The sequence below is a fragment of the Aminobacter ciceronei genome (assembly GCF_014138625.1).
Taxonomy (GTDB): domain Bacteria; phylum Pseudomonadota; class Alphaproteobacteria; order Rhizobiales; family Rhizobiaceae; genus Aminobacter; species Aminobacter ciceronei.
Genome location: NZ_JACJHY010000015.1, coordinates 1 through 57671, shown reverse-complemented (window position 1 = coordinate 57671; position 57671 = coordinate 1). Strand labels below are relative to the sequence as shown.

The window sequence follows — 57671 nt, the reverse complement described above, 5'->3', positions numbered from 1 at the left end:
CCGTCCACTTGCCGTCGAACTCTTCTAGGTGTTCGCGTCGGGCGACCCAGATCCGGTGCGTGGAACGTTGGACCCTGTTAAGCAGACAATCGAGCGCGAGTTCGGCGATGAGATCATTAACGTGGCCCAGTTCGGTGGGACCATACGGGGCGAAATGAACTCCGCACGCGGGCTCTTCAAACGTGGCCGGTCTGGCCCATTCCGTCATCTCGAACAATGACATTCCAAGATTGTCGACGCCGGAAACTAGGCATCCGCCCTCGGCCGCTATGGCGACCGCGTGGCCAGCTCCTGCGTAGGGTTCGGTCCATCCGTAGACAATGGGCGTGGAACGGCCAGAATTCCGATGCCACTCATTCAGCATCGTGTCGGCTCGGCCGCTTCCAGTGGTTGAAACTATCAGGTCTGCCTGGGTGAACCAAATCGGGGTTTCAAAGATGGTCTGCTCGGCGTTGGCGTCGTGGCCCGTGATAGTGGCGTGTGGAAAATTAGCACTTAGCTGCTCGGCTAGCCCCTTAGCCTTGTTGCGGCCAACCGAGGTCGCGCCAAGATAATGTCTCCCGACGTTTGGCCAATCCAGCTCGTCAAAATCGACGATATTCAGAGTTCCCACACCCGCTCTGACGAGCGATGCCGCTACAAAACTTCCCAGAGATCCGCACCCGAAGAGAACCGCTTTGGAATTCCTAAGCGTCGTCGTGCGAGGATCCCGTGCGCGACCGTGTATCCATTGGGGATCTGCGCGAGCGACCCTGCTACGTTTTGGCTCAGAAGCTCCGAGGTAACGTCCGGCCAAGAGCGCCGGAGACATCTTATCGGGTCTGAAGCCGCCTTTGAGGATTGGATCGACACGCCGCCGAGCGCGAATTGCGTCAGCAGGACGGTCAATGGTGACCGCCATTAAACCTGGACCATCGCGCCCTTCGGCTCCAAGAATCACCGTGACCGATGATGGAATATTCACGAACGCGGACTCAAGTACATCGATGCCGGAAGCGCCTGCCTTTTTCGCTAACTCCAACAGGTCGGCGCTGCGGTGTGGATATTCGGAAGGAAGGGGCGCTTGGTCGAGCCATAGCAGGGCACCTGCTTGAATTGTCGGCTTCGTAACGCTCATAAAGCGGTTGTTCAGCCACTTAATGATGGCCTCGTCGTTCTCTGCAAGCAGTGTAAAGGATCGTCCGCACCAAACTCGTATTGGGCGCGACGGGCCTCGAGCGTCAAGCAGACTGTAGTGGCGTTCCGGCTGGCGCAGATCGTATGCCCAATACGTCAGGAACTCGTCCCTAAAATCGCGTTCGACAATCGTTCCCTCGAGCAATTCCTCGACGAGACGGCAAGAGCGCGCCAACAAATTTTCGACAACTTTGACAGCGTTGTTGATGTCGATTTGGTGGGAATTGCCGAGCAGACACAGGATGCCGTCGTCCTCGACGTGAGGCCATGTGAGTTTGGGCGGATGATCGACCAGCGCTGTCCGCGGAGCTACAATCGGAAAAAATGGTGTTATCAACACGTCTATGCGCCGCACGACGCCGTCTGAAAACTTAACGGACAATCGCCAGCCGCCGGTAAACTGGCGGGTCGGATAGTCGGTTAGCTCATCCTGAGTAAGTCTTGACCAGCCATCTCCATTCACAGCTCGAAAGAGATTCTCCACGTCCTCCACCAACGCACTATCCAGATTATCGAAGGTGGGGGCGTTATCCCTAGGCATGGCGGTTTCCACCGCTGTTCTGAATTGCGCTTTCGCTTGCCTCGGTCCTGGTAATCCATCCGGCGGAAGTGCCGATGATGGCGGGCGCCGCCAAAGCGGCCGCTCGTGAGGACTCCAGGGAGAGCCGCTCTGAGGCGTCGGCGTAGTTGAGACCGCGGGCACGACCGGTGGTGGCGTCGAACAGGCGCTGGACCGAGAGTGACGCTGCGGAGAAGGCGCGACGCCCAAGCGCGGTCTGATCTCCCTCGCAGTTGGCCTGGAGTTCCTCAGAATCGGACACGGCCTTGCTGGTCGCGCAGCGGACTGAGAATTCACCACGAATGCCGAGGCGCGTGATCGGCGTTGGACCGAGCTCGATGCCGATAGCGATTCCAAGGTTCGCAATACCGGGCAGTATATCGCGGCACAGATCGAAGCTGGATCTCATTGCAGCGGCGCAGATGACGCTTCGGCGGACAGTCTCGCGCTCGTCGGTTTCGTAGGCCGTTCCTTCAGCTAACAAACCGTGCAGGCAGTCACCGATAAACCGCACTTTGCGCCCGTCGAAGTCATGCTTCAGAACGGCCGCAAGTTCCAGCCGGATTGCATGAAGATTGGAGACCAACTCCGGAATCTGGTTCGTCCCTAGACAATAGTCCACATACTTGGTGAAGCCATCAATGTCAGCGAAAATCGATACGAGCTGCATGTGGATGGAGTTGGCGGGTGAGAGGCGCTCGTACTCGATTGTCCGAAGGGGTGGTGTGTGTCGATGGAAGATGAAATTGGCTTCTCGAAAGAGAACTTCCAGGTCGCGACCGACATCCGCAGAGAGCGACTTAATACGCGCGTCGGTGATGTAGCTGGAGCCTAACGTACTCGCTGCAGAAACTACACCATGGCGCTGATTGTAGATTTGGCGCCGCTGATCAAACAGAGAACCGGCTGCCGACATACCGAGAGCCTGCCGAGCCCGGTCACTGAGGTAAATACCCGACTCGGGACCGTCAGCTAACTTTGCTGCATAGTTCGCGGGGCTTCCGAGGAACAGCGGTTCTGGCTCGGCGCCCCGGCCAGAGTTGACGGCAATCGAGCGACCCGTGTCAATTCCTATGCGTGTCTCGGTCTTGAACTCGCCGTTGAGAACGGCCTCTCCCGTTGCCTCAACCATTCTTGCGATTGCCTGAGCGAACTCTAGGGCACGCTCGACTCGGCGACGTTCGTTTGCTGGACCAGGAGGGGTGACTATTACAGCATGCAGCCGTGATCCGTGGAAGTCGACCCGCTGTGCCTCGTACTCACGGATGATCAGGTCACAGGCACTGTAATGGGTATGTAGGAATTCCAGCGCTCGGCGATGTCGTGCCTCGGTTTGCCGTTGGGCATCCTGTAGAACCGAATGGTAACCCGTGAGCTGGACATAAACGTGAACCCCGTCGACGACGATGGCATGGGATGGCGGGATTTGGACCAGAGGCTTGGGATCGCGACTGTCGCGGGAGGCAAGAGCTCTCGCTTTGAGCTGACTGTATCGATCATCGAACGATTGCACCTGAACGATGTTCTTCGGAACCGTTTGAAGGAATTGCCGGATTCGTGTTTCGGACCGTGTGGCGCTCCAGCTCATCTAACTCTCCTGGTCAATCGAAGTGTAGGTGGCGAACTCTCGGTCCCCTTTCACGGCGAAGCGCCGCGTGTCCGATGACAACCGCTTCAGGAGATCAGGTTCTGAAATGAATGGATAAACGGCGTCGCTGATGCGTAAGCGCCCCAACTGCATCCCGCCAGTGTCGGCCCGAGCCTGTTCATACCTGGACGCCGAATTCACTGTTTCCCCCATAACCGTATAAGCGATGCGCCCAGTGCCCCCGAAATCCCCGATTACGACCGGCCCCAGGTGCAACCCAATGCGGATGTCCAATGGAAGTTGGTCTGCGACGACGATGCTCCGGATTCGGTCAATTGTTACGAGCGCGGCGCGAACCGCCTTGGGAACCCGATCCTTGCTGCGAGTTTCGTCGGGCAAACGCCAAAAGGCCATCAATCCGTCGCCAGTGAACTTGTCGATCTCGCCACCTGCGGTTCGGATCTCCTCGACCTGAACGTCCATGAAGCGACGCATCTGCCGACCCGCTTCCCCGGGGCTCAGGTCTTTCGAAAAGCCTGAGAAACCGGCGACGTCACTAAACCACAACAGCGCATCCGTCTGGTCGGGGGCGATTTCTCCTGCATTTGTGCTGTCGAAGGCCGCGTTCACAGCCATCAGCCCATCATCACAGACGAACCTGCGCAAAACCTGATCGAGGGAAATGTTGTCCGAAAGCAAACGTGACCGTTGTCGCGTCGCTTCCATAACTTTGTCCGCCAGGACAGCAGCAACGGTTTCGAACCATTCCGATCGTTGCGCGGGGGAAAGCTTGCTAACGAAGGAGCGGTCGATTTCCCAGAGATTGGTAATGCCGTCTGCCTTCATAGATACACTGCGCTTCGTCTCCTCGCGGCGATGAAACGCAATTTCTCCGATCAGCTCTCCCCTGTGACGCCTCACGATCTTGTTTCCGTCACCGACTACGACGATTCCATCGTCGATGATCCAGAAGCACTCCGCGGCGTCTCCAGCCCGACAAATCACTTCGTCATCGTTGAGTCGGCGTTTTCTGCGCGCGGCCAAAAGCGGCTCCCTTATTAGCTGGGGGCGGCGCGCGTACCTCTCAAGGAACTGCTCAAGTCCGGTCATGAAGCCAGAGACCACGAAAACGCTCAAAATGTGGATCGTCGATAAACACGGTCGACGGACCCTAATGGAATATGCGAACCTAATGTAGGTATTGGATCATATCCCGTCAAGAAAATAGGAGCATTATTCGAGAATGCATAAATTAAGTGGCAACGGCAATGGTTGAGAGAGTAGGCTCTGACCTCAAATGGGGTGTGCGGAAGCGCCTTGAATTCATTGAGTTCCGGCTGTTTTGGGATGGCAGGCTGAACCGGGGCGACCTAGCTGAAGTCTTTGGAATGTCTCAACAGCAGGCATCATCGGATTTTGGGACCTACCAGAAGCTTGCGCCAGACAATCTCGTGTATGACAATGCGCTTAAGGCCTACATTCGAACGACCGAATTCCAGCCGGTTCTTATCGGCGACAAATCAGACCGTTACCTTTTGCAAGTTGTAGCGATCCATTCGGGATGGCTGCAGAAGGAGGATACGTGGTTTGATCAACTGCCCCCGCTTGAAGTGGTTACACTAGGCCGAAAGCCACTAGATACAAAAAATCTACTTGCAGTGCTCGACGCAATTCGAGAGCATAAAAAGCTGCAAATTGACTATCGATCGATGACCGGCACGCCGGAATCCTGGCGCTGGATTGTTCCGCATGCAATGTCGTTTTGCGCAGGACGTTGGTACGTCCGAGCTTGGTCAGAAGAGCACAACGATTTTCGTGACTACAGCCTCGGGCGAATTTTGGAAACCAGAGGTAGCACGCCTGCGTCTGATAACCGCGCATTAGACTATGAATGGGCACAGCGCATCAATCTGATAATCGGCCCAAATCCTCAGCTGTCAGAAGATAGGCAGAGGGCTGTCGAGTTCGAGTACAACATGATCAATGCCGAGGTGCTCGTGCCCGTTCGGTTGAGCCTGAGCTTTTACCTCATGAGCGAGCACAATCTTGATGTTCAACCTGGTCAATTGCTGCCGGAGAAGCAGCAGTTGGTGTTAAAGAATCGCCAGGACGTTGAGGATGCGCGTCGGCTCGCCCGACAAATGTCGAAAGAAGCGCTCAAGCGTGGTGGGGCTTGATGGCCGTGGAAGGCGCGGACCTATGGCAATCCTAGCGCTGGCACTTTACGGCAGCCGTGCACGAGGTGACGATACAAGGTCGTCCGATATCGACCTTTTGCTGGTGACCGACGACGAGCGACCCGGGCATTCCCAAAAGGGCAGTATCTCCATGTCGTCATATTCACTCCGTGCGCTAAAGGAGCGGGCGTGTGAGGGAGATTTGTTTCTGTACCATCTCGTTTTCGAGGGTCGTCCCCTCTACGATCCCGACAATCATTTCTCTGGTCTGAGAACGGCGTTTCGCCTCAAGCGGTCATACTCGACAGAGATACAGAAGGCTGTCGACTTGGGATGGTTCATTGTGGGCTTCGGAGAATCGATCTCAAATCGTTCATTGCTCAGCCGTCGCATTACCTGGGTTGTTCGAACAATCCTGATAGCGACTGCGGCTGAAACAGGCCGCCCAATTTTCTCACGAGAAGGACTGTTGAACATTGCACCCGGTGTGGAAACAGAACGGCTAATCGCTCAGAAGGACACCAATGAGCCTGATCCACGCAGCGGTCGTGATCTTGAATGGTTTCTGGTAAGGTATGGCCGGCCTCCGACAATTTCCGCGAACGTGGCGAAGAATGAATACGTTGAGATGTTCAAAGAAACGAAAAATGACGTAGCGCTGCACTTGATCTGCAGCGTTCCAAGAGCACCTATTGAGGGATATTCGTAATTATCTGCCGAGGCTCCGGCTTGATAGCTCTATGCAATTATGTGTGTGGAGGATGTGTATCTGATCATCATTCGTGTGTAGGCGGTTAGCAAGCCCGAAAGATCAGCATCAGGTTGACAGAAACGTCTTGGTTTCGATCTTGTTTGATGTTGCTCCAAGAAATCCGCAAAGCGCGCGATCATGGCCTCATGGCCGCCCGCGGCCACGATCATCCAGCGACGGTATGCCCCGGTGGCGTCCATGTTGTTTACAAGCCAGTCAAGAGGTTTTGCTGCGAGCGCCTCGAAGCAGCGAATGCGCTCAGCGGTCGACAGATTCTTAAGCGTCCTCCGCGAGCGGGCGTCGGCGGCCGCAGGCGCGCGCAGCACGCGAGAGACGGCATCGCTGGTTTTCGTCGAACCCATGGCCGACTCCACCCTGCATATATCCGCGATCGCGCGTTCCAGCCGACGCGCCGCTGCCTTCACTGAGGCCTTCGGCGCAGCGCGCAGGTCAAACCCGCATCGTGCGCAAATATGCTGCGGCAGGAGTTCGCCCTGGTCGAAGGTCGCTATGCTGGCGCGGCAGGCCGCGCACCGATCGCGAAGGCCACAGCCATGCGTGAAGCACGATACACGCGATGCCAGCCTCCACTGCCGCCGGAAATACGGTGCCTCGTCCGCCGCGAGGCATTGTGGGCAATACTGCATCCAGGTCGAACGGTTCCGGTGTACATTATCGCGCAGCGGCAGCAGGAGCGCGGTCAAGGCGCCGCCGTTCATCGTCATTGCCGAGATAGCTCCCGGTGATAGGTCTGTCTGACGGCAAAGCAGCCTGGCGAGGTTAAGCGGAAGGCAAAGGTCGAGGCGCGGCGACCACATCCTCTCGTCGAACCCAAGGGCGCCAGCGAACGATCGCGGCGCGATGCCGTTCGCGAGCGCAAGACGATGGAGCCAGCTCGACAGCAGCTCGTCTGGGAGCGGGTCAACGGAAACCGGCCAGCGGTCCCGGGCGATGGCGAGATAACGCTCGCGGATCTCGACCGCGAATGCACTGCGCGCCGCGTCACCCATCACATCAGGTCGTCGCGCACCGGCGCCCGGCGGCGATTCGAGACCGGGACGTAGCGCAACGCCTCGATGCCCGACTTCGTGATCCGCTCCTCACCAGATCTCACCGCAGTCGACGCCGCCGCGGAGACGATCGCCACGATCTCCCCGATCAATCCCTCGGAGAGCTGGAAGATCGTTCGCGCCAAGGGTTCATCCGAGAGATCGGACGCGCGGGCAAGCGGCAACGCACTCTCGAGGCTGTCGAGCAGCGCAAGGAACTCCTCGCCATATTGCCATCGCGGCACGGCGTGCAGGTCGAACCGGGTCGCCATTTCCGCGGTCTGGTTGACGAAGTCATAGACGGCGACCTCGCCGATCAAAACCGGCGAGATGTCGAACTGGCGGCCGATCCTCCGAAGGAAGCCAAGCACGGCCTCGACATCGCGCGCCCGGCCGCGCAGAGCATTGTGGAACTCATCGAAGATCAGGATTCTGGGCTTCAGCCTGTCGAGCAGATGATCGACCTGCTCGGCCTTGCGGCCGACGTCCCGGCTGCTGCCCGTCGGCGCGCGCAACGCTTGCAGGATGCTGCCGTAGAAATGGGCGAGACCTGCGCCCTCGCGCGTCTGCACGACCCACACCTGCTGCTGGCCGGCTGTCCTCAGATGTCCGACGGCGAACCGTTCGGCGATCATCGTCTTGCCATTGGCATAGGGTCCGACCAGCATCAGGCCCCGGGTCCGCAACGACGGCGGCCGCGAGAGAAGCTCGGCAAGGCGATCATGCGCCTGAACCGCCACTTGGTGTCCGATCCATCGTGGCGATTGAATATAGGCAATCCGCTCTTCCGTGCTGCGGTCGAGGTAGGGTCGAACACGTTCGAGAAGATGCTCCGCCACGTCACCAATCCTCAATGGGAAGGCGACGCTTCGGGCGAACGGGATGATCGGCAGGTGCCGGCGTCGCCGGCTGCATCGCGTGATAGGGCTTCGGCGCGTCTGCGGCGTGCGATTTGCGCACCGCATTGCGCAGCTCGGCCTTCGTCGGCTTCGTTCTGCCGGCGATCTCCGCGATCCGGCGCCGCAGCGTCACCTTCTCGACGTCCGTACGCGCGTTCGCGTTACGTCGCTGCAGCCGGTCGGCCTCGTGCTCCCACAACGTCATCGGAACAAGCATACCGTCGCGCCGCTCCACAGATCGAAACTCCCTGGTTTCGGGATCGCGGGCATAGATGTGGCTGATGTCGCGCGGGTCGTATCGAAGCTCAAGCTTGCCCAGCCGGTCTCGCTGCGGAACCAGCTCGCCCAACCAGGCTGAGTAGTAGTCCAGCGCGAACATGCTGACGCCCTGCGGCGAGATGCGCCGCTCCGTGCCGGGCATGAATGCAAGCAGGACTCGCATAGCATTATCGTCGAAGCGTGCAAGATCGTGCGCCTGCCGGTCCCATTCCGACGCCGGCACCTTCAGCGTCCTCGCGTTCTGCTGTAAATTGTGATCGATCACCGCGAGCGCGACGCATCGCTCGAGATCGGCGAAGCTGAGACGCGCCCGCCGCTCAGCGGGATAATGGTCGCGGTCTGCCACGGACCGGCCCGTCGAGCCGGGCTGCGTTGCAAGAACCGCGTTGAGCTTCCCGAGCAGCCTTTCGACCACGCCACCCTGGTGGACGCGGCCGCGATCCCGGTAGCGGATACGAATGCCGAAGTCCTCGCACCCGCGCTGGAAGGCATTCCCTTTGAACTCCTTGGCCGAGTCGGTGACCAGCGATCGTGGTCGACCGAACATCGGCCACCCATGCTCGATGCAGCGCGCTGCCAGCCATTCCTCCTTCGGACACATCGCCTGCGCCAGGCACAATGCGACCGAGAGCTCCGACGGCCTTTCGAGCGTGAGGCAGAAGCCGAGAATGCAGCGCGTCGCCACGTCAGTGACGATCGTCAGGTAGGCCCGGCCGACAAAGGTTCCGCCGCCCTCGACAACCTCGACGAAGTTGATGTCGGTCGGCGTGTGATCGATCTGGCAGACATCAAGCGGGTGCGCCGCGTGGATGTATCCGGGCCGGGCCTTGAGCCGATGGAGATGTTTCGGGTTCGCGGATCGCTTCTTCGCGATTTCCTCAGGGCTAAACAGTGCGGTTATTCTGCGGGCGACCGTCAGATAGGATGGAGGAGCCAGGCCGGCCTCCTCGCAACGGGCACGGATCTCGGCCACGACCGGAGCGAGGGGTGGACACTCCAACACGAGCCACTGCTCTCGCAGTGTCGTTGCGATGATCTCCTCGATGTCCTGATGGAGCCGCTTCTTTCGGGTCCTGTCTCCGCCGGGCAAGAGCAACGTCACTGTCCGGTCAACACGGTACCGTGCCAGCAGATTGTAGACTTGTCGCGTCGAAAGGCGCAACTCGGCGGCCGCGCGTACGATTGCCGTCCGCCGTGAACCCGAGCCGTCCAGAATCCTGTCGAGTTCGCGCGCGACGCGGCGCGCCGTCGACCATGCTTCATCGGAATGTGACGCCGCGGCGGACGCCGATATCAGGCTGTGTAATCGGTTCGGCAAATGAGCGGTCAGTGAAATCGTTAGCGAAAATTCATGGCCGTCATAGCGCTCAAACCTAAACAGCACATGACGTTCTCTCGATTGAAATCGGGAAGTGAAAGCGACAGACCTTCTGGCGCGGCTCGACGAGCGCGTGCAAAAGAGCCCGGTGCGCGACGGTTTTGTCGAACGCTGCCACTTCGCCGACGCGGTCGCCGCGCTGTGGCTCGAAGGCGAGCTCGTCCACCTTGAGGACCTCGTCCTGCATGACGCCCATATGGACATCCGCACCCCGACCCACGAACTCACCCGGGCGCATGCCGTGCTGCGCGCCCGCCGCCGGATTTTTGCGCACAAGCCCGACTGGGCGCTGTCGCGCCCCGGCCTTTTGGTCCTGCGCGGCCGCGAAGGGCAGGGCGACGACGAGTCGATCGCCGGGAAGGCCGCCGCCTGGCCAGTCGGCGCCGCCGGCGACAGCCTTGCTGAAGACACCGGCCAGGAGGACGCTCTGGCCGAAGAACTGGCCGAGATCGACGCCGTGCTGGCCCGCTCCAGCCGGCTGTTGGCGGGCGAAAAGTTCGCGCCGCGCTCGGCGGACAGCCCGGACGTCGACGCAGCAGGGCGGGGGACGAAAGCCCCGGAGACGGTTTCCTTTGATGGCTTCGGGCCGCTGATCCGCGATCTCGACTGGGACGAGGACCAGCGGCTGGCCGACTGGCTCGCCGTCGTCGACAACCTGCGGGGCGAAAACATGCCGGCCTTGCTTCAGGCGGCAATCGCCTGGGAGGCGTGGCAAGACATCGAACCGCTGCAGCACCAGCATTGGCTAGGCACGCTGTTGGGCGCCGCTCTGCTGCGCCAGACCGGCAAGGTCGGCTCGCATCTGTTTTGCCTCAATGCCGGATTGCGGATGGTTCCGCGCGAGCGGCGCAAGAGCCCGGTCCGCACCACCCGGCTGCTGGCGGTCCTCGGCGCTTTTGCAGAGGCGGCATCGGCCGGGCTCAAGGAACTCGACCGGCTTGCGCTGGCCAAAGGTCAGATGGAACGCCGGCTCAGGAAGCGGCGAAAAAACTCGAGCCTGCCGGCGCTGATCGACCTGGTCCTGGCGCGGCCGGTGGTGTCGGCCGGTCTGATCGCGGCGGAGCTCAAGGTCACGCAGCGTGCGGCGCTCGGCCTCGTTTCCGAGCTCGGCATCCGCGAAGTGACGGGCAGGGGGCGCTACAGGGCGTGGGGATTTGTGTGACGAAAGTCGCAAGATCAGCGGTGGTGTGCCCTCCTCATGCAATCTTGGCAGGGGAAACTCACGTCGCGTTTTCCGTGCCCGCCCGCGGTGATGGCTCGGCATCGAGCCATCACCGCCGCAGAAAAGCATCCGCCGTTTCATCGCGTTTAGGCAGAGCGCTCCTTCCCCTTCCAAAACCTACCCAGACCAACGTCGTCGCCGTTGGATTGCGACCGTAGGCGTCTGCCGTCCTCGGAAACCCCAAACGATCCCGGCGCGGCAGGTTTCCGCTGCCGATGCTCGTCAGTCCATCCGAAACGTACGGGAGCGGTAACTACTAACTGGCGGGATGCGTCTAACTCCCGATCGCAAAGAAGTACCCCCGTGTGTAACTGCCGTTTTTCACGTCTTCCGCTGTATTTCTGATGAAACGCGAAGCAGTCTGATACATAATCAGCCGTCGGGAGGCAGGATGGCTAGAATCGTTCACATCAAGATTGAGAGTTTTCGCGGCATTCGCCTGTTGGAGTGGATTCCATCGCGGAGGGTCAATTGCCTCATCGGTCCCGGCGATTCCTGCAAGACGACAATTCTCGACGCTATCGAACTCGCGCTAACGCCACGCAGTTATCTGATCGCCGATGACTCGGACTTCTTCGATCTTGATGTCGAAAAGGCTGCAAAAATCACCGTCACGCTCGCCGGCCTGCCTGCTGAGTTCAAAGCGGATGATCGCTATGGCCTTCACCTTCGGGGCTGGAATGAGGATTTGCAGACGCTAGAAGATGAGCCGGGCGATGGCCTGGAAGACGCACTCTCTATTCGCGTGACCATCGATTCATCTCTTGAGCCGCGCTGGTCGCTCTTTAATGAGCGGATCGGCGACGCCGCAGAAGACCCGCCCGCCCTGCGATACAAGGATGCAAAAGCGCTGGTCCCTAGTCGACTTGGTTCTTATGCTGATCGTCATCTTGGCTGGGGGCGGCAATCAATTCTCACCAGATTCGAGGAGGCGCAATCGCCGGCGGCGGGAATCCTCGCAAAGATTGGACGCGACGCGAGATCGGCGTTCAGCAAAGAAAATCCGGACGTGTTCAAGGAGACCGTCGCCAAAGCCAAGGTCGCCGCCACGAAATTCGCTGTTCACATGCGCGGGGAGTATAAAGCCGAACTCGACATTCAAGGGCTCTCGATTTCTTCCGGGGGCATATCGCTGCACGATGATGGTCTTGCGCTGCGTAATCTCGGAACCGGCTCCTCGAGACTTGTGGTGTCAGCTCTTCAATATGACGGCGGAGATACGATCACCATCGTCGACGAGCTTGAACACGGGCTTGAGCCCCACCGGATCGCCCGCCTCGTCCGATATCTGAAAAAGGAAAGAAAGAACCCCGATACGCAAGTGTTCCTGACAAGCCACTCGCCCGTGGTCATTCGCGAAGCAGGGGCCGAGGACATACACACGGTTCGATCGAAAACGGGCACCGTGACCGTAAGCGCAGTAACACAAGCGGCTGTGGATTTGGATCAAGCGCAGCGCCACGTGCGGGCTTCGCCTGATGCGTTCCTGGCCCGGAGAATTATCGTCGGCGAAGGCCGCACGGAACTTGGCCTGCTACGCGGGTTCGACGCGATGTGGACAGTCGCCGGGCGTGACTCTTTCGCGTTCCTTGGTGTCGCGGCCGTGGATGGAACCGGCAACTCATCGGCAACGGCACTGGCGCGGCATCTTCTCAAGCTCGGTTACGATGCGCTAGTCTTGCTCGATCGCGATGACCCTGCGCCGGAAGCGGCCGTTGCCGCTGTCAAAGCGATGGGCGGCCGCGTAGTGGAGTGGCCTGACGACTGCTCCACCGAAGAGCGCATGTTTCTCGATCTTCCCTGGCCGACTCTACAGTCCCTCGTCGCCTACGCCGAAGAGTGCGTCGGCAGTGAGGCGGTGCTCGCCCGAATAAACAACGTGATGGCGGAAAACGGACTTGCCGCTATTCCTGATCTCTCATTGCCAGACGGACTGGATACCGCCGGATTCCGGTGGACGCTCGGAAAAGCTGCGAAAGGCAAAAAGAACCAGAAGAAGCCCGGATGGTTCAAAGAGATTTCGCGCGGCGAACGCGTCGCCGAGATCGTCTTCGCGGCGCTGGTAAATATCCCGAACCAGCCCTTCGCCAAGGGAGTTGCAGACATCCGTGGGTGGGTGGATGGATGAGATACTCGAGGAGGCGGTAGCAGAATTAGCGGCGGGCATCGCGCGTGGCAGCGTGATTGCTGCCGCGGGATGCGGCAAAACCGAGCAGATAGTGAATGCGACCCTAGTCTCCGCTGGCCGCCGTCTCATTCTCACCCACACCCATGCAGGCGTGGACGCGCTCCGCTGGCGCATGGACAAAAAACTTGTGCCGAAATCACGCTATCGGATCGAAACGATAGCCGGATGGTGTCTTCGATACGCCGCATCCTTCCCGGCACGATCGGGCATTCACATAGCAGCCCCTCGCACAGATGCGGACTGGCAATCGATATACGATGCCACGGTGAAGCTGCTTGACGCGGGGACGGTCACAAATGTTCTGCGCGCCTCTTACGGCGGGCTATTTGTCGATGAGTATCAGGATTGCACCCAATCCCAACACAAGGTCATCGACGCTCTTGCGCAGATACTTCCAACCTGCGTGTTCGGCGATCCGATGCAGGCGATATTCAGTTTTGGCGGCCAGGTCCCTGTCTCCTGGGATGCCGACGTATTTCCGTCTTTCCCGAAAATAACGGTGCTGCAAAAGCCGCACAGATGGTTGCGCGAAGGAAACAAGGAACTTGCCGACTGGCTGAGCGTCGTGAGGTTTAAGCTGGAGGCCGGCGAAAGCGTGGACTTGGAGCAGCGCCCGGCCTGCGTCGACTGGCAGGCGCTTCCCGCCGACGCCGCCTATCATCGCCCGAAGATTGTCGGCTCATGTAAAGCGCTCCTGGGGCCGGCTGCCAATGACGGCATCATTGTTATCGCAGACGCCAAGAACGCTGGCTCGCGCTCAGGGCTTGCGAAAATGCTCGGCGCCTCGGGCTTCACCAACATCGAGCCGGTGGAGTGCAAGACACTCGCGGCCGCTGTCCGCAACATCGGCAAGTCGAGTGGTGAGCAACGGCTCGAATTCGTCATGGGTTTCATCTCGGACTGCATGACCGGCGCGGAAGAAACGCCCTACCTGAAGGCCGTCGTATCGCACCGCCAGGGCGGCAAGTTGGGGCAAAAAAAATTCGGCGATCTTATCGCCACAGGAATCGCCACTGTCAAAAACGAAGACCTTGCTTCCGTTCTGGCTCTTATGGAGGGCTTCCGGGATCGACCCGCGACCACGCTTTATCGCCGGGAAATGTATCACGCGATGGCGAGCGGTCTTCGGCTCGCGATCAATTCGCCAGGAAAATCGCTGAGCGATGCCATCTGGGACGTGCAAAACAGAATCAGGCACGCAGGACGCATCATTCCAAAACGAAGCATCGGCAGCACCCTTCTCGTAAAAGGGCTTCAATTCGATCGAGCGGTGATTGTCGCCAACGACGCAATGAACGGCAAGGATTGGTACGTCGCTCTAACAAGAGCCAGCAAAGGCGTCACCATACTGTCCACCGCGCCGAAGATTCATCCCGCCGTTCAGGCAGCACAGTTGGGGGAGGCTGCGGAATGACCGGCAGCGGAAAGTGGGCGGAAAAGGGCGTGCCCCACAAAGGTTGGACCTGTGTGGATATCGAAGACCTCGGCTCGCCGTCCGAGACCTGCGAAATGTGCGAGATAACCGACATCCGCTACGTCCATTACATGGAGCATCCCGGCTGCCCCCAAGTCCTTCGTGTCGGCTGCGTCTGCGCGGGCAACATGGAGGAAAATCTTGAGCGGGCGGAACGCCGCGAAAAATCCATGAAAAGCGCCGCGAGGCGTCGTAAGGCATGGCCAGGCCGCAAGGCGTGGAAGTTTCGCAAAAAGGGAATTGGTATATTTCCGAAGACGGCTACGTCGTTACGATCTTCCGAAAGAATGACAACTGGAACGGCGTCATTAGCAACGACGCGCTCGGCATTAAGCACTTTGCCCGGCGGACATATCCGGACGCCACGGCGGCAAAGCTTGCCGCCTTCGATGCGCTCGTGCTGTTGAAAAGTCGAAATTGATTAGCCTGTTGGGCGCCCCGGTGTCGCTTGGCAGTTAATCGTGAGAATGCGGCCGTTTCGGTTAGGTTTGGCAGCTAATTGCGTGTCGGCTGTCCCGCTCAATGTGACCGAGTTGAACCGTCATCGGAGCACCGACTGTCCCACGCCGATATGCCTTCTTTTCCTTCTAGCGCGAGCACCCCGATAGGCAGACTGGATGCCCCGACGGAGAGCCGTCAGCGTTCCGCGTTAGAAGTCGGTAATTGCCCTCAGCCGCTCGCTGAACATTTCGCTTCTACCAATGTCGATTGTAGCGGTTTGCAGCCAATTGCTGCATCCGGTGACTTGGTGCACTGCGTGCACTCCTTCGCTGTTTTTCACAGCGGCGTGGTGAGGGTAGAGGAGTGTCAGCCGATCACATTTGTAAAGCTGGCCATATGCCATCATTTGATACACGTCACTCTGCGACACGCCTTGCCTGGCATCATCAATACGGTCGGCGATCCGCTTCCATTTCGTGTCGATAATCTGCACGACCTCGTCGCCGCGCTTGACCAGGATGTCCGGCCGCGTCTGGAACAGGCCACGTCGATCTTCGGTTTCGAGGCAGTAGAGCCGTCCACCTTGGCTGACGACGCGGAGATCTGTGTCCACCAGCGCACGCTTCAACATTCGGGCGACATATTCCTCGAACAGGGTGTTCATCTCGAACAGCAGAGAGAAGCCGTCGCTGCAACCGGCAGAGGTCGTCTGGAACCGCTCACCAAGCAGCAGGCGAGCGAGATTGAGCAACTCGCGCCAGCGGCTGTTGGTCCGATCAAGCCCGACCTCATCCCAGCGCAGGACCGAAATAGGCACATCCGCTATATCGGCATAGGCGAATGCCAACTCGCGCAGTCGGCGCTGGTTGTCGGCGGTTCGTGCGATGCGAACGAGCTGGGCAACAGCAGCCTTCATGATCCGGTTGAGGGCAATATCGGCGGTCAAGGAGTCATAGCGACAAGCCAGCCGCGATGGTTCGGCGGCGAGGATCGTGAACTGCCGCGTCACGTCGAGCCGTCCGCGCAGCACGGGCAGATCATCGGCGTGTTCGACATAGCGCTGCGGCATACCCTGCCGGACAGCATCGACCAGCTTCGCAGAAAACAACCGGATCAGGATTTCGAGCAGCGTCTCTCGCTGCCAGTCTAGCGTCGTGACCTGGCCTGCCTCGATCTTCAGGTCTAGTGCGACGGCGAGCATGTGGACGAGACGACGGCGGATGCTGCCGGTCATCTCGGCGCCATCCTCGCCTGGAAAGTCGATCTTGGGCAAGATTTCCATCGCACAGCCTTCGGCAGCAATCACGCCGACGACCCCTCTCGCACGAAGCTGCTTGCGTCCATGCTCAAGGACACCGCCGCCGCCCCGGCCAGCGAGCGGCGACGCCGCCGCAATCGCAGCTATACGATCGGCTGCCTGGACTGGGATTTCATCGGCCGCCTCGCCGTAGCGTATCGTTTGCCATTCGAGGATTGTGCGACGGATCATACGGCTGCGAAGTCATCATAGGAGAAGGCATCGCGGACGCTCCACCGATAACGGGGCGCGGCATCCTCATCGCTGGCGTTTCCCTTGGGTGGCTTTAGCCGACGCCGATCAATGAAACCACCCTCACGGTCGCCCTCGCTGTCGTGCCCGTCACCGAGGACTGCGGCGACCTTCGCCCAATCCTCATAGAAGTACTCTGCGAGCAACGGGATAATCTTGTGCCGCATCACCTCATCGACATCGGCGCGGGACTTGCAGTTGATGAAATAGGCGTGGCCGATCTGATGCTCACGATCAAAAAGATACTCGATGCGCTCGTTTATCGAGGCGAGTAGCATTCCAAGGTCAATGCCTTCAACCGTGTGGAGCAACGAAGCGTTCGGCATAAGTTCGCGAAACTCAAACCGGCGCCGGAGCGCGGTGTCGAGCAGCGCGATCGAGCGATCCGCGGTGTTCATCGTGCCAATGATATGGAGATTTGCCGGCACGCCGAACACATCACCCGAATAAGGCAGTCGAACCTTCAAGGCATTGGGCTGGCCAATGCGCTTGTCCGGCTCGAGCAACGTGATCAGCTCTCCGAACACCTTGGAGATATTGGCACGATTGATTTCGTCTATAATCAGCACAAACGGCTCGGGCGCGTCGGTGCCCGCGTCCTGCTGGCTGGCGATATAGCGTTCGAGCGCAGGTACGTTCAGGTCGGCGTCGGTCAGCAGATAGATCGATTTCTGCGTGAAGTTGCGCGCATAGATCTCGCTCACGGGCACACCGACGCGATCCACCCAAAGCCACCGAACCGCGCGACGATGTGCGTAACTCCCACCTTCGCGCGGAACGAACTGATAGTTTCCGGTCACCTCGCCGATTGCACGGAACAGGCTGTTACCCTTGGACACAACCATGATGTCGCCGGGCTTGACCCAGTTGCGAAAGATGAACGGCATCTGGACTCGACCGCTCATGGCGTTGGGTTCGCCACCTTCCCGGACGCCTTGTGAGCGCACCGCCTCGATGATGGAGTTGCGATCAGCAAAGCGATCATCGCTCCAGTCGATATCCTCAAAGCCGAGCAGTGTGTATCCACCCGTGATCGCCTCCTCGAACAGATGGGCATCCTCGGGGTTGGCCGCCTCCCCAATCGACATCTTGAATACTTGGCGGCTTCCGATGGAGAACTCCACATCGCCCGGTCCCGTGCTTGTCTCCGCACGCCGCGCAAGTCGGCGGAATACTCCTTGCTCAGGCTTCAGCTCGAAACCGGCAGTGCCATCCTCGCTCGCTTGCGTTGGCCGAAGCCCCTCGACGAAATCCTCATACGAAATCGATTGGTGAAAGGTGACGAACTCAATGCGACCGGCGTCCGACAAGCGACGGTAGGCCGCCATCAGTTCTTGGCGGTCTTGGGGCACTGGTTCACCGCAAAGTCGGAGGGCCTCCGCTGCGGTAGCGAAGGTTTTGCCGGTACCAGGTGGCCCGTAAAGAATCAGATTCGTTGGTTGAGCCACGTATTGGTCCATTTCATATTGAGGTTCAGGTCGCTTGAACATATCGCGACTGAGATTCATCGCTTGCCCAAGTTCACCCTGCGGTGGAACTCCAATTTGCTTGGCGATTGTCGGATCAAGCTCATAACGTACGAGTTTCTGTTTTCCGTAGGCGAGATAGTTGACCGTGCCGCCGCTGACGGATTGGACCCTCGCGGGCCGGCCGTCGACGAGCATGGCGCGTGCAACCTCGGCGATGGTGGCGACTTCTACAGCCTCGTCCGCCTTATTGCTCGCACCCGGTGGCTTGATCCGATAGGCGGAGCGCCCCGTTTGGCGATTGTGATTCAAGACCGGCTTGAAGGCAGCTCCGACTGCATCGAACAACACAAAAGGTTTAGTCGATCCTCTAGCGGCGCCGGCGTTGCTGCTACCCGCTTCGTTCAAGCGGAATCGGAATACCGTCGCCGAACTTTGATTCGCGCCGATCCGTTCGGGCGGCTCGACGTCTGCTATTTCTAAGAACTTCGGGCCGGTAATAGCTTGGCAGATGTTCGGCCATGCTTGATTGAGGCCGAGCGCCTCATTGACGTCGCGGACCAACAGATCGACCGTTTCTGCATCGCGTTCCCGTCCAGTTTCAATATAGTGTTCAAGCACATACTGGCGGATACGGTCGGCATCACGTTCTCCCCGTGGTTCACCGCTCAAAAACTGGCCGTATTGGCCGAGCCAGGATCGCCAGCTCGATAGCCGGTTATAGGGCTTGTCCGACTTGGGCATGAGAATTTTGTATTCAGTGCCACCGGCTGCGAAGTCCTCGCGCAGATCCTTCAGCCTCTGGCGCAGTTGTTCAAAGCGATCGGCCTTCCACGCGTCGTCGAGGTCGGCATGGGACAAGCCGAGTGCTGCTAGATTGCTTTCGATCGTACGAACGGCATAGGCGCGAGTGTTACGTCCAGTCTCTGTTCTTGCGCCACCAGTCTCAAGCCACGCTTTGAATGCCTCTTCCCTCACTTAACCCTCTCATTCATACCGCAAATGTTTAATCTGTATCAGTCGGTCCCCTCAGGCGCACCATAAGAAGCCGCCGGGCAAGCACGAAGATTAGCTTAGTGCAATAGCCTCGCGAATCCTGTTCGGCGTTGCCGCCTATGTACTAGTCGGGTGAATAAATTCATCTGCCAGTTGCGGTGACCTTTGCCTCCCGTTGCAGAAGGAAATTGAGCAACAAAGTTGCGGCCGTCAAAGCCTCTCTAATTCCCTCATCAGTGATGCGGCTGAAATCCGACGGAGCGTGCGAAACGGGCATGGTCAGCACTCTCGTGGAGCCCAGCGTCCGAAGCACCGCGTTGCGCAGCTTGGTCCTTGCGTCTGGCGTCAGTTCAGCGTCCTCAATAGCGCGAGCCGAAGCACCAGGCCAGAACGACAGATCAACTGTGGCCTTCTTGATCTTCCAATCGATTGTCACTTTCGGCGGGAGAGCGCCTTTGAAGATGACCCAGCTTGAATTGCTTCCCTTCCCGCTCGGAGGTTTCATTTCCAAGGCAGGAAATTCACTGCTCGCAATACGGTAAATACGCTCCCACAGTGATGTCACTGCAGGCGCTTCGACAAGAATATACGAGGATCGGGCTCTTTCGATGGCTCGCTTGATCAGAGATGCTCGGTGCAGTGCCCGGGAGGTACCCTCCTGCTCGATTGCTGCGGCGATTTCTTCGTAAGAGACACTGGCATCAAATGCGGAGACGGAAGGATTTAGACTTCCAACGTAGGACTCGGGCGCTACAAGCACACAGCGGGCGAAACCGTGGGAGCTTTCCAACGCCTGGGTTCTTTCCCGATAACGTTCCGCTTGGCGAGGTTGGAAAGAGGCATCTATCTTGTTCTCGATCAGAAGGACCCCTTTTTGCCCGTCCATCTCAATTGCTGTCAGCACATCGGTTTCACCGGATTGGTCAAACACCGATAAGCGGCAATCGACAAATCGCACGAAACCATACAAATCCAGCGCACGTGTGAATAGATTTTGGACGCCCGAGTTGAATAGAAGTTCCTCCTGCAACAACACGTCGATGTCACGTTCGTAAAGGCGCGGGAGAATTTCAGGCGTGGGCTGCGGGTTCATCTACAAACTCCAATTCAGAATTTCAGCCGGCCCAATCGCTTTCCCGCGGTAATCATCTGACCATCATCGCTGATGACAAGATAAGTGTTGAGGCGGTCGGACACCTTAGCATAGCTCCGCCCGAGCTCGGCCATGGCGCGAGATCGAGCCTTGCTGTCCATGAAATATACGTCGGCACCAAAGCGCCGCTTGCGGCGCCCATAGGCGAGGATCGCGTCGATGACTTCTGGCTTGATCCCCCGCTGCTGGCAGCGGGTTTCTGCATGGCGCGTATACATTGATCTCTCCTCCCTCCCCTGGAAGATAGGAGAGGGGGGTGCCATTTCCTGTCATGCCGCTCGCTCTTTCGAGGTAACTGGGGGGCCTGAATCCATGTGACTCCCGCTGTATTCCCACAGGGAGCAAAGCATGCTTACGAGCCGCATCTCGTGAACGTTGTGGCAGTGGACCTCCAGGAGCCGTGGGTTCGCAAAAACCAAGGCAAGCACCTGTGCCCGCGATACCGCGACGTTGATCCGATTGAGGCTGAAGAGGAAATCGACCCCGCGCGGGATTTCATCCGCCGACGAAGTGGTCATGGATACCATGCAGACAGGAGCTTCCTGGCCTTGGAACTTGTCGACGGTTCCGATCCGGGAACCAGGAGGAAGCGATCTTCTCAGGGCGTTCACCTGCGCGTTGTAAGGCGCAACGATCAGGATGTCTTGAAGCGTCAGGCTTCTTTCTTTGCCATCACGATCGCGGAACCTGACTCCAATGAGGCGATCCATTTCGCGGCGGATTGCATCGATTTCCTCGACAGCGACCTGTCTGTTACCGGAGTGCTGAACTTCCACAAAGTGAACACCTGAAGATCGATTGGCATCTGAGATGATCGCTTGTCTGGCGGCGCCTTCATCTGAGGCGAGCCGGCTCTCATAAATGATGTCGGAGATAAACCGGCACACGTCGGGATGCATCCGGCGTGATATTGGCAAGAAAATGCCCATGTCGGCCGGAACAGTGTTATGCCCGGCGAGCAGATACTCGAGCGACGACAGCCCACTTTCTCCAGGATGCGCACCCTGAATCGGCTGAGGCAACTGCATAGGATCGCCAACCAGCACGATGTTTTTGGCACAGGTGCCCATCGCAACGATGTTCGCCACCGAAACCTGGCCAGCCTCGTCGACAAACAGATAGTCGAAAGCCTGTTGGAATTCTGGCCTTGAGAGCAGCCAAGCCGTCCCGCCCACTACTGAGGCCGTGATCAACTGACTGTCTTCATTTTTGGACGTGACGTAGATGGAGCCATACGGATCGTCGAAGCCGTCTCCCCCCTTCTTTGCTATGGCGACCGATGTGCCGGCTTCGTTGGCTCTATCGACCACCGCACACAGCAGATTGTCGATGGCCTTGTGGCTGTTGGAGGCGACTGCAATCCGCTTCCCTCGCTTGACCAAATCTAGGATAGCGCAGGAACTGACGTAAGTCTTTCCAGTGCCTGGTGGTCCCTGGACGGCCACTGTACTGCGATCGAGGTCACCGACCGCGGTGATGACTTCCGGAACGACATCTGAAGACGGATCGATGATGTTTGGCTGTCTACGATGGCTCAGAAAGCGAGGTCTGCAACGCTGCAAGAAATCCAGGATTGCCGGGAACTGCCTATCGTCCCGAACGATTGAGGCCACAGCGCGTTGAATGGCGCCTTCGATGGTCCGGGTATCCAGCGGTCCTGCAGGAATCAGGCACGTCGATTCGAGTGCATCATCGTAGCGGTTCATTGAAAACTGCACGACCGCGCGATTGGTGGTTCGATCGATCTCGATCAGCTTCGCGGAAGACGGCAGGCCGTCCACCTCGATATGGCAATCTCCCACGTCGATCTTCGTCTCCTGTGCCGGAAACTCATAGGTGCGCTGCCAGTACCTGCCGGCAACGGACGTTGCCGAGACAGCTTCCAGCCCGCCGAGGCAGTCGAGATCATCCACCAGTTCATCCGCCTCCCTCCCTATCTTGTCAAAGATCGACCACCAGGCCGGCTTCTTTTCTCGCGGGTGGAAGTAGCTCAGATCAAACAGCAGGTCGGCCAGCCGATCCCCTAGTTGCGCACGAACTGGCTGCAGCCTTTCCCGCAGTTCGTCCGCGGCTGCTTGCTCGGCAGCAACTCTCTCAAGATTACAGCCGGCGCCTTCGTCCGCCCCTCCTCGATCCCGCCATTCCATGTTTGGGGGACGCACCTCGGCTATTAACCAGTCGCGGAGCAGCTGCGTGGAGACGCAGTCAACCCGGTTGTAGTCGCGGATTTCATCGAGAATGCTTTGGTCGCCCATCTCGCGCCATTTTTCGTAGGCGACTACGCTGCCACCGGCAGTCTTCACCTCCCCGGTGCGTGCTTCCATGTAGAAAACTTCCAGATTCTTGAGCGAGTAGCGCGGTTCCGACGCAATCAGACCTGCCGAGACCACGCTGTAAAGATCGACGAACCTGTTCTCCCTGAGCATCTGATCCAGCAGCGCCTCGCCTACGCCATGACTGCTGGTGAGCCGGCGCAGGGCCGAAATCTCATACGCGGCGTAGTGATAGATGTGTGCTCTCGGGAACCGCTTCAGACGGTCCTCGAAGAAGACCATCAGCTGCCGCAGCGCCTCTTTCTCTTCCGTGCGATTGTGCGCCCAGAAATCTCGAAATTCTCCAATGCCTCCACTGTCGAACCAGACCCCATGGAGATATTCCAGCCCGTCCTCGTAGAAGGGGTCGCCTTCGATGTCATAGAACAGGTCTCCTGCGTCGGGCTTCGGAAGCAGAGCCAGGCCCCGGCTAGGGTCGAACGGCTTAAGCTCGAACGAAGGCCGCCCTCCGGCCCGCCGCGCCGTCTGCAGACGAGCCTGGCTTCGCAACCTGCTCAGCGTCGTCTCCGCTAGCTTCGGGACTCCTTCATTGTGCTGCCCAAGGGCAGCCATTGTCGTCACACCAGCTGCAATCAGCTTGCTCCGCTGGCTCCTGGAGATGCCAGCCACAAGGGCAAGGCTGTCCGACTCCTCCCAATGCGTCTGGCAAACCTCGCGCCAGCGGCACAGGTCGCACATCTTCACCGGATCGGGAGAGGTCGCGGGCGGATCGGCTACAAAGCGTTCCAGCCGGGATCGTGCATGGCGAGCATATGCCGCATAGTCCAATAGCCTGAAGGAGAAACGCTCACCGTTCCCCAGCTCAATGTGGGCATATTCCGGTTGAAGACCCTGAGCCTTAGCCAAGAGATCCGAATACAGCACAAGCTGCAGAATGTGTTTCGGGTCCGGCTTCCGTTTCAGCTTGGTATCAATGACCTCATAGGAATAGGCGCCCAGCAACGAGGGCTTATCGACCTTGATGAGAAAATCGGACCACCCGCCCCAGGGCAGCCCGACAAACGCGCCCTGGAAGAGGACATCCGCGCCGGCAAAGAGCGCCGCACGCGTTTCCTTGGCAGCGGCTGGCAAATCCCGGTCGCGGCCGAACTCGATAACGCGATGGCCTTCTGCACGCAGCTTGGCAAGAAACTTCGCTTCGTGGGCGTCGCCCTGCTTCTGGAGGATTTTGGCATCCTCCGTGTCCTCGGCGGGGAAAAGAGGTTCCCCCTTCGCGTATCTGAGATCCATCGCGGTAGCATGATTACAGCCCATGAACCGCATCAGGTCCGATGCGGAAAGCAAAATCTCCGAGCCTTCCAGTTTCATTTCACTCCCCCACCCAACTCATAATAGAACCGTAAGCACTGATCGTGACAATAGCTGTCACCCGGATTGGTGAAGATCGATGTCATTTGAGAAGGCGCAGCAGCTGATTGAGCTTGCAACGTATGTTGCAGCCCGAAGAATGGGCGTGACAGTTGACGACGTCGGGGAGCGGTTTCGCGTATCCAAACGCACCGCGCAGCGGATGCTGCATACGCTCGAAGTTCAATTTCCCGATACCGAACCCAGCTTCGAAGACGATGGGCGTAAACGTTGGCGGTTACAGACGGGAGCTCTGCGCGATCTGCTCACGCTCACTCCCGATGAACTGGCGGCGCTGGATCTCTCGATTGAGACACTTGAACGGAATGCTCAAGGTCTGGAGGCCGAGCACCTCCGTTCTTTGCGAGAAAAAATACTGGCGCTGGTGCCGGGCAATCGGATCGCACGTCTGGAAACTGACCACGAAGCATTGCTTGAGGCGCAGGGTCTCGCAGCCCGCCCGGGGCCTACGACAAGGCTGGCGCCACACGTGGGTTCGACCATAGCAACGGCGCTCAAGGGGTCGCAGCGGTTGAAGATCGTCTACCAGTCCCGCGGGTCAGCTACATCCACCGAGCGGGTGGTCGAACCTTATGGAGTGTTGATCGGAATCCGACGCTATCTGGTGGCCAGGCCAACAACTGATCGCGCGGGTCCACTCAGGCACTTCGTGGCTGAGAAGATCGAACACGCGGAACTGACCGGCGAGGTCTTCGAACGTGATCCAGGCTTCGACATTCATGCGCATGCGCGCAAGGCGTTCGGAGCTTTTCAGAACGAGAGTGAGTTTGGCGAAGTCATCTGGAAGTTCAAGCCTGACGCAGCGCTGCATGCACGAACTTTCCTGTTCCATCCGGCTCAGATCCTGGAGGATCAATCCGACGGTTCACTGATAGTGCGTTTCTGGGCCTCCGGTCATATGGAGATGTGCTGGCACCTCTACATGTGGGGAGACAAGGTTGAGGTCGTGGCGCCGGAGGCCCTTCGCAGAATGGTCGAGGCGCACCAGCGCTCTGACTTTCCCTCGCTTCCATAGAATGCAATTTCCCAAACAGCTTTGAACCGCGGGAACCTCACGATCCGCGGCTGGTGACAGATTCTGTCATTAGCCTGTGGAAACCTGAAATCCCGAGGGATTGGCAGCCTAGGCAGACACCTAAGCGCAGCCCAGTATCTGTTTCGGGGAATCAAAGCCTTCTCACGCGAAGGCAAAAGGTGAGGGCATGGCTTTTCGATTTGTTCATACGGCGGACGTTCACCTGGATTCGCCTCTTCGGTCGCTGGCGCTGCGCAACCCGGAACTAGGCGAACTGATTGGCAACGCGACGCGGCGTGCTTTTGTCAATATCGTCGATCTCTGCCTATCCGAGCAGGTCAACGCGCTTCTTCTCGCGGGTGATCTCTACGATGGCGATCAGACCTCCATGAAAACTGCGCGGTTCCTTTCCGAGCAAATCCGCCGACTGGACCAAGCCGGAGTACGGGTGTTCATCATCCGAGGCAACCACGATGCGTTGTCGAAGATCACCAGAGAACTAACGTACCCGGAAACCGTAAAAGTCTACGGTGGGCGCCCGGAGGCTATCTCGCTCGAATTGGATCAAGCGACCCCTGTGGTTATTCACGGGCTTAGCTTTGCGCAGGCCCAGTGTCCCGAAAATCTGGTGGGAAAGTACAAACCACGGATCGAGGGCGCTGTTAACATCGGTCTTCTGCACACCAGCCTCGCAGGAACGCGGGGGCACGATCCCTACGCACCCTGCGACGTCTCGGATCTGGAGGCGACAGAGTTCGACTATTGGGCGCTCGGTCACATTCACAAGCGATCAATCAGTAACGGACGCTGCACGATCGTGATGCCTGGCATGCCCCAGGGGCGCGACATCAACGAATCTGGTCCGAAATCGGTGAGTCTTGTTACGATCGCTGATGACCGAACCGTCCACATTGAGGAAAGGTTCACCAGCATCGCCCAATTCGAGCGCGTCGTGATCGACCTCGACGGCATCGCAGATTGGCGTCACATGGTGACCACGGTAGCGGGCAACCTGGGGGCCGCGCGGGAAGCTGCAAATTCCGATCACCTTGTGGTCCGGCTTTCCTTCACCGGACGAACGCCGCTCGCATGGCAGCTCCGTAACGACGTCGACCTCATCAAGACCGAAGCCGAGCACAGGGCATCTGTCATTGGCCGGACCTGGATCGAGAAAGTGGAGATCCAGTGCACCGACCTCGTTTCTGCGGATGGGACCAACGGAGATCCACTCGTCGAACTTCGAGAGCTTGTCGGAAGCGAGATCATCGGTTCGGAAGCTTACCATGCGGCGCTCATCGATATTGGGGAGGAGCTTCGTGGTCATCTGCCACCTGAAAGCAGAGGTACTTTCGGTGCTGATCAGGAGGAGTTTCGGGCGACGTTGCGCCTGCTCGCGCAGGAGGGGGTCGAAGATGTGCTCGCACGGCTCCATCGTCGGAAGCAGGATGAGGTAGCATGATGCGCATCAACCGGCTTGACCTTACCCGCTACGGCAAATTCACCGACAAGCACATCGACTTCGGGCCCGTGGAGCCGGGCCGTCCAGATCTACATATCATCTACGGTCCGAACGAGGCGGGCAAATCGACCGCCCTATCTGCATTCCTCGACCTTCTCTTCGGCATCGAGTCCCGCAGCCGCTATGATTTCCTCCATCCTTACTCAACGATGCGCATCGGGGCCGCATTGGACATCGGTGGTGTTGCCCGTGAGCTAGTCCGGATCAAGAAGCCCCAAAGCAGTCTGCTCGGTCCGGGCGATCAGCCGATCGGCGAGCATTTGATACTCGGCGAGCTTGGTGGGGTTGAGCGGGACGTCTATTGCGCGATGTTTTCCCTCGACGATGACACCCTTGAGGAAGGCGGGAAGAGCATCCTGGCCAGCAAGGGTGATCTCGGACAGCTTCTGTTTTCGGCAAGCACAGGTTTGGCCGCACTAAGCCAGACACTTGTTGAATTGCGTTCGCAGGCCGACGGCCTTTTCAAACTCCGTGCCCGAAGCAGTGAAATCGGCGACTTGAAAGGTCGGCTTTCCGATCTGAAGGAGCGAAAAGAGCAGATTGACACGCTCGCCAGCCATTACCGCCAGATGGTGGAAACCAAGGAGCGGTCACTGGCACACTATGACGAAGCGATGGCTGACCGAACCCGGACGCAGCTTCGGCTTGACGAGATTAAGAACCTGCTGACCGCACTGCCACGACTGGCGGAATTGCGGGACATCCGCGACAGTCTCGCTGAGTTGCAAGATGTTCCCGAAGCGCCGCCTTCGTGGGGAAACCAACTTCCGGTAATTCATCAGGAAGACATCGAGCTTGCCGTGAAACGGGAGACGGCGAAAGCGTCCATCGCCGAGATTGAGAAAGGGCTCAATGCCATTGCCGTTGACGACATCGCGCTCACCTTGGGGCAAAGGATGGACACTATCGGCGAGCTGCACGCCCGTTATGTCACCGCTGAAAGGGATCTGCCGGACCGTCGCCTGCAATTGATGGAAGTCGACCGGGAAATTGCGAGTATTCTGCGGCTTCTCGAACGCCCTGAAGGAGACGAGCCGAGCAGCCTGATGCTCGGAAGTCGCATTTCTGGGAGCATCAGAGATCTCGTTGAACGCCGCTCCGGTATCGACGCGACACTTCAAAACGCGAAGCGCGAAGCCGAAGAGGCGAACCGCCGTCTGAACGAGTTGCGGAGCAAGCTGTCGAGCGAAGCCGCTGCCTCCATAAACGGCAAAGCCATTGCGGCGCTGGCGAGGGAGCTCTCGGCTCTTCGAGAGAACGATCATGCCGCCCGTCGCCGCGTCGCCGAACGCTCCCGTGTGGATCTTAAAGAAACACTGGCGCAGCAGATGTCGGAACTCCGACCGTGGGGTGAAAGCGTTGACCAGGTACGGCAAATGAGAGTGCCGGCACCTTCTGAGCTGGAGGCCTGGAAATCAACTCTGTCTAAAGCGGAAGCCGAGATCGATCGCTACAGCGATGACAGCGGGCGCCTCACGAGTGAGCTGCGGTGTTTGCGAGCCGAACTGGATGCATTGAAGAATTCCACCGGCGTCGTGGACGATCTTGAGGCAGCGACGTCGCGATCAGCGCGTGAAGCGGCATGGGCTACGCATCGTGACGCGCTCGATGAATCGACCGCTGCGGCGTTTGAGATCGAGCTGCGGAAAGACGACCTGATCACCAGCGTACGGCTGGGACAGATGAGCGACCTGGCGAAGCTGAATCAAACTTATCAGAGGCTCGCCGTCGCGGAAGCGGAATTGGAGCGTTCAGCGGAGTTGCTGAACGCGGCGAAGTCGAAACGCGAAGCTATCAGGGCCGAAATTCTGGAGTCCGCTCGGAAAATGGCTCTGACCGTTTCTGGCGAGATCAAGCTAGGTGGGCTTGAGGCATGGCTGGGACGCCGCGAAATGGTCCTCGCGACAGCCGACTTGCTCCGGGAGGCCGAAGGTGACTTACGTCAGGCGGAAGCGGACGGCTCGGCGGCGCGCAACCGGCTCTCGGCGGCATTATCGGCGGCAGCCGTTTCCCAGGATCACTCTGACTCCTACGAAGCGCTTTTGGCCAGGGCCCAGTTCGCCGTTGATCTTGAAGTCGAACACAAGAACTTGAGGGAGCAACTTGAACGCTGCGAAAGGGAGCAGGCTTCCCGCCAGTCAGCCCTTGAAACGGCAACTGCCGACGAGGCGCAATGGGACGCGTCATGGGCTCAGGTTTGCAAGAGCTGTTGGCTCGGCGCAGGAGGAACTATCCCCAGCCTCGCAACCGTCAAGGAGGTCATGGACAGACTTGCTGAACTCGGCCCGGCCGCTCAACGGCAAGCCGGCTTGGCAGATCGCATCGCCAAGATGGAGGAAGATCAGGCAGCCTTCTTGCGCGAACTGTCCGTCATGGCTGCGGAACTCGGATTGGACCGATCAGCAGAGAGTGCCCTGAGACTCTGGGCGCTGATGTCCGCGAGAGTGGAAGAGGCTCGGGCGAAAAAGGCAGAAAGGGAATCCAAGCACCTTGCTCTCGAGGATCAGATTCTCAAAAACCGGGACCTGGAGGCTGAAATCGCGATTTGCGAGCGCCGCAAATCTGAAATGACGCAGCTGTTCGGAGTATCTTCGCTGCAGGAGGTAGAGAAGAAGCTGCGCATGATCGAGCAGAGGAGAGACTTGCGCCGGCGGTCCGATACCATCGAACGCGAAATCCGAGAGGCGCTGTCAATCCAGGACATGGCCGATGTCGAACAGATGCTTGATGCCGCGGATCGGCCTGCGCTGGAGGTCGAGCAGGTAGAACTCAGGGCCCGGTTTGAGGATCAGGATCGGCGCGTACGGGAGCTGTTTACGGCATACAGCAAAGCGTCCGACGAGGTGGATGCCGTCGACGGCGAGAGTGCCGTGGCTGCTCTTGAAGAGCAACGGCGCACGGTCCTCCTGGAAATCGAGGATAAGGCGTTCAGCTACTTCCGCCTTAGGGCCGGCATCGTCGCGGCCGAGCAAGCCTTGCGCCTCTACCGCGACAAGCATCGCAGTTCGATGATGCTTCGCGCCTCGGAAGCTTTTCAGGTGATCAGCCGCGGCGCCTATCGTGGTCTGGCGACCCAGCCTGACAAGGACACCGAAGTCCTTATTGGCATCGGGGCTGATGGGAGTTCCAAGCTTGCGCAGGAAATGTCAAAGGGAACGCGCTTTCAGCTCTATCTCGCGCTCAGAGTGGCCGGCTACCACGAGTTCGCCCAATCTCGCACCCCTGTTCCCTTCATCGCCGACGACATCATGGAGACGTTCGACGACTTCCGTGCCGAGGAAGCCTTCCGGCTATTCGCCGACATGGCGAAAGTGGGTCAGGTAATCTACCTGACGCATCACCAGCATCTTTGTGATATCGCCAGGCGGGTTTGTCCCAATGCGCGCATACACGAGTTGGCGCCGCCGCTCGTCTTGGAAAGCCGTGCGGCCTGATGGGCATGCACAGAAACCGGATAGCTATCCAAGTATCGGCAACACGACCGCGATGGCGCCAGAGGGGTTAGAACTTTGCGGCTCTACCATTTTACGACGGAACAGTTTGGGCTGGTTGCAATCCGAGACCGAAGGCTGAAGGTTGCCCGCGTGATGGAGCTGAATGATCCCTTCGAGTTCCTTGGGCCGATATTCGCGGATAAATCTGAGCGCCAACGCATGCGAAAATTCAAAGCAGAAGTCGATAAGGATTTCGGTTTAATCTGCCTAAGCGACAATTGGAGCCATCCGCTACTTTGGGGTCATTACGCGGACAAGCACAAAGGCGTTTGTCTTGGGTTTGATGTCCTCCAGCCAGAGGATTTCGAAGCGGTTGAATACGTCGAAGAACGGCCGCCTATGAACCAGTTCGGCATCTCAGCTTTTTCAGATTTGCCCGAAGAATCGATTAAGCGAATGCTCCATCTCAAATTCCATGCTTGGAGCTATGAAGCGGAATTCCGGACATTCATCGACCTTAAGGCGACCGTGTACGATGAAAAATCGAAACTGCATTTCGTTCCATTCCGTCCGACCATGAAGCTTGCCCAGGTGATAATGGGTTGGCGTTCGAAATCGACGCGAACTGAGGTTTCGAAAGCACTTGGGTGGCTGAAGCAGGACGTCGAGGTCTTTAAATCTCGGCCAGCGTTCCAAGAGTTTGAGGTTGTGCGGAATCGAGACGACGCACTTTGGGAATAGTTGAACGTCTCAGGCGCGTAGCTAACTTGCCAGAACCTTGCGGCCTTTCTTATCAGGGCCTCTGGTGCCGGCCGCCGATGAGGGAGTTGAACTGGAGGAGTTGTGATTCAGCCCTTTAATTGCGGTTAGCTGTCGATCCTTTTTCGTTCTGCCATCGCCGGGATCGTGCAACCACCAATCCGGCTCCATATCATTCGCCATGCCTCTACGATGCATCGACCCTAACGGCAGAAGTATCCAATCGTTCGACTTGTCGGGCGATCACTGGGAGGCATTGTCTCAAGAAAACAGGCAGTCACGCCACCTCCGAATGCCATGCTGCCAAGCTCAGGTGACGCTCAAGCGATCTAGTCTGGGAACCAAGTTCTTCGCCCATAAAGCCGTTCGTGAATGCAACTGGGCACCCGAGACTGAGGAGCATCTGCACCTGAAACGACTTGCTGTCGAAGCCGCCCGTGCTTCCGGCTGGACCGCGGAAACCGAGGTTCCGGGCGAATCACCCGACAGCGAGCCCTGGAGAGCCGATGTCTTGGCATCAAAAGGGAAGGCCAACGTTGTGATCGAGATCCAATGGTCCGGGCAGACACGGGAGGAAACGCTGAGGCGGCAAGAACGGTATCGAGAATCCGGTATCCGTGGGCTTTGGCTATTACGCCAGCCAGGCTTTCCCATTAGCGAGAGCCTTCCGGCCGTTTGCGTTGGCGGAAACGTTCGAGAAGGAATGACGGCTCTCATTCCGAAAACGACAGAGATGCTAGCGCGCGACCGTCGTAATCCTGATCGCTGGCATCAAGTGCTGCCGATGGACGAGTTCCTCAGGGCAGCCTTTGGCGGACGGTTCAAGTTTGGCGTGGACCCTGATTACGAGGCGACCCTTCGCATTCGGACGGGCAGCATGTTTTGCTGGTCCTGCGGTGCGGAGACCAGAATCGTCTTGTACCTGGAAATTGCGGTGGGCGACAAGAATGTCCTCATCACGATTCCAAACCTCGGAGAGTACCCTCGGGCGTCCGAGATGGTCCGCCGACGGTTGCTACGCCATCAGGGAATTGGAGTTATAAAGTATCGGTTCAGCGGTTCGCAAGGACGCAAGTATCTGAGCAATGGCTGCGTTCATTGCGACAGCCTCATCGGAGAGTTCTATGAACTCGACGCGAGACGCGACGAGGAGCCTTTGGATACGTATCAGGTGCGGGTTGCGGACGGCTGGAAGGAGGTCATTGATAGCCGCGGATGGCAGGACACTTGGTCCGTGCGATCCTAAGTTCCGGTCCTTGGACACCTCGTCCCACAGTTGCCGCCATCGGAGCCTCCACCATGCGCAAGATGAAGCAGCCGCCATACAGGCCCAATCGGCGAAGCTGCGAAAACGGCCAACGCCCGGACGTCGTCAATTTTGTTCATGCCGCTTTGCGGGGCAGAGCTCGGTCGGGGGCGATCCAGCTTGACTCCTCGGCTTTGGCTTCGAGAGTCATGGAGATGCCAAGTTCGGTTAAAGTCACATGCATTTCGACTTCATCGAGCGCGGGATGAATGACCAACATTGCCCGATTGGCCAGTGGGCTTCTCAACCTATTGCTGGCTAAGAGCGGTTACGCTCACATGCTCTGCGTCGCCGGAAGGGGAAACTTGGCGAAAGCTAATTGTGAGTGCGCGCTGTCCATTGCGATTCCCGAATCTTCCCGTATTTTCTCACGCTGGGCAGGGTTTCATTGGAACGTCCATGAATACCGATGTAATGACAATCCGAGAGGTGGCGGAGTATCTCAAGCTCACCGAAAAAACGGCCTATCGGCTCGCGGCAGATGGGGCCATTCCCGGTTTCAAAGTTGGAGGCGCCTGGCGGTTTCGTAAGGGAGATATTGACGATTGGATTGAGGCACGGAAGCTGCAGAGCAGAAAAGGCGGGGCGAACTATTTAAATGAAGATAATCGATAACACCTCGCAGCTTCTTGGGGATGACCTTAAGGGCACGGTCGATCGCGGTTCGCGGCTGAAAATAGCTGCGTCGTGTTTCTCGATCTATGCCTTTGAGGCTCTGAAAGCTGAGCTTTCCAAGGTTGAAAGCCTTCAGTTTATCTTCACTGCCCCGACGTTCGTACCGACGGAGGTTACGGACCGCTTGCGCAAGGAACGGCGAGAGTTCTTCATCCCGAAAGCGCGGCGGGAGAGCGGTCTTTACGGAACGGAGTTTGAAATCCAGCTCCGCAACAAGCTGACGCAAAGGGCGGTGGCGCGCGAATGCGCCGACTGGATTCGAAAAAAGGCCAGGTTCCGTTCGAACACCACGAAAGCCCCGATGCAGCAGTTCCTACATGTGGCGGGCGATGACGGCGGAATTGCCTACATGCCGATCAGCGGCTTTACGGCCGTCGATCTCGGCTATCAGAAAGGCGATGCCGTCTCGAATTTCGTGACGCGGTTCGACGACCCGAACCACACGCAGATGTACCTCCAGCTGTTCGACCAAATCTGGTCCGACCCGGAGAAGCTGAACGATGTCACGGCCGCGATCTGCGACCACATCGAGTCCGTCTATCAGGAGAATTCGCCGGAGCGCATCTACTTCCTGATGCTATACAACATTTTCCAGGACTTCCTTGAGGATATCGACGAGGACGTCCTGCCGAACGACCTCACCGGCTATCGTGACAGCGTCGTCTGGAACAAGCTCTTCAATTATCAGAAGGACGCGGCCACCGGGATCATCAACAAGCTCGAAACCTATAACGGCTGCATCCTCGCCGACAGTGTCGGCCTGGGGAAGACGTTCACTGCGTTGGCCGTTGTCAAATATTACGAGTTGCGCAATCGGGCCGTCCTGGTGCTCTGCCCGAAAAAGCTCGCGGACAACTGGCGGAACTACAACACCAACCTGACGACCAACATCTTCGCCAAGGACCGGTTCAACTACGATGTCCTGTGCCACACCGATCTGTCGCGCACATCCGGCGAGTCCTTCGGCATTCCGCTCAATCGCATAAACTGGGGCAATTACGACCTCGTCGTGATCGACGAGTCCCACAATTTCCGGAACAACGATGTCTTCAAGGATCGGGAGACACGCTACCAGAAGCTGATGAACAAGGTCATCCGCGCAGGCGTGAAGACCAAGGTTCTGATGCTCTCCGCGACGCCGGTGAACAACCGATTCACCGACCTGCGCAACCAACTTGCGCTCGCCTACGAAGGCCAGTCGGAGGCTCTCAGCCAGAATCTGAAGACGAAGACCAGCGTCGAGGAAATCTTCCGCCGCGCGCAAAAGGCTTTCAATGCCTGGACGCTTCTGCCGCCGGACGAGCGGACCTCGGCCTCGATCCTCAAGGCGTTGGACTTCGACTTTTTCGAGCTTCTCGATGCCGTGACGATCGCCCGGTCGCGCAAGCACATTGAGACGTTCTACGACACGAAGGACATCGGCAAGTTCCCCCAGCGCTGCAAGCCGCTGTCATTCCACTGCCCGATCACGCAGCGGACGGACGTGATGGGCCTGAACGATATCTTCACCCAGCTCTCCGTGCTGAAGCTCGCGGTATACGCACCCATAAGCTACATCCTTCCGAGCCGGCTGCGGAAGTACGAGGAGATTTACGACACCCAGGTCGAGGGTGGCCGTGGCAAGCTTCGGCAGGCCGATCGCGAGCGCAGCCTTCAGGCGCTGATGACCACCAACCTCCTCAAGCGCCTTGAAAGTTCCGTCGAGGCGTTCCGCCTCACCCTGCGTTCGCTCGGCGGGAATATCTCGCGCGCCATCGACGCTATTCATGATTTCGAGCGGTCGGGCGGCACGCAGAGCGTGAGTGATTTTCTGGCGGACGAGGAATTGCTCGACGCCGAAGACGAGGATCTGGCCGGGCTGGGCGACTTCACCGTCGGCAAGAAGGTGCAGATCAGCCTTGCCGACATGGACCTGCCGTCGTGGAAGCATGATCTCGAGGCCGACCTCGCGCTCATCGAGGACCTGACCGCCTCGATGGACAAGGTCGAACCGGATGACGACGCCAAGCTCCAGCATCTCATGGAGGTGCTCCGGCAGAAGGTCAGCGAGCCCCTCAATCCGGGCAACAGGAAGGTCCTGATCTTCACGGCCTTCGCCGACACGGCGAATTATCTCTATGCCAACCTGGCGCCGTTAGCGCAGCAGCTGGGGTTGCAGACCGGCAAGGTGACGGGCTCGGGCGCGCCGAAAACCACGCTCAGGAAGAGCTATGACTTTCAGGGCGTGCTCACGCTCTTTTCGCCGCGGTCCAAGGAGAAGGCGATCGTATTGCCCAACGAACCGGGCGAGCTGGATATCCTGATCGGCACGGACTGCATCTCTGAAGGCCAGAACCTTCAGGACTGCGATTTCCTCGTCAATTACGACATTCACTGGAACCCGGTGCGTATCATCCAGCGCTTCGGCCGGATCGACCGCATCGGCTCGCAGAACGCCCAGATCCAGCTGGTCAACTATTGGCCTGACATCTCGCTCGATGAGTACATCAACCTCAAGGAACGGGTCGAGAATCGCATGGTGATCGCCGACGTCAGCGCCACCGGCGATGACAATGTCCTCACGGCCAAGAGCAGCGATATCGCCTATCGCAAGGACCAGCTGAAGCGTCTTCAGGAGGAAGTCATCGAGCTGGAGGACGTGAAGACCGGTATCTCGATCACCGATCTCGGTCTCAACGATTTCCGGATGGACCTGCTCAATTACGTCAAGGAGCACGGCGAGCTCGACAACCTGCCGAACGGGATGCACGCCGTCGTTCCCGCACAGCCCGAATTGGGCCTTCGGCCGGGCGCGATCTTCGCGCTCAAGAACATCCACGACAGCGTCAACATTAACCAGCAGAACCGGCTGCACCCCTACTACCTGGTCTACATCGGGAATGACGGCGAGATCGTCGCCGACCACACCGAGGTGAAGCGCCTGCTCGACCTCGTCCGCTCAAGCTGCAAAGGGCGGCCCGATCCTGTCCAGGACGTCTGCCGCATCTTCAATGAGCGCACGCAGGACGGGCGGAAGATGGATCGCTATTCCGAGCTGCTGAGCAGCGCCATCCGCTCCATGATCGAGGTTAAGGAAGAGAAGGATATCGACAGCCTGTTCAGCGGCGGCCGCACCACGGCGCTGGTACATAGCATTGCGGGGCTGAACGACTTCGAGCTGATCGCCTTTGTCGTGATCGAGGGGGCCGGCGCATGACGGCCTTCTTCGACTATCCCAAGAGCGCAGCCTTCGGCCGGGTCGTGCCGAAGAACAAGATATACGAGCATGCCGGCGCCAACACCGCGCTCAAGGATCTGTTCGTGCGCGAGGTTGATCAGATCGTCTGGCGGTTCAAGCTGGCTCCTGAGACGACCAACCTCGACGCCACCTCCGCCGTGTCCGAGGTCCAGGTGTTTGGCATATCTCTCAAGATGGGAAAGCTCGACGAAGCCGTCCTGCGCGCGATCGACAAGGCGATTCCGTTCCATTTGATCTTCGAGCTGACCTGGCGCGGAAAACGCCGGGCGACTGCCGCCTTCAAGCGCCTGAGCGAGGCGGACGGCTCCAAGTGGGTGATCAGCGAGTATTTTGGCACGGACTGGGTGCCGGAGGATGCGCCGCGTGCGCCCCTGCCCGTCGCGCTCGATCTGGCCGCGCTCTATGACCGCCTGCTCACCGCCATGATGCCCGCATCCGCGCAAATCAGCGAGGGCATCCAGACGCGGGTGGACCGGATGGAGGCCATCCGGGCCAAGACGCGGGACATGGAGCGGATCAAGGCGCGGCTCGCCCGTGAAAAGCAATTCAACAAGCGCGTGGCGATCAATGCCGAGCTGCGCGCGGCCAAGCAGGAACTGGAACGGCTGACTGCGGGCGACCCCTTCGGCGCTGTGACGGACAAGTAAGAGGACAAGCATGGAAAAGCTGAAGATGCACAGCTCCGACCTGAGCCAAGAGAACATCGCGACAATTAGTGAGCTGTTTCCAGGCTGTGTGACCGAAGCCCTCGACGAGGGCGGAAAGGTTCGGTTGGCAGTGGACTTCGATCAGCTTCGTCAGGAGCTGAGCGACTACATTGTTGAGGGCGCCCAGGAGCGGTATCATTTGAATTGGCCCGGGAAACGGGAAGCGCTGATTATCGCCAACGCTCCGGTTGGCAAAACTCTGCGTCCGGCGCCAAAAGATAGCGTAGAATTTGGCGAAACCAAGAATATCTTTATCGAAGGCGACAATCTCGATGCGCTGAAGCTCCTTCAAGAAACATATCTTGGAGAAGTGAAGATGATCTACATCGATCCTCCATATAATACGGGGAACGACTTCGTTTATGATGACAATTTTGCGCAAGGATCAGGAAAGTATCTTGAGCAATCGCTTCAAAAGGATGACGAGGGGAATAGGTTGGTCGCCAATACCAGTGCCAACGGTCGATTTCATTCGGATTGGCTGTCGATGCTTTATCCAAGGCTGCGCTTGGCAAAAAATCTCCTGAAAGAGGATGGCGTCGTTATCATAAGCATTGATGACGAGGAAGCGAGCAATCTCCGACACTTGTGCGACGAAATTTTTGGAAGAGAAAATTTCGTCGCTCAATTCGTTTGGAAATCAAGAGTAAGCGAAGATACCCGCGCTACAACCGGCGTTTCAACTGATCACGAGTACCTGATCTGCTATTCTCGCAGCGATTCCGCTAAATTTAGAGGATCGGAGAAAGATGTCGAAAAATTCGCTAATCCAGACAATGATCCAAGGGGGCCATGGAGGTCAGCAGACCTGACTGGACTCGCAACTAAAGACGCGCGGCCAAACCTCCATTATAACCTAATCAATCCTGACACAGGAATAAACTACGGGTGTCCGCCCAAAGGCTGGCGATTCGAGCCCGCCACTATGGAGCAAAAGAGTCGGGAAGGCAGGATCCTGTTTCCTGCAAATGCCGATGGCCGGCCCCGACACAAGCTTTTCCTGAACGAGATGAAAAGTTTGTTCAAGAATATATCCTCGGTTGTTAATGGGTTCAGTACTGCAGACGGTACTAGAGAGCTTAATGCTCTTATGGGTGGAGTTGCCTTTACGTTTCCGAAGCCAACCGCCCTCATAAAGCTTTTCATTGAACAATTAACCGAAGAGGACGATATCGTCCTCGATTTCTTTGCCGGATCCGGGACAACAGCGGATGGCATGATGCAACAATGTGCGCGTGACGGTCTTTCTCGCAGATTTATTTTGGTCCAGCTTCCGGAAAAGCTTGACCGGGCGAATTCTGCTCAAGGGACCGCAGCAGAGCTGTGCGACAAGCTTGGGGTGCCCCGGAACATAGCCGAACTTACCAAAGAACGCATTCGCCGTGCGGGAGCCAAGATCGTCAAAGGCGACTGCCATCCTGCTTGGAATCGGGACGTCGGCTTCCGGGTCATGAAGATCGACACGTCTAACATGCAGGACGTATACTACCGTCCTGATGAGGTCGACCAAATGGGCCTGCTGGACGCCGTCGACAACATCAAACCGGACCGCACGGCCGAGGATCTGCTGTTCCAGGTGCTGGTCGATTGGGGCGTTGACCTGACCTTGCCGATCCGGCGCGAGACGGTGCAGGGCAAGTCTGTCTTTTGCGTGGACGAGAACACGCTTGTCGCCTGCTTCGATACGGGCGTGACCGAGGAGCTGGTGAAGGAGCTTGCGGGCCGCGAGCCGCTGCGCGTCGTCTTCCGCGACAACGGTTTCGTCTCGGACGCCGTGAAGATCAATGTCGAGCAGGTCTTCCGCCAGCTCTCCCCCGGCACCGACGTGAAGTCGATCTGAGGGGGCGGGCATGAAGCTGAAGTTCAAAGTCCAGCCCTACCAGACCAATGCCGTCGAATCCGTCGTGGACTGCTTCGCCGGGCAGCCGCTGGCGAGCGGTATCACCTATCGCATCGACCCCGGCCGCAAGGCGCAGGCGAGCGCGTTTGAAGAGGGGTTCAAGAACGCGGATATCGCGCTCACCGATCTTCAGGTGCTGGCCAATATCAAGGAGGTCCAGCGGAGGCAGAACCTCCCCCTATCCGACGCGCTGGTTTCGAGCGCCGGGTGCAAGTTCAATCTCGACGTCGAGATGGAGACGGGCACAGGCAAGACCTACTGCTACATCAAGACCATCTTCGAGATGAACAAGCGCTATGGCTGGTCGAAGTTCATCGTGATGGTGCCCTCGATCGCCATCCGCGAGGGCATCTACAAATCGCTGCAGATCACCGCCGACCACTTCAACGAGAGCTACGGCAAGAAGGCGCGCTTCTTTATCTACAACTCCAAGCGGCTGCATGAGCTGGAGAGCTTTTCGTCGGACGCCGGCATCAACGTGATGGTGATCAACATCCAGGCGTTCAACGCCCGGGGCGCCGACAACCGTCGCATCTATGACGAGCTCGACGATTTCCAGTCGCGCAAGCCGATCGACGTGATCGCCAGCAACCGGCCGATCCTCATCCTCGACGAGCCGCAGAAAATGGAGGGCACCGCCACGACGGAGGCGCTGCCCAAATTCAAGCCGCTGATGATCCTGCGCTACTCCGCCACGCACAAGACGCAGCGCAACCGCGTGCATCGTCTCGATGCGCTCGACGCTTACAACCAGAAGCTGGTGAAAAAGATCGCCGTGCGTGGAATCCAGACGCGCGGCCTCGCCGGCACCAACGCCTATCTGTACCTTGAGGGCATCGATATCTCGAAAAAGGCGCCGGTGGCACGGATCGAGCTAGAGGTGCAGCTCAAGTCCGGCGAGATCAAGCGGCAGCTCCGGCGCCTGGAGTTTCGCGACGATCTCTTCGCCGAGTCCGGTGAGATGGACCAATATCGCGATGGCTTCACCATTTCGCAGATCGACGCCCGCTACGACACCGTCGAGTTCACCAACGGGGTGGTTCTCCGGGCCGGCGAGGCGACTGGGGACGTTTCCGAGCGTGACATCCGTCGCATCCAGATCCGGGAAACCATCAAGGCGCATCTCGATAAGGAGAAGCAGCTCTTCGCCCAAGGGATCAAGGTGCTGTCGCTCTTCTTCATCGACGAGGTCGTGAAGTACCGCGACTACAGCCAATCCGATGAGAAGGGCGCGTATGCCCGCGTCTTCGAGGAGGAATATGCGCTGCTCAAGGACGAGTATCTATCTGAGCTGGCGCTGGACAATGAGAAGTACCGCACCTTCCTCGAGCGAGATCCCGTTACCAAGGTGCATGAGGGCTATTTCTCGATCGACAAGCAGAAGAGGCTGGTCGATCCCGACATCAAGAAAACCGGCGAGGACAAAGGGCTGTCGGATGATACCGATGCCTATGACCTCATCTTGAAGAACAAAGAGCGCCTGCTGTCACAGGGTGAGCCGGTGCGGTTCATCTTTTCTCACTCGGCGCTACGGGAGGGATGGGACAATCCCAACGTTTTCGTCATGTGCATGCTCAAGCACAGCGACAACACCATTTCGCGCCGCCAGGAGGTTGGTCGCGGGCTACGGCTGTCGGTCGACCAGCATGGTGACCGCATGGACCACCCCGCCGTCGTTCACGACATCAATGTGCTCACAGTCGTCGCCAGCGAGAGCTACAAGGATTTCGTCAGCGGCCTCCAGAAGGAGATCGCCGACACCCTGTCATCGAGGCCGCGCAAGGCCACGGAAGCGTATTTCACAGGCAAGACTCTCACGACCGAGAGCGGACCGGCCGAGATCACGCCGGCCATGGCGAAGCAGATTTATCGTTATCTGGTAAAGAACGATTACTCCGACGACGCGGATCAGATTTCCACCGATTACCACGCCGCCAAGGAGGCGGGGACGCTCGCGGACCTGCCGGATGAGCTGAAGCCGCACGCGGACCAGATATTCCAGCTCATCGATAGTGTGTTCAGCGACGCGCAGCTGCCGAAGGTGGAGGATGGCCGGAAGCCCAAGACCAACCCGTTGAACGACAATTTCGAGAAGAAGGAATTCCAGGAGCTTTGGGCACGGATCAACCGGAAGGCCGTCTACCGCGTCGAGTTCGATTCCGATGAGCTTATCCGAAAATGCGTGAGCGCCCTCGATAGCCAGCTGCGGGTAACGCCGCTCCAGTACACGGTGCACACCGGTATCCAGGGCGATGAGATTACGGACGAGCAACTGAAGACCGGCGATGGCTTCGAAGTCATCGGTTCGACCACCGAACAAGGCGGATCCGTCCACTCACTCGTGAAATACGATCTTCTCGGCAAGATTGCCGAGAACACGGAGCTGACGCGAAAGACGGCGGCAGAAATTCTCGCGGGGGTCGCCGCCAGCGTGTTCGGACAGTTCCGGGAGAACCCCGAGCATTTCATATCCGAGGCTTCGCGGATCATCACCGAGCAGAAGGCCACGATGGTCATCGAGCGGCTCGCCTATGACGGCCTGTCCGAACGGTACGACGCCGACATCTTCACGGCCAACCAGACCGGGCAGGACTTCTCCAAGGCGAGCACGAAGCTGAAGAACCACGTCTACGATTATGTCGTCACCGACTCGGATATCGAGCGCCGATTTGCCGATGAGCTCGATGCCAGCAGCGAGGTGGTCGTCTACGCGAAGCTTCCTCGCGGCTTCCTGATTCCGACACCGGTCGGCGACTACAATCCAGACTGGGCGATTTCCTTCAAGGAAGGCAGCGTCAGGCATATCTATTTCGTTGCCGAAACCAAGGGCACGATGTCATCGATGAAGCTCCGCGAGATCGAGAACACCAAAATCGCGTGCGCTCGGAAATTCTTCGACGAGATCGGCCGGCGAGTCACTGAGGATCGCGTCAAATATGACGTCGTCACCAGCTACGAGAAGCTAATGGATATTGTCGGGCGGGCGGCCGCCTGAAAAAGAAACAGAGTTCACCGGCGAATGGCCGAAGGTGCAACAGCAGGGTGGTATGAAGAACCGACCCTGCTGTTGCACCTTTACGAAAAGGGCGTGGCGTCATGGAGCCGCCGGACCTTTTCCCGGTCAATGCTATTCTTCTCTTAGGGGACCAACCATGGCACGCAGGAAAGTGACCAAGGCGCGCAAAGCCCTTCTTATCAAGCTTGAGTCGATGATCGGCAACGAATGCTACAACGCCAACATACAGAATTGGGGGCCGGGCGGTGTGTTCGAGGGCGAAGGCCGCGAGTTTCGGTACCCGATCACCTTTCGCGACGAAGAGGGGTCGAAGGTCAAGAAGCGCTCCGTTGACGGGGATATGAGTAGCGACACCGTGCTCGGCGGCTATTACGCGTTTGGAGCCAACGAACTCCACATTATGAACGGCCTGAATCGGGTGCTTGACTACCTTGAGCGCGAATACCAGCTCAAAATTTGAGACTCAGGCCGGGCAGCCCAGACGAGCAGCGCCAGCCGCTTGAACTCCTACACGCCCAGTGCGCCGCTGCCACGCGCCTTCGAGCCGTGCACCGCAGGCCGCCTTTCAACTGCGGCGTAGGAAGCCTCTCACATTTCCTTCGGCTTTATGGTGCGGTTGTCGAGTAGCACCAGCAGCACCGTGTCGTATGGTGCCTAAGCCGTTGACTTGCCTTGGCGTTCTCGCCACAGACGCAGCCCTTGATCTGGCTCGCACCTCTCCAGTTTCGGTTCTGCGGACCCCGACATCGCACAGGGAACCCGATTAAAGGCTACCACCGTTGCCCTTTGGCGCATCCGCCGGCGCGGTGCCGGCGGTACGCTCCAAATCTACCATTTTCTTGACCAAAGCCAGCAAATCCCGCTTGGTGCCGTGCGGCAGAGACACGACCTGTTGCGCGAGTTCCATGGTGTCGCGCGCTTCCTCCGGCGTGCGGCCCCATAGATGCGGGGCAGCGCTGAACAGCATTTCCATCGGCATGAACCCGAGTATTTCGCACAGGTGGATCATGCGCGTGACGTGCATTTTTGAGAATGCGCGTTCATAGCGGCCATAAACCTGCATCGAAAGGCCAAGCAAGGGCGCGAGCTCTGCGCGAGTCAGATCCTTGTCCTCGCGCGCCTTGCGGATAAAGGTGGCAATTCTTTCATCGATCTCGCCTAGGGTTTTGATGCCTTCGAACCCCGGGCGGCGGAAAACAGGTTTGTCGATCTCAGGATCGATTGTCTCAACCAATTCCATTTTGTTTTTATAGCCGTCCATATCCTTAGGCACGTCCTCTCCCTTACTTTTCCCTAGTCTCGGACAGGGCAACGACCTCAATCAAACATTTGAAAACGAGATTGCCCCAAGTACGCCTCGGCACTCTCTTGCACAGCGATTTTCCATAAGCGGGAAGGGAGGACAGCGCTTTCCGCTACTCGCAATAAGCAACCATCAGGGCCGTGCTGCGCTCGCCTGGCATGGTTCTTTCCAGCGGAAGTCTGCATTCATAGCGCCCTTAAGCTGGCGCCGGGATAGGCACTGTCCACTGAGGGAAAATCAGCGCGCCCTGGCTGCAACCATTCGCCAAGTACCCGGCTTTCCCTCGAACACAGCTTCGACACGTTTTTCCCCATCGACCCACCCCAGATGCGCCAGGAGTTCGCACGCGATAGAATCTTTGCCAATACTAATACATCGCTTCACGGTAACCGTCGATCCAGTCCCGTGCATTGAGATATCCCAATTGGATAAGCGAAACAGCTCGCCTTTGGCGGTTTCGTCCGAAGGCCGGATGGCCGCATCGAGAGCGGATTCCGTAAGCCCGTTCAATGGGGAAGCGACATTTGAGCCTTCACCCAAGTCGATGCCTTGGCGACCGACCCACGGTGCGGCATAGATGCCAATAAGGATACCGATCGTGATCCCGAGCAGGAAGCTGCGACCGCTCACGGGTCAATAGCCGTTGTCTCGGAGAAACTGGTCGATGGCCGCCTTTATGATCACCGTCATTTTGATGTCATTGTCGAAGCCAGCCTTTTGCAGTCGCATCTTCGTATCGTAGTCCAGCGGGCAATTGACGTAGTGCTTGGCTTCCCGCGCGTGCGCCCGCTTCAGGTCGCGCAGGCGATAGCGTCCCTCCTCCTGAGCCAGAGCACGTTCGATCGCCTTGCTTTTGCGCTCGTCACCGCTCGGGTTCGGCAGACCGCGCCGCGGACGCTCTCGTGTTGCATCCGCTTCTGAAACCGGCGCAGCTTCTGGTTCCCGTGCAGTCATTCCCGCCTCTGCCTCTTCCGACACAGATGCTGGTTTCATTGTGGCTTTGGATGTGGCTGGCTTCGGCCGTCGCGGTGCGATCGGAAAGTCAGAGACGGACAGTTTGCCTGGTTTAGACATTTCCCACCTTTTCCCGGTTTGCCGCGATATGGCGATCGAGCTCGGCCACAAATGCCGCGACCTCCGCGCGACCCTTCATGACCGGGTCGGTCAGCTCGAGCATCTGCAAAGTGCCGAGGCCGTTACGGATTTCGCGGTAGCAATTTCTTTCGGTGAGCTCGGTTTCCATCAGCGTCGATTCATAGCCATTGTCGCGAAGATTGGCGATGAACGGACGGATCAGCCGGTAAGCCTCGAGAACGCGGCCCGGAAGGGCGATGCGCGTCACCACGTTGACGTGGGGAATCGTGCGCCCCTCCCTGTCGCCAATATCCGCCGTGATGGTGGCGGCTTCGCCGGCCGCCTTAATTTCATCCTGGTTCGGCTGAATTGGCGTCAGCACCAGGTCGGAGTTGCGGATGATCGTATCGCGGATGACGCTGTCGACGCCCGGTGAGTCCATCAGGATTACCTCATAGGCGCCGTTTTGTTCGGCCAGCACGGTCTCGATGCTTCGCTGGGTTGCCGCGCTGTGTAGCTCGATGTTGGCCGGAAGATTGTCCTTGGCCTCACATCGCTTCCACCATTCGGCGAGGTTCTGGCGCGGATCGGCGTCGATCAGAAGAACCTTCTTTCCATGAATAGCGTACTCGCCGGCAACGAGGATAATGGCCGTCGTCTTCCCGGCGCCGCCTTTGCCGCTGATCGCGCAAATTCTTCGAGGCATGTCTGATCTCCCTCCTTTGCTGTCCCCAAAGCCGAACGCGGCAGGGCCGTCGCCACGCTGATGCCTCCTCTTGGGCAACAGCATTTCCAAACGAAGTGAGTGCTTGGTTTCGCGTGGCGTTTTTACACGATGCGGTTAAGCCTCACTACCCTGGCGTGTGATACTTCAATCACATCTTGCTTTCATATCGTAACGTCATGGCATGTGACCACACCGTGTGAACAAGTCGTGTGAAATTAGATCCGCGCGCTGGGACTCAATTTTCACCCGTGTGGCCAAAGAGGACCGTCAGCGCCGCCGCCGGCCTTCCCGCTCCTTTTGTGGTGAACCCCGGAGCCGCGCGAAGGCCGTCTGTGACGCTCGCACGCAGTCCGCCCAGGGCGAAGAGCGGAGCGTCCCTTGCGGACGAGTACGAGGGGCACACAAAGGCCGACAAAGCGGTCCTGGAGGTGAACCCTGGAGAGCGTTTTAGCGTTTGAATGGGCAGGGACGGAGGCCCTGCCATCGTTTCGATGTGGACGAGCGAAATGTGGGCCGCTCGAAGATATCCGCTGTTGAGTAGGAATTTCACGTTTATTGAGTGTTGGCAGGATACGGAAAAATGTGCGACATTTTCCTGACGATCGAGGAACAAGCCCTCGATGCCTGCCGCAAGCGCCAGAGAGAGGGGCCCAAGGCCAATGGACGACGCGAAATTCGAGGTCCGGCTCGAGCCGGACCGGAAGGGTCGGATGGTGCATGCCCGCGTCAGCGCGGACGAATATGCGGCGATCGAAAAGGCCGCGAAGGCGGCCGACATGACGGTTTCAGGATTTTTCCGGTCGCTGATCCTCGAAGGCGCCGGCGTACGACCGATCCTGACTAAGGATGATCGGCTCGTCATGGCGCTGCTGCTGGAGGACATGCGCGCGATTGGCGTGAACCTGAACCAGGTTGCGCGATCGATAAACAGCGGCAAGACCGTTCACCCGAGCGAGCTCGACATCAATCTTGGCAACGTGCAGCGCATCCAGGCGGCCATGATGACCGAGTTACGATCGCTATCGAAGCGCGCCGGCCACAAGCGGCGTGGGGAGGGGTAAGGCGTGGAAATTTTCTTCGGCGCCTTCACCAGCGAATGGGAGCAGCGGCGCGCGGCGTTGCTGCATGAATTGTCGCTTGGCGGAAAGCGGCGGTCGGCCGAAGACGAAATGAAGCGCCGATTGAAAGTGATGGCCGAGTCGGGCGGCGGTGCTGGCGCTGGTAGCGGTGGTGGCAGCCAGCAAAAAATGCGGCGGGCGGCCGCCAGGCCGATCTTCGCGGCCGAGACGCGGGCAGCATCGGCTTTCCGTCCAACTGAAGCGCGGCTAGCGGCGGTTGCCCAGGGCAGCCAGCCTGCGGTTGTCAAAATGGCATCCTATGGCGCCGGCGCGAGGGTAGGGGCGATGCTGAACTATGTGTCGCGCGGCGGCGATCTCGCTGTCGAGAACGAGAACGGCGAGCGCATCAGCAGCCGCGAGGATCTGGCGCGGTTGCGGGGCGACTGGAACCATCTGTTCCAGAACCGCGCAGAGAGCCGCGATATCGGCAGCTTCACCGTAGCGATTGCGACTGCGGCGATTTCGTCAGACGAGGCGATGCATGAGCTGGTCAGGAACAGTTTGACAAGCGCATTTGGCGATCGCCGCTACGCTTATGCGGTCACGCGCCAGGGCGACGGCGCGCTGACGGTTCAAGGTGCGGTCGTTCTCAGAAGCGGGCAGGGGGAGCGGCTGACTGGCGACGACAAGGCCGCCAGCATCATTCAAGCGCGATATGACGCCAGTGCGGCCGCGCAGGATGTGGCGGCGCGGTTCTCGTTCCAGGGCTACGGCAACGGTGTCGAGTATGGCGCCAGCAAATTGCGGAGCCTGGTCGAACGTCATGACGGCAACGTTCGCGACGACCGCGGTCAAGTCATCGGTGACGAAGAGCTCGCTGGCGACCTGGTGCAAAAGGAATGGCGCGGTGATCTGCACAGCCGCAAAGGCCGCGACGTGATGCACCTGATCATGTCGGCCCGGGCCGGCACGAATGTCGGGGCGTTTGAAAACGCTGCACGCGACTTCCTGGCCGAGCAGTTCGCCGGCCATCGCTACGTGTTTGCCATGCATGATCCGGCCAATGATCCGAAGGAAGAAGGCGAGGGAGGCAAGCGGCCACATGTCCACGCCCACGCGATCATCACCATGCGATCGGAATCGGGGGATCGGATCGAGACGACCCCGCAGGTGTTTCGGGAGTGGCGGGCCACAATGGCGAAGCAGGCCCGGGCACAGGGAATAGCGATGGAGATGACCGATCGTCGCGAGTTCGCCAGTCCGCCCGCCTTTACCCGCAATCAGGTGAGGCCGGTGAGCAGGGAAGGGCGGACCGAGCACGTCGGGACCAGCGAGGCGGCACAGGGACGGTACGACGCCAAGCGAGGCGGACGGCGCAGTCTGGCGAAGGCCGAAAGAAGCCGGGAGTATGCCATAAAGGCAACGCAGAGTTGGCAGAAAGTTGCGCTCATCAGCGGTGATCGACGTGTTGTCGCTTATGCAGAACAGCAGCGGGATCACTTGACAGCAAGCCTTTCGGCTGGTCAGGCGGAAGCGAACGCAAATGTCGTCCATGCAGATTTCGGATCAAAATTCCGCGCCAATCTGGTAACCTTGCAGAAAGTCGTTTTGGAGGGCCAGGAAATGCGCGAGACAACGCGAGCAAAGTTTGAGGCCTATGAAAAGAAGGTCGAGACGGCGTTGTTCCGGCTGGAGCGGAGCGTCGGTCCGGACGAGCGAGACGACTTTGATGAAGTGGCGTCTGTCGCCCGCGAGCATGTGAACGGCCGGCGCGAGCTCATGGAGCTTTACGAGATGAAGGGCCAGGCACAGGCGGAGCAGAGGACTGCGACCGAGCGAAACGAAAGCCGGGAGCGTCGCGCCGATGCGAATGAACAGTGGGATGCGGCAGTCACCAAACACGGTAAGGCGGTTGTCGAGGCGGCAAATGACGTTCTTGTGGACATCGAAACCAGTCGCGAGGGTTTGGGTAGAATTGAGGCCGGTGAGCTTTCCAACGATCCAAGGGTATTGCGAGCTGATATTGAGCGCGGACTGGCTCGCGCGGCAGAGCTTGCCGTCCAGGGCAACACCTATATGCGCGAGGTAGCCGAGAAGGATCCGGAGCTCAAGCGCGCTATCGAGGCGGCAGAGAAGACCCAAGAGCGGCCGGCAGAAGAGCAGGGCAAAACCCCTGCCAATGTTGATGCCGTGACCGAACAGCAGCGAGATCCTCGCCCCGAGGAGGCCGAGCGCCGGCCGGACGAACCGGCCGAGCGCGAGGCTCACGAACTGGCGTCGACCGTAGATGCTACAAATCGGCTGCAGGATAAGTTAAACCGGGACAAGGAGGCGGCACAGCGCGGCGGCGAAACGACACGGACCGATCCGGCGCAACAGCACGTTCCTCGCCTCGAGGAGCTGGAGCGAGAGGAACTGGAAAGAAGGGAACGCGACCGCGACGACCGGGACCGTTAGATGACGATGTTTGATCGACAGGACTACCTTTACCAGTACAGCGACCCGAAGGGTGACGAGGGGTTTGGCAAGGTATTTGCTATCGTCATCTGTTTCGTTTTCTTCCTGGGTGCACTGCAGGTTGCTTATGAAACGGTGTCTGGCTGGTACCAAAACTTCATGCAGTGGAGCAGCGAAACGCTGGCTTTTTTGGCCGGCTTTTGGCCGTTCTGATAGTTGCGGGCCCCTGGCGTTCGAGTCTTATGCAAGGATAAGAACCGGCGCCGTTTGGGGGGCGTTGGGGTAGATTTGCCTGTTAGGCGCCGGCCAGGCGGAATGCGGATGCGTCCTGACAAACGCGGTCGACCGCGTGAGGATCGCCGAGTTCAGCCCCGAGCAGAAGGACTTCTTGGCGTCCTCGCCGAGGGTCCCGTAGATCGACGCGTTCGACTGGTACTGACGTGTCATCGCTGCCTTGTAGCGCTCCTGGTCCTCGGCTCCCAGGGAACCGAACTCCAGTCTCATGATCATCTCAGCGTGGCCATCGAACTCTGGCGGTCCGCCGCAGAGCTCGCGATGGCTCGCCGTCGACGCCGCGAAGCCCGCGGCAGCGATGATGTCCACAGGGCTGTTCAGCAAGCGCCGGATTTCGTCCGGCTGGGACTGGCTGACCGCCGGAGAGGCCGTCAGCACGAGCGCGGCAAAGGAGATGATGGAGATCTTCATCGTTGACCCTACCGATCCTGTCTCAATCGAAGCCAATCCCATGCCGCCGCAGCAGGTTCTCCATGTCGTCGAGCAGGCTGTCCGGGACGTTGTCACCGACCACCCTCTCGAGCTTTCTTTCCCGAGCCTTCGAGAGAACCGCGGAAAGCTCGACATCGAGGTGGAACGCCTTCCTCTTTGGAGGATCTTTCAGGGACCAGTATGGATTGGCCAATCCCGCGTCGCGGTCAGGCGATCGCTTCCTGTTCTTGCCGAAGGCTCCCGCGTCTCCCTTGATTTTCATGCCGCCGTACAGGGTAAACCACTCTCGCAATGCTTCCCGGTCACGGCCGGGCTTTGCGAACTCGAGCAGGAGGTTGGCGTCCGTGCAGTCTCCGTTCGCGATGAAGCGGTCTACGATCGCCACGGCGACACGATGTATCTTCTCCTTCTCCGAAGGCTCTTTTTTCAAACGTGACGCGGACGTGCTGCCCGGCGTGAGGTATCGCTTTCCCAAGGGAGACGCAGACAAACCGACGATCGCGAGGCCGCGCTTCTTCGCGTCGATCAGCTGCAGAATCGGACGTTGGTGGTTCAGTCGCCCCATGCACCCTCCCCAGGATGCATGGAAGCCTATTACCTCGCCGCTCCGAAGCCAATCCCATTGCTAGGTTTCGTCCAAGACCGCTCTTGGGAAGAAAACTCGCCGGGGAAATCCGCAGTAGATCATGAGCGGTGGTTGCGCCCAATGTCGGCTCTTTCGGGAACGGAGAATCGGCCTAGGAAGGTTGGGATTGGATCACGTACTTGTCAATCGGCCTGGAAAGGGGACCCCGGACCGGCGCGCAAAATTCCACGCCGAAACACACACGTACTGCCGTAACGTTGCTCCGAAGAAAGGGCAAAGAAGGGGTCGGAAGAGGTATTCCGCATAGGGTACCAAGCGTCAGATTTTGACCACTAGCAATGTAGGCGTGTACAGTTCCAGGTGCGGAAGTTTTCAAGACTCTGCCTTAAACCGCAGCGGCCGGCCGATGATCCCGAGTAGTCCGTTCTGTGGACCTGCTTCTTGCGCGATCCGACTTTCCGCCATACGAAAGCGGAATAGCAATAGGAGTTGATGAATGACCGAAGAGAACAATCGCCAGAACGCGGAATTGATGGAATTGACCGCGGATATTGTCGCGGCGTTTGTCCAAAATAACGCAGTACCCGTAGCAGGCCTGCCCGACCTTATTTCTTCGGTGAATTCCGCTCTCGTTAGCCTAGTCAAGCCAGCTGTAGTTGAGCAGCCAACACAGACCCCGGCCGTCAATCCGAAAAAATCTGTGTTTCCCGACCATATCATTTCCTTGGAAGATGGGCGCAAGTTCAAGTCGATGAAACGGCACTTGGGCTTGCTTGGCATGACGCCTGACGAGTATCGAGCCAAGTGGGGGTTGGCGCGGGACTACCCTATGGTGGCACCAAGCTACGCTGCACAACGGTCAGAGCTGGCGAAGTCTATCGGACTTGGTCGCAAGGCGAGCGCAAAAATGCCCACCAAGAAGGCGCCAGCCAAGAAGGCACCAGCCAAGCGGGTGAAGGCCTAAGAAGACCCTGCCTCAGGCAAGCGGGCTCGATGCGATGACGCGTCAATCTATTGCCGCAGAGCTTGAAAGCGCGGCCGATCGCATCGGGGACATTTCCCGTGCGGATCTGCAGATTATATTGCGTCGAGCTGCATTGATGCTCAGAAACGTGACAGGCGTGCCGCTGGAACCGGCAACTGAGGATGCGCTCAACTCGATTGCTACCGAAATGAATGTCGGCAGATCATACCTAATTCAAGTCATCTTGCGCGAGTGGCTCGAAACCAATGCCTATCTGCCGGTCCGCGAAATAGACGAGGACAGCGACACGGACGGGAGCGCTTAGCTTTCGTCTCTCCAGATAACCCGCCGTTCCCATCTGATTTCGACCAAGCGTCGGAAACGGACCGTCACCAATTCCTGACCGACAGGATGGAACAGTTCTGCGCTCATTGATTCCTTGCGACCGCATTTTTCGCAGCGGACTTTTGCCCGCACCTGCTCAATGGTGACATTGCCAATGACTTCCCGAAGCTCCAGCGGCTTATAGAAGCGCTTAATGTTGCAGTGGCCGCAGCAAATACGGGCCACCTGCCCCGCGTTGTGAGCATGCATCAACGTCCATGGGGCACCTTGCGGCCATTTTTCTGGTTGTTCAGGCATGCCTGTCAAATGAGGAACTTATTCCTCCGTCGTCAAGGCCTCGCTTGACATTTTTGTTCCCATTTTGTTCACTGTTGGCCGGGAAGCAACAGGAGGCACAGATGGACCTGCTTTTGCGCATCAAGGATGCTTCACCTGAGGAGATTTCGCGTGGCCGTTCACGATGCCATCGACGCGTTTGAGAAGACGACCGATGAGCCGACACCACGCTGACACCGATGCGCAGCCGAGGTCCCTCGCCTGCCAGGATCGATCGGGAATGGCCTTATCAGGTGGCTCTGCCCGATGACCTGTGCACAGGACACAGCTTCGCGTTAATCCGCACGTTTTGCCAAAACCGCGGACTGAGCCCACTGGTGAGACAGGTGCAGGCGATATGGCCGGACCAGAAGTATGAAAACTGGCGCCTCTACTGCTTCGCCGACCAGGCGTCCGCACAAGCGTTCCTTGACCACTTCGCCGGCGTGATGTTCGATCCAAGGCGCGACCGGGAAAACGGCAAGGCACGTGGTGTCTGGCGCCGGTCGGGCGAGTACAAGAGAATTCTCGATCTCGGGCCGCTGAGCGTCCCCGAGATCCTGCGCACCTGAGGCAACGGCATGTGCAATCTCTACAACATTGCCACCAGCCAGGAGGCCATTCGCCAGTTGACTCGCGCCTTGCGGGACATCATCGGCAATCTTGACCCGTCGATCGATATCTATCCCAACCAATTTGCCGCTAATCCTCTTCGTGGAAACCCTGCATCGAGGACTGCCGCAGGTCTTCCTCGCCGCGCAGGAGTGGATGCGGCCGATCAGCCCCGGCTTGACCCATTCGTTGGGTGCTGGCCCGGCATGTTCCTGGACGCGCAGCAACAACGCGCCAAACCGCTTAACTCTCCTCCCAGAAATCCTGCAGCGATGCGTGGCGCAACTTGTCTTCGCCCCGTAGGTGCTTGACGTGGCCCTTCAGGCCCGGCTTGACCCACGTTGTCGCCTGCCGCTTCACCCCCTTAGGTGCCGGCCCGGCGTGCTCCTGAACGCGCTTCCACAGCCGTTCCCGCATCTCACGGTTCAGCGTGATGAAAGCGGAGCCGACATATTTGCGGGTGCCTGGCTCTCCCATGAGGGCGAAGGCGGGCTTGCCCCTTTCCCGCTCGACGCCGAGCAATTCGAGGTCGCTCACGGTATAGCTTTTGGTCTTCAGCCATGCCGTCGTGTTGCCGCTGCGATATTTGCTGCCAAGGCGCTTCGACACTATGCCCTCAAGCCCCGCCTGGTCGACCAGATAGAAGATCGTATTGGCGTCGCCGCCCGGCATCGTCTCGCTGAACTGGATGCGGCTGTCGGGCTGGATCAGACCGAGCAGGATCTCGCGCCGCTCCTCGACGCCGAGGTCGCGCAGATCGTGGCCGTTGAGGTGCAGCAGATCGAAGGCGACGAAGTAGAGGTCATGCTGTCGTCGCGTGATTGCTCGCCGAAGTGCGGCGAAATCCGGGAGGCCGGCATCATTGGTGACGATCGTTTCACCATCGACGATCGCCGTCTCGACATCGAGCGCCTTCGCGGCTTCGACCAGGTCGCGATATTTTTCAGACCAGTCGAGGCCCCGCCTGGTGTACATGCGAACATCCGGGCCGTTGATGACGATCTGGGAGCGGTAGCCGTCGAGCTTGACCTCGTGAATCCAGTCATCCCCCTCGGGAGGCTTAGCAACCAGGGTCGGCAACATCGGTGGAATGAACGCCAGCCGGCCAGTGCCGGCACTCACTTGTTTAGGCACGGGATCGAGTTTAGGCCCGCACGATCTGGGGGCTAGGGGAACGGAACATGATCATTTTATTAAATTAGCAAGCAATGATGTATGGGTGAGCCTAAATTCACCTCGGCTGGTAAAACTACCCCCGTAAGCCGGTTAGGCTCGGCCCCAGTCCCCCTTCGATGCGACGCCGGGCCGCTGTTCTGAAACCGACCGGCGGCAAAGAGTCCTCCGGATGTTCCACACACGATCCGTTCGACTCCAATCTCACACTCCGATACAAGGGTGGCCGGATATTCTGTCGCGGAGGCCTTCGCCTATGGCCCTCACACGAAAACGCCTGGGTTGGTCAGACTATTTACACCATTGGAAATTGGTGCTGCTCTTGTTGCTGGCAACTGCGAGTACCACCACAGCTAGTACGATTGAAGTTGGCAGCGACTATCGGTCTAAATATGACCTGATGAATTCTACGCAAAAACATCGGGTTAACCAGCTTTTTATCTTGGGTTTAAGCGAGCGAAATAGAGACTACGTTGGAGCTTTATCAAGGGCAAACGAAATCTCTAAATCTCGATCAAACACCGCCGAATATCGGCAAATATTCCACGACGCTTACAATTTTTCGTACTTATCTCCTCCCTATGCTACCCGTCTTCCAGACCCACCGGCAGCTCCGGAGCAGCTGGACCCAATGCATCCCTGGGGGTACACGGGCTTTCTTAAGCACGAAACAGGTCGATATCTCGCCAAAAGAGTACCCGGCCAAGTTGCCGGAACTATGGGTGAATATCTGGAGTATTTTCTGCCTGGCTCGAAGGTCATTAGTTTAGCAGGGAAAGGCTTATCGAAAGCCTTTGAGGACGAACAATCTGATCAATTATTCGATGGAGACAAAGTCCGTACGTCATTGCAATCATCAATTGAAAACGTCGACTTAAGTCAATCCGATTCAGCGCTTCAAAAGGTTATTGATGAGATGCTTATTGATCCGTATAAGGATCAGACAAGCATTTTTGATTTGATGGGCGGAAATATCGTTGATCGGATACTGAATGCTGACAATCAGCTTCCGTCGTATGAATCCGAGCTTAAGAAACGTCAGGGCGAGACTCTCGAACGAATTAGGAAGGACTTAGCTCGACAATCGCCAGAGCCAGATGGAAATCCGTCTTCCGACACCACAGCTGCCGATGATGACGACGTCGGCAGCTCGGCCGACGGCGCTGCCGACAGAGGCCTAACATATGATCTTGGCGAATTCGAGGGGTATTCTCGAATACTTTCGGGTTTGATGCAGCTTAGTGATAAAAATCTAGGAAGGGAATATTATCGATATTCTTCTACGATACTTCAGGTGGGAAAATTAACAGACGACTTTTTTAACCGAAAGACCATAGGACCTGTCTCTTTCGTCGGCGGTTGGGTGACCATTGTGCAAGGCATCGCAACTTCCGGCAAGCCAGATGCTCAGCTTACAATGTTTGAAATGCTCAAGGGTTTGGCCGAGAGCTTAAACAACCTTTCTGACTTTATTCGAACAGGCTTCACCGAAATCGACTCCAAGCTTGAAGCCATCCTTGGGATGCAAATTGCTTCTTTTGGCCAACTCACCGACACACTGCTGCAGGTTCGTGACCTGACAACTCAGACCCTTGAAAGCATTGAGGTAGTCTCCGCCCAGATCGAGACTGAGTCGATGGGAATTGCCAACCAGCGCGTAATGGATCAATACGACCGAATTAAAGCCGACACTGATGAGCAATGTTCGCTGTTGGATGGCGCTGACAGCGCCCAGCGGGATCGCTGCAGGCGTCGGTTGTTCAGGACGCTTCTCTTCGATAGCCGAACCTCTACGAAGAACGTCTTGCTAGTAGCGGATTCTGCGGGGGACGTCCCAGGTCTTCTGAATCAGCCGCAATACCTGCCTGTTTTCATCGGCAAGTTGCTAGCCTCTCTGCCGAAACAGCCTGATCAGCGGAGGATACAGACCGCCGGTAGCAGCGAGGTGTTGTCGGGCGGCTATGTCGACCCTATCATGTGGATCCTCGGCATGGAGGCATTGAGGCAGAGGACTGACCTTGGCAGCCTCGATCTAAATCCTTCCGATCTGGAGCTGCTTGATGAGGTCTATGAGGACGGAATCGCTCTTGTCGGTGGACTCGCCGAACTCGGAGGGGACGAGCCGCTAAACATCGTGGGACAGTACAATCAAGTCCAAAGTGACCTAATCCTAGCCGTCAAGAATGTCATTGCCAAATATAGGATGTACATAACGCGATCTGGGTTAGAATATGACTTATATCATACCTGTATAAGCTGCGTTGACGATCCGGCGACTTACAAAAACGCAGCTGAGTACGTTAATTTCAACATCGATGGTGATGAACCGAGGTCGACATACAGGAAAAGGTTTACCAATTTTAGAAATGTCTTTGTGAACGACATCAACGCCGATCCGGCCAAAAGCTCTGATTCCTGGTACAATTTGCAAGATTATGCGGGCCGGAAGTTTGCAGGAACCGCCCTTGTAGACTACCACCAGCTTCCCGAAAAATTTCGCAACCTGCTCGATATCGGGGATATTGAATCTCTCGCCAAAACGTCAAGCCTAGTAGAGCTTTATGGCCACATCCACGACGTCGTAATGGCGACTCCCGGCCCTCTTGCGAAGGACTTTGTCGATTGTGGACCGGTGCAGCCGGCGACTCGTGGTGGCTCGATCTGCATGGCAGGGGGTTATCTCACGGGGCAAATTGACATAATTGCCGCAACTGCACCCCCTCAAACCAAGGAGTGGATAAATGAGGGGAGCGAGAAGAACAAGGGTAATGTACGGCTTTGGTGGGACCAGGTTCCTTGGTCAGGAGCCAGCAGACCGGCTTCGTTGTTTACATTGTTCACCCATAGTTTTAAAGTTCCGCTCGTCATTCCGATTTATCCTGATGGCGGACGGAGTAGATACCTATTTCCGACTTGGCCAGAACGCTTTGCTTATCTCTACAGGTCGCTAGAAAAAGAAAAGCTGACTGTTACCTCGCATGCTGATCTCACAGTGTTGCGAGCGGCCATTCCTGAGGCCGCAAACAGACGGCACAGCATACTTCTTGACATTTATCGAGCGCTAAAGAACGGCCAGGACTCTACGCAGACCCTGCCTGCTAGGCTGGTGATCTCGGAAGCCGAGGCGCGATCGCTGCGATCGTTAGCTCGGCAAGAACAGTTGTTGCGCGAGACCCTTGAGACGCTGGAATTGGCTTCAAGTGCGGCTCATCCGGAGTTCACTGAATCAATGAAGAAATGTGCTGTTCGGCCAGAGAATATACTTCTCGCCGAACGTCCTGAGGGCGTCATGTTACGAGTCAGGAACCTGTTGGACCCGAATGGTCTCTGCGAGGAGATCGATCGGCGCAATTTCAGCAGCAGCCTCTACCTACAGGATCGGGTTGGGGAATGGAGCGATTGGGCCCTTGAAAAGGTACACGGGGTACAATGAGCTCAATCGCACCGGTAACTACCTCAACATTGCAATACTTCGGTTGACCGTCCTGTTCCGACGGGTTGGGGCGACGGACTCCTTCCTCTCTCATTCTAGCCCTTCGGCACAATTGCGGAAGTGACCGGCTTGGGCCCACCTCCCCCGCTTCGCGAGTTCCTCCGCTGGGTCCAATTCCACTCAGACGACCCGCTGGTGGGCGAGTACGGTGCCAAGTGCTTAAAGACCCGCAATTTGCGGCTCTTTATGCTTGAGCTTCGGCGGCCGCCAGGCCGAGTTCGACTGGATCGGGAACAGTCGTCGCGAAAATATCGAGATAGTTTCGCCGTTTCGAGGGCGATGCTTGGCCAAGCTTTTCGACTTTCTGAGAAACCGTCTCCTTGAGGCGTTCAGCGCTGGACTTCAGGCTATCTTCGGCAACTCTAATCCGGGCGTCGATCGCCGCTACCTCCGGTTTCTCCTCCGCTTCGTTTCCAGATCCGCCACTCGATCCCGCTTTAGCGCGTTTCGGCTTCGGCAGGCTGGCGTTGCGATTCACGGTGCGGGTTGCGGGCTCCCTTGTTGCTGGTGCCGCTTTCGTGGTCGCAGCGACAGTTGGCATCACCGCAGGACCGTCGAATGGTGATGACATTCTCTTTTCGGAGTCAGCCATCCCGGTAGTCGGGGCACCGACATCTTCGGCGGGCTGGCCTGCCCGGTTGTAATCGTCGGTCAAAGCCGGAACCGGCTGTACCGGAAGATATTCGATCGGCGGCACGTCCGGTGTGTGCGCCTGAGAAAATGCTTCCGCGGACTTGAATGGCTGTGTCTCGAAAAATCGCAGCTTGTCGCCGAAGATCGGGCGTTGGCCTTCAACAAGCAGTATCATCTTTCTCTCCGGCATCTGCCGGATTTCCTGCGGCATCATCAGGTCACGCTCGCGAATCTGTTCGACCTTCGTGCGCCTTGGCAGGCCGAAGAGCTCGATCGTGCGGGATTCCGACTGGTAGCGGATGGTCCGCTTGCCGAGCGCACGGGATGCATAGTCGGCGGTCGCCTGATCATTCGCGCCTAGAATGAGCTGATAACCACAATTGCCGAGCAGCGAATGCCGGGAGGTTTCGCCGTAAATCTCATCGAGATTCTTCAAGTCCTGGATGATGATGGCGAGCTTGATTCTGTACCCTGCCACATAGGGCAGCTTGGTCATGATCTCGTCCATCTTCTTCAACTGCCGAAACTCGTCGAGCAGGAAGTAGACCGGCAGCGAGTTCGGATCGTGCTCAAGGGTAAGAATGTCCATT

General features: G+C 58.2%; 45 protein-coding genes and 1 pseudogene (1 of these 46 running past the window's edge). 25 read left to right on the top strand and 21 right to left on the bottom strand.

The annotated features are described in order from the left end of the window. The 3 genes in view from HNQ95_RS16265 to HNQ95_RS16255 are tightly spaced (each overlapping or abutting the next) and all read right to left on the bottom strand, a layout consistent with a single transcriptional unit that may run on beyond the window. Positions 1-1717, bottom strand: partial view of a ThiF family adenylyltransferase gene (locus HNQ95_RS16265; protein WP_182574524.1) — the 5' portion only. It extends 110 nt beyond the left edge of the window; 1717 of the gene's 1827 nt are visible here — the first part of the coding sequence; its start codon is at positions 1715-1717; the stop codon falls past the left edge of the window. Next, a complete protein-coding gene (locus HNQ95_RS16260) occupies positions 1710-3323 on the bottom strand; it encodes a nucleotidyl cyclase domain-containing protein (RefSeq protein ID WP_182574525.1) in 1614 nt (537 codons plus the stop codon). The genes HNQ95_RS16265 and HNQ95_RS16260 overlap by 8 nt, the downstream gene beginning before the upstream one ends. Next, on the bottom strand, positions 3324-4367 hold the full coding sequence (locus HNQ95_RS16255) for an adenylate/guanylate cyclase domain-containing protein (RefSeq protein ID WP_182574526.1): 1044 nt from the start codon (positions 4365-4367) through the stop codon (positions 3324-3326). Between the two features lie 224 nt (positions 4368-4591). Here HNQ95_RS16255 and HNQ95_RS16250 point away from each other — a divergent pair, with 224 nt between their 5' ends. Both HNQ95_RS16250 and halB read left to right on the top strand, forming a co-directional pair. Then, the gene (locus HNQ95_RS16250; protein WP_182574527.1) at positions 4592-5500 is read left to right on the top strand and encodes a helix-turn-helix transcriptional regulator; all 909 of its coding nucleotides are present in this window, start codon (positions 4592-4594) and stop codon (positions 5498-5500) included. Positions 5501-5522: 22 nt separating this feature from the next. Beyond that, positions 5523-6209, top strand: a complete 687-nt coding sequence (halB, locus tag HNQ95_RS16245; RefSeq protein ID WP_182574528.1) for an anti-phage Hailong system nucleotidyltransferase HalB — start codon at positions 5523-5525, stop codon at positions 6207-6209. Positions 6210-6238: 29 nt separating this feature from the next. Here halB and HNQ95_RS16240 read toward each other — a convergent pair whose 3' ends face one another. Genes HNQ95_RS16240 through HNQ95_RS16230 form a run of 3 tightly spaced genes read right to left on the bottom strand, consistent with a single transcriptional unit; the run spans position 6239 to position 9796 of the window. Beyond that, entirely contained in the window at positions 6239-7261 is a 1023-nt protein-coding gene (locus HNQ95_RS16240; RefSeq protein ID WP_210283788.1) for a TniQ family protein, read from the bottom strand. Next, positions 7261-8139 (bottom strand): TniB family NTP-binding protein, encoded by an 879-nt coding sequence (locus tag HNQ95_RS16235; RefSeq protein ID WP_182574530.1) that lies wholly within the window; start codon positions 8137-8139, stop codon positions 7261-7263. The genes HNQ95_RS16240 and HNQ95_RS16235 overlap by 1 nt, the downstream gene beginning before the upstream one ends. 1 nt (position 8140) lies before the next feature. After that, positions 8141-9796, bottom strand: coding sequence for a TnsB C-terminal domain-containing protein (locus HNQ95_RS16230; RefSeq protein WP_182574652.1), 1656 nt, complete (start codon positions 9794-9796; stop codon positions 8141-8143). 148 nt (positions 9797-9944) lie between these two features. On the opposite strand from HNQ95_RS16230, the gene HNQ95_RS16225 reads away from it, so the two are divergent. From HNQ95_RS16225 to HNQ95_RS16210, 4 genes are all read left to right on the top strand, one after another. Next, a complete protein-coding gene (locus HNQ95_RS16225) occupies positions 9945-11018 on the top strand; it encodes an RHE_PE00001 family protein (RefSeq protein WP_312870934.1) in 1074 nt (357 codons plus the stop codon). A gap of 451 nt (positions 11019-11469) precedes the next feature. Beyond that, positions 11470-13206: an ATP-dependent nuclease gene (locus HNQ95_RS16220; RefSeq protein ID WP_182574531.1), complete on the top strand. Its 1737-nt coding sequence runs from the start codon at positions 11470-11472 to the stop codon at positions 13204-13206. Beyond that, positions 13199-14680: a UvrD-helicase domain-containing protein gene (locus HNQ95_RS16215; RefSeq protein WP_182574532.1), complete on the top strand. Its 1482-nt coding sequence runs from the start codon at positions 13199-13201 to the stop codon at positions 14678-14680. The genes HNQ95_RS16220 and HNQ95_RS16215 overlap by 8 nt, the downstream gene beginning before the upstream one ends. Positions 14681-14939: 259 nt before the next feature. Further along, a complete protein-coding gene (locus tag HNQ95_RS16210; protein ID WP_182574533.1) occupies positions 14940-15161 on the top strand; it encodes a hypothetical protein in 222 nt (73 codons plus the stop codon). 228 nt (positions 15162-15389) lie between these two features. On the opposite strand, the gene HNQ95_RS16205 is transcribed toward HNQ95_RS16210, so the two are convergent. The 5 genes from HNQ95_RS16205 to HNQ95_RS16185 all read right to left on the bottom strand — a co-directional run bounded on the left by HNQ95_RS16205 (position 15390) and on the right by HNQ95_RS16185 (position 23986). Next, the gene (locus HNQ95_RS16205) at positions 15390-16670 is read right to left on the bottom strand and encodes an McrC family protein (RefSeq protein WP_182574534.1); all 1281 of its coding nucleotides are present in this window, start codon (positions 16668-16670) and stop codon (positions 15390-15392) included. After that, on the bottom strand, positions 16667-19057 hold the full coding sequence (locus tag HNQ95_RS16200) for a DUF8426 domain-containing protein (protein WP_246340780.1): 2391 nt from the start codon (positions 19055-19057) through the stop codon (positions 16667-16669). Before HNQ95_RS16200 ends, HNQ95_RS16205 begins: the two co-directional genes overlap by 4 nt. 277 nt (positions 19058-19334) lie before the next feature. Then, positions 19335-20285 (bottom strand): PDDEXK-like family protein, encoded by a 951-nt coding sequence (locus tag HNQ95_RS16195; RefSeq protein ID WP_182574535.1) that lies wholly within the window; start codon positions 20283-20285, stop codon positions 19335-19337. 14 nt (positions 20286-20299) lie between these two features. Beyond that, positions 20300-20563 carry a DUF4258 domain-containing protein gene (locus HNQ95_RS16190; RefSeq protein ID WP_127253963.1) on the bottom strand — a complete coding sequence of 88 codons (264 nt, stop codon included), beginning with the start codon at positions 20561-20563 and terminating at the stop codon, positions 20300-20302. Positions 20564-20614: 51 nt separating this feature from the next. After that, a complete protein-coding gene (locus HNQ95_RS16185) occupies positions 20615-23986 on the bottom strand; it encodes a TM0106 family RecB-like putative nuclease (RefSeq protein WP_182574536.1) in 3372 nt (1123 codons plus the stop codon). A gap of 79 nt (positions 23987-24065) precedes the next feature. Between HNQ95_RS16185 and HNQ95_RS16180 the strand changes: the two genes are divergently transcribed. From HNQ95_RS16180 to HNQ95_RS16160, 5 genes are all read left to right on the top strand, one after another. After that, complete coding sequence (locus HNQ95_RS16180) at positions 24066-25061, top strand: helix-turn-helix transcriptional regulator (protein WP_182574537.1); 996 nt, start codon at positions 24066-24068, stop codon at positions 25059-25061. A 187-nt stretch (positions 25062-25248) separates the two neighbouring features. Then, positions 25249-26520, top strand: a complete 1272-nt coding sequence (locus HNQ95_RS16175) for a metallophosphoesterase family protein (RefSeq protein ID WP_128298499.1) — start codon at positions 25249-25251, stop codon at positions 26518-26520. Beyond that, positions 26517-30014 (top strand): AAA family ATPase, encoded by a 3498-nt coding sequence (locus HNQ95_RS16170; RefSeq protein WP_246340782.1) that lies wholly within the window; start codon positions 26517-26519, stop codon positions 30012-30014. The genes HNQ95_RS16175 and HNQ95_RS16170 overlap by 4 nt, the downstream gene beginning before the upstream one ends. A 153-nt stretch (positions 30015-30167) precedes the next feature. Continuing rightward, complete coding sequence (locus HNQ95_RS16165) at positions 30168-30755, top strand: DUF2971 domain-containing protein (RefSeq protein WP_246719249.1); 588 nt, start codon at positions 30168-30170, stop codon at positions 30753-30755. A 331-nt stretch (positions 30756-31086) separates the two neighbouring features. Beyond that, positions 31087-32019, top strand: a complete 933-nt coding sequence (locus tag HNQ95_RS16160) for a competence protein CoiA family protein (RefSeq protein WP_446680311.1) — start codon at positions 31087-31089, stop codon at positions 32017-32019. Positions 32020-32155: 136 nt separating this feature from the next. Here HNQ95_RS16160 and HNQ95_RS33430 read toward each other — a convergent pair whose 3' ends face one another. Continuing rightward, positions 32156-32299: a hypothetical protein gene (locus tag HNQ95_RS33430; protein WP_210289160.1), complete on the bottom strand. Its 144-nt coding sequence runs from the start codon at positions 32297-32299 to the stop codon at positions 32156-32158. A gap of 179 nt (positions 32300-32478) precedes the next feature. Between HNQ95_RS33430 and mads1 the strand changes: the two genes are divergently transcribed. The 6 genes from mads1 (at position 32479) to HNQ95_RS16130 (ending at position 42075) form a co-directional block, all read left to right on the top strand. Further along, on the top strand, positions 32479-32694 hold the full coding sequence (gene mads1 / locus HNQ95_RS16155; protein ID WP_182574540.1) for a methylation-associated defense system helix-turn-helix domain-containing protein MAD1: 216 nt from the start codon (positions 32479-32481) through the stop codon (positions 32692-32694). 361 nt (positions 32695-33055) lie between these two features. After that, the gene (locus HNQ95_RS16150) at positions 33056-35950 is read left to right on the top strand and encodes a DEAD/DEAH box helicase family protein (protein WP_246340784.1); all 2895 of its coding nucleotides are present in this window, start codon (positions 33056-33058) and stop codon (positions 35948-35950) included. Further along, the gene (locus HNQ95_RS16145) at positions 35947-36639 is read left to right on the top strand and encodes a DUF4391 domain-containing protein (RefSeq protein ID WP_182574542.1); all 693 of its coding nucleotides are present in this window, start codon (positions 35947-35949) and stop codon (positions 36637-36639) included. Before HNQ95_RS16150 ends, HNQ95_RS16145 begins: the two co-directional genes overlap by 4 nt. Positions 36640-36649: 10 nt before the next feature. Next, the gene (locus HNQ95_RS16140) at positions 36650-38539 is read left to right on the top strand and encodes a site-specific DNA-methyltransferase (RefSeq protein ID WP_182574543.1); all 1890 of its coding nucleotides are present in this window, start codon (positions 36650-36652) and stop codon (positions 38537-38539) included. Positions 38540-38549: 10 nt separating this feature from the next. After that, entirely contained in the window at positions 38550-41594 is a 3045-nt protein-coding gene (locus HNQ95_RS16135; RefSeq protein WP_182574544.1) for a type III restriction-modification system endonuclease, read from the top strand. 157 nt (positions 41595-41751) lie between these two features. Next, positions 41752-42075, top strand: a complete 324-nt coding sequence (locus HNQ95_RS16130) for a hypothetical protein (RefSeq protein WP_182574545.1) — start codon at positions 41752-41754, stop codon at positions 42073-42075. A gap of 303 nt (positions 42076-42378) precedes the next feature. Here the strand turns inward: HNQ95_RS16130 and HNQ95_RS16125 are convergent, their stop codons facing one another. The 4 genes from HNQ95_RS16125 to HNQ95_RS16110 all read right to left on the bottom strand — a co-directional run bounded on the left by HNQ95_RS16125 (position 42379) and on the right by HNQ95_RS16110 (position 44698). After that, positions 42379-42888 (bottom strand): helix-turn-helix transcriptional regulator, encoded by a 510-nt coding sequence (locus tag HNQ95_RS16125; protein ID WP_312870935.1) that lies wholly within the window; start codon positions 42886-42888, stop codon positions 42379-42381. Positions 42889-43155: 267 nt separating this feature from the next. Continuing rightward, entirely contained in the window at positions 43156-43548 is a 393-nt protein-coding gene (locus HNQ95_RS16120) for a hypothetical protein (RefSeq protein ID WP_182574546.1), read from the bottom strand. A 3-nt stretch (positions 43549-43551) separates the two neighbouring features. Beyond that, entirely contained in the window at positions 43552-43911 is a 360-nt protein-coding gene (locus tag HNQ95_RS33680) for a hypothetical protein (RefSeq protein WP_246719247.1), read from the bottom strand. Positions 43912-43984: 73 nt separating this feature from the next. Continuing rightward, complete coding sequence (locus HNQ95_RS16110; RefSeq protein ID WP_182574658.1) at positions 43985-44698, bottom strand: ParA family protein; 714 nt, start codon at positions 44696-44698, stop codon at positions 43985-43987. 680 nt (positions 44699-45378) lie between these two features. On the opposite strand from HNQ95_RS16110, the gene HNQ95_RS16105 reads away from it, so the two are divergent. Genes HNQ95_RS16105 through HNQ95_RS16095 form a run of 3 tightly spaced genes read left to right on the top strand, consistent with a single transcriptional unit; the run spans position 45379 to position 48447 of the window. After that, on the top strand, positions 45379-45780 hold the full coding sequence (locus HNQ95_RS16105; protein ID WP_182574547.1) for a MobC family plasmid mobilization relaxosome protein: 402 nt from the start codon (positions 45379-45381) through the stop codon (positions 45778-45780). A 3-nt stretch (positions 45781-45783) separates the two neighbouring features. Next, a complete protein-coding gene (locus HNQ95_RS16100; protein ID WP_182574548.1) occupies positions 45784-48234 on the top strand; it encodes a relaxase/mobilization nuclease domain-containing protein in 2451 nt (816 codons plus the stop codon). After that, positions 48235-48447: a hypothetical protein gene (locus tag HNQ95_RS16095; RefSeq protein ID WP_182574549.1), complete on the top strand. Its 213-nt coding sequence runs from the start codon at positions 48235-48237 to the stop codon at positions 48445-48447. 27 nt (positions 48448-48474) lie between these two features. Here the strand turns inward: HNQ95_RS16095 and HNQ95_RS16090 are convergent, their stop codons facing one another. Together HNQ95_RS16090 and HNQ95_RS16085 are read right to left on the bottom strand one after the other, a co-directional pair. Continuing rightward, complete coding sequence (locus HNQ95_RS16090) at positions 48475-48939, bottom strand: hypothetical protein (RefSeq protein WP_182574550.1); 465 nt, start codon at positions 48937-48939, stop codon at positions 48475-48477. 22 nt (positions 48940-48961) lie between these two features. Then, the gene (locus HNQ95_RS16085; protein ID WP_182574551.1) at positions 48962-49525 is read right to left on the bottom strand and encodes a hypothetical protein; all 564 of its coding nucleotides are present in this window, start codon (positions 49523-49525) and stop codon (positions 48962-48964) included. Between the two features lie 517 nt (positions 49526-50042). Here HNQ95_RS16085 and HNQ95_RS16080 point away from each other — a divergent pair. Together HNQ95_RS16080 and HNQ95_RS16075 are read left to right on the top strand one after the other, a co-directional pair. Then, complete coding sequence (locus HNQ95_RS16080; RefSeq protein ID WP_107652742.1) at positions 50043-50510, top strand: Ros/MucR family transcriptional regulator; 468 nt, start codon at positions 50043-50045, stop codon at positions 50508-50510. 34 nt (positions 50511-50544) lie between these two features. Further along, on the top strand, positions 50545-50835 hold the full coding sequence (locus tag HNQ95_RS16075; RefSeq protein ID WP_182574552.1) for a hypothetical protein: 291 nt from the start codon (positions 50545-50547) through the stop codon (positions 50833-50835). Here HNQ95_RS16075 and HNQ95_RS16070 read toward each other — a convergent pair. Then, the gene (locus tag HNQ95_RS16070) at positions 50832-51152 is read right to left on the bottom strand and encodes a hypothetical protein (RefSeq protein ID WP_182585805.1); all 321 of its coding nucleotides are present in this window, start codon (positions 51150-51152) and stop codon (positions 50832-50834) included. The genes HNQ95_RS16075 and HNQ95_RS16070 overlap by 4 nt on opposite strands. Before the next feature lie 356 nt (positions 51153-51508). On the opposite strand from HNQ95_RS16070, the gene HNQ95_RS16065 reads away from it, so the two are divergent. Both HNQ95_RS16065 and HNQ95_RS33675 read left to right on the top strand, forming a co-directional pair. After that, on the top strand, positions 51509-51742 hold the full coding sequence (locus tag HNQ95_RS16065; RefSeq protein WP_182574554.1) for a hypothetical protein: 234 nt from the start codon (positions 51509-51511) through the stop codon (positions 51740-51742). Positions 51743-51751: 9 nt separating this feature from the next. After that, positions 51752-51865 (top strand): annotated as a pseudogene (locus HNQ95_RS33675) (SOS response-associated peptidase); the annotation flags it as partial. A 160-nt stretch (positions 51866-52025) separates the two neighbouring features. Here HNQ95_RS33675 and HNQ95_RS16060 read toward each other — a convergent pair. Next, a complete protein-coding gene (locus HNQ95_RS16060) occupies positions 52026-52865 on the bottom strand; it encodes an ATP-dependent DNA ligase (RefSeq protein ID WP_182574555.1) in 840 nt (279 codons plus the stop codon). Positions 52866-53211: 346 nt separating this feature from the next. Between HNQ95_RS16060 and HNQ95_RS16055 the strand changes: the two genes are divergently transcribed. Beyond that, positions 53212-56388, top strand: coding sequence for a hypothetical protein (locus HNQ95_RS16055; protein WP_182574556.1), 3177 nt, complete (start codon positions 53212-53214; stop codon positions 56386-56388). Positions 56389-56632: 244 nt separating this feature from the next. Here HNQ95_RS16055 and HNQ95_RS16050 read toward each other — a convergent pair. Continuing rightward, the coding region (locus tag HNQ95_RS16050; RefSeq protein WP_182585803.1) for a type IV secretory system conjugative DNA transfer family protein at positions 56633-57671 on the bottom strand (1039 nt) is incomplete at its 5' end.

Excerpts from the sequence above, each read along its gene's own strand:
- HNQ95_RS16260 (WP_182574525.1), bottom strand. The coding sequence starts at position 3,323 with ATGAGCTGGAGCGCCACACGGTCCGAAACACGAATCCGGCAATTCCTT.
- HNQ95_RS16250 (WP_182574527.1), top strand. The coding sequence starts at position 4,592 with ATGGTTGAGAGAGTAGGCTCTGACCTCAAATGGGGTGTGCGGAAGCGC.
- halB (WP_182574528.1), top strand. The coding sequence starts at position 5,523 with ATGGCAATCCTAGCGCTGGCACTTTACGGCAGCCGTGCACGAGGTGAC.
- HNQ95_RS16240 (WP_210283788.1), bottom strand. The coding sequence starts at position 7,261 with ATGGGTGACGCGGCGCGCAGTGCATTCGCGGTCGAGATCCGCGAGCGT.
- HNQ95_RS16220 (WP_182574531.1), top strand. The coding sequence starts at position 11,470 with ATGGCTAGAATCGTTCACATCAAGATTGAGAGTTTTCGCGGCATTCGC.
- HNQ95_RS16215 (WP_182574532.1), top strand. The coding sequence starts at position 13,199 with ATGGATGAGATACTCGAGGAGGCGGTAGCAGAATTAGCGGCGGGCATC.
- HNQ95_RS16210 (WP_182574533.1), top strand. The coding sequence starts at position 14,940 with ATGGCCAGGCCGCAAGGCGTGGAAGTTTCGCAAAAAGGGAATTGGTAT.
- HNQ95_RS16205 (WP_182574534.1), bottom strand. The coding sequence starts at position 16,670 with ATGATCCGTCGCACAATCCTCGAATGGCAAACGATACGCTACGGCGAG.
- HNQ95_RS16195 (WP_182574535.1), bottom strand. The coding sequence starts at position 20,285 with ATGAACCCGCAGCCCACGCCTGAAATTCTCCCGCGCCTTTACGAACGT.
- HNQ95_RS16190 (WP_127253963.1), bottom strand. The coding sequence starts at position 20,563 with ATGTATACGCGCCATGCAGAAACCCGCTGCCAGCAGCGGGGGATCAAG.
- HNQ95_RS16185 (WP_182574536.1), bottom strand. The coding sequence starts at position 23,986 with ATGAAACTGGAAGGCTCGGAGATTTTGCTTTCCGCATCGGACCTGATG.
- HNQ95_RS16180 (WP_182574537.1), top strand. The coding sequence starts at position 24,066 with ATGTCATTTGAGAAGGCGCAGCAGCTGATTGAGCTTGCAACGTATGTT.
- HNQ95_RS16175 (WP_128298499.1), top strand. The coding sequence starts at position 25,249 with ATGGCTTTTCGATTTGTTCATACGGCGGACGTTCACCTGGATTCGCCT.
- HNQ95_RS16170 (WP_246340782.1), top strand. The coding sequence starts at position 26,517 with ATGATGCGCATCAACCGGCTTGACCTTACCCGCTACGGCAAATTCACC.
- HNQ95_RS16165 (WP_246719249.1), top strand. The coding sequence starts at position 30,168 with ATGGAGCTGAATGATCCCTTCGAGTTCCTTGGGCCGATATTCGCGGAT.
- HNQ95_RS33430 (WP_210289160.1), bottom strand. The coding sequence starts at position 32,299 with ATGTTGGTCATTCATCCCGCGCTCGATGAAGTCGAAATGCATGTGACT.
- mads1 (WP_182574540.1), top strand. The coding sequence starts at position 32,479 with ATGAATACCGATGTAATGACAATCCGAGAGGTGGCGGAGTATCTCAAG.
- HNQ95_RS16150 (WP_246340784.1), top strand. The coding sequence starts at position 33,056 with ATGCAGCAGTTCCTACATGTGGCGGGCGATGACGGCGGAATTGCCTAC.
- HNQ95_RS16145 (WP_182574542.1), top strand. The coding sequence starts at position 35,947 with ATGACGGCCTTCTTCGACTATCCCAAGAGCGCAGCCTTCGGCCGGGTC.
- HNQ95_RS16140 (WP_182574543.1), top strand. The coding sequence starts at position 36,650 with ATGGAAAAGCTGAAGATGCACAGCTCCGACCTGAGCCAAGAGAACATC.
- HNQ95_RS16135 (WP_182574544.1), top strand. The coding sequence starts at position 38,550 with ATGAAGCTGAAGTTCAAAGTCCAGCCCTACCAGACCAATGCCGTCGAA.
- HNQ95_RS16130 (WP_182574545.1), top strand. The coding sequence starts at position 41,752 with ATGGCACGCAGGAAAGTGACCAAGGCGCGCAAAGCCCTTCTTATCAAG.
- HNQ95_RS33680 (WP_246719247.1), bottom strand. The coding sequence starts at position 43,911 with ATGAAACCAGCATCTGTGTCGGAAGAGGCAGAGGCGGGAATGACTGCA.
- HNQ95_RS16110 (WP_182574658.1), bottom strand. The coding sequence starts at position 44,698 with ATGCCTCGAAGAATTTGCGCGATCAGCGGCAAAGGCGGCGCCGGGAAG.
- HNQ95_RS16105 (WP_182574547.1), top strand. The coding sequence starts at position 45,379 with ATGGACGACGCGAAATTCGAGGTCCGGCTCGAGCCGGACCGGAAGGGT.
- HNQ95_RS16095 (WP_182574549.1), top strand. The coding sequence starts at position 48,235 with ATGACGATGTTTGATCGACAGGACTACCTTTACCAGTACAGCGACCCG.
- HNQ95_RS16090 (WP_182574550.1), bottom strand. The coding sequence starts at position 48,939 with ATGAAGATCTCCATCATCTCCTTTGCCGCGCTCGTGCTGACGGCCTCT.
- HNQ95_RS16085 (WP_182574551.1), bottom strand. The coding sequence starts at position 49,525 with ATGGGGCGACTGAACCACCAACGTCCGATTCTGCAGCTGATCGACGCG.
- HNQ95_RS16080 (WP_107652742.1), top strand. The coding sequence starts at position 50,043 with ATGACCGAAGAGAACAATCGCCAGAACGCGGAATTGATGGAATTGACC.
- HNQ95_RS16075 (WP_182574552.1), top strand. The coding sequence starts at position 50,545 with ATGACGCGTCAATCTATTGCCGCAGAGCTTGAAAGCGCGGCCGATCGC.
- HNQ95_RS16070 (WP_182585805.1), bottom strand. The coding sequence starts at position 51,152 with ATGCCTGAACAACCAGAAAAATGGCCGCAAGGTGCCCCATGGACGTTG.
- HNQ95_RS16060 (WP_182574555.1), bottom strand. The coding sequence starts at position 52,865 with ATGTTGCCGACCCTGGTTGCTAAGCCTCCCGAGGGGGATGACTGGATT.
- HNQ95_RS16055 (WP_182574556.1), top strand. The coding sequence starts at position 53,212 with ATGGCCCTCACACGAAAACGCCTGGGTTGGTCAGACTATTTACACCAT.